Raw genomic sequence first — 56,597 nt, forward strand, 5'->3', positions numbered from 1 at the left:
GTTGTCTCCCGGGGGGGGGCGCGCGGGCGGGCGGGCCCCCCCCCTCCCGCCCGCCCCACGGCGCACGCCCCGCCCGAGGGGCGGGGAGGTCGGAGTCGAGCCGAGCGAGGGCGCTCGACTCGACTCCGACCTGCCGAAGCCAGGGGCATCGGCAGGCAGGACACACCGACAGGAAGACCATCCGATGACCGCCGCCGCCGACGAGCCGATCGCCGTTCGCAGTCCGCGCCGCCGCTTCCACGAACCGCAGCAGCGCCAGCGCAAGCTGACCGTCCGCCTGAGTCCTTTCGAAGAAGCCGAGATCAAGACCGCCGCCACCGCGCGTGCCCAGACCGCCGCCCGCTTCGTCGCCGCCACCGCGCTCGCTGCCGCCCGCAGCATCGATGCCGCCGTCGACCCCGACGACCACCTCGACCGTTCCCTCGACGAGCTTGCAGCCGCCCGCCAGCAGACCGCCCGCGTCGGCAACAACCTCAACCAGATAGCCCGCGAACTCAACTCCGGGGGCCTGCCGCACCCGGCAGACCTGGTCGCTGCTCTCGCCGCCGTGCGGACCACGGTCACCGCCATCGACACCGCGGCGGTCCAGCTCCTGAAGGGCCGCTGACCCGGTGGTGCCGAACATCGTCATGGGCTCGAAGACGTACGGCCTCCTGGCCTACCTCTACGGCCCCGGCCGGCGTGACGAGCACACCGACCCGCACCTGGTGGCCTCCTTCGACGGCTTCGCCCCCGACCCCGGCCGCGATCCAGCCGCCTCCCTCAAGCAGCTGCAGTCCGTCCTGGACATGCGCGTCGAGCAGCTCGGCCGCCGCCGGCCTACCAAACACGTGTGGCACTGCTCGGTCCGTACGGCACCCGAGGACCGGATCCTGACCGACGAGGAATGGGCCGAGGTCGCTCGCCGGGTCGTCGCCTCCACCGGCATCGCCGAGGACGGCGATCCGGACGGCTGCCGCTGGGTGGCCGTCCGGCACGCAGAGGACCACATCCACATCGTCGCCACCGTGGTGCGTGGCGACCTGCGGCTCGCCCGGATCCGCAAGGACTACCCGCGGGCCCAGTCCGAGTGCCGCACGATCGAGAAGGAGTGGGGACTTCGCCAGCTCAACCCCGGCGACGGGACGGTCGCCAAGGAGGCGACCAACCGGGAGAAGCACAAGGCCCAGCGGCTGGGCGGGCAGGACACGTCCCGTCAGCAGCTGCGCGACGCCGTCCGCCAGGCAGTGGCCGGGGCCCGGGACGAGGAGGAGTTCTTCGCCCGCCTGGAGTCCTTCGGCGTGCTGGTCAACCGGAAGATCGGGCCGTCCGGTGACGTGCTCGGCTACAGCGTCGCGCTCGTCGGCGAGCACGACGGCTCGGGGCAGCCGGTGTTCTTCGGCGGGTACAAGCTCGCCCCGGACCTGACCCTGCCCCGGATCCGCCAGCGCCTGGCCGTGCCGGTCGAGGAACGTCCGGCGCACGAGGACCGGCCTACCGCGCCGGACGGTGGCGGACGTACCTCGGCCGCATCCGCGCGCTACCGGGCCGCGAACGCGGCAACCGAGGCGTTCGGCCTCCTGGACGGCCACGCCGAGGATGCCGCCGCGGTCACCGAGGCGACCGGGGAGGTACTCGACGCCCTGGTGGCCACGGCCCTGCCAGGCCAGAAGCGGGAACTGCTGGCCGCCGCACGAGCGTACGCGCGGGCCTCGCGCTCGCACGTGCGAGCCGCGAACTCTGAGGGTTGGGTGATGCGGTCCGCCGCCCGCGCGGTGTTGTCCGGCGGCTACAGCGGCAACCGCGGCCCGGATGCCTCGGCAGCGGCCACGCTGCTGTCGGTGCTGGTCCTGTTGGTGATCGCCGCAGGCCGCTGGCATGCCGAGCAGGGCCATCGCCAGCAGGCCGCCGCCGCACGGGCGGCGGCCGAGCATCTGCGGGAGGCCTACCGGCAGGTTGCAGACCGGCCGATGACCGTACTGCGCGAGCGCGGCCGGGCCCTGCCCCGCCCGGTGCGCGAGCGCCAGGAACGGGCCGTCCGCGGGGCGCTCCCCGGCGAGGGCGGGCGCCGAATGCTGGCCGAGCCGGCCTTCGACGCCCTGGCTGCCGCTCTGGCGGAGGCCGAGGCGGCCGGACACGACCCGCAGGCGCTGCTGCAACGGGCCCACTCATGGCGGGAACTGGACAGCGCCAGCTCGACGACCGCCGTCCTGACCTGGCGGGTGCGCCACCTCGCCCAACTGCCCCACCCCGCCACCGGCGACCGGCCCGTGCGAAGCACCACGCCTTCGGCCGCTCCGGCCACCGACAGCGCCGCCGATCCGCGGCGGCGTCGCTGACCCGGCCGCCGACGGACGCTACCTGGGCTCCGTCGGCGGCCGTACCCAACCACCCTCCACCCCGCGCCCGATCAGGGAGAACTGTTCATGACCCGCCCGATCGCTGCCCCTCGCACCCGAATGCCCGGCGCGGCCGAGCGTGACTGGCTGCTGCGCTGCTACGTCCTGCGCGACACCGAGTCCCTGGCCGCCGCGGTCGTGATGTACGCCGTCCCGCTGCTGGTGCTTGCCCTCAGCCGCTCCCCGGCCTGGGCCGGTGCGGCGTTCTTCCTGGAGCGGGTGCCGCGTCTGGCCGCCATCGCAGGCGCAGGACCGGTGATCGACCGGCGAAGCCCCCGAGTCGCGGTGCTGGGTATCAGCGCGCTGAGGGCCGCAGCCGCCCTCACCACCCTGACCGGACTCTGCCTCGGGGCGGGGACCATGGCTGGTGCTGGGCTTCGGCGTCACCTTCGGGGCCCTCGCCGAAGCGGGCTTCCTGGCGGGCGAAACGATCGGCGGAGAAGCGAGCCGCCGCGCCGGGGGCCGCGCCCACCGGGTGCAGAGCATCCTGACCGGCACCGACCAGGCCGCCCTGCTCATCGGCCCGCTGCTCGGCGGCCTGCTCCTGCTTGCCGGGCCCGCCCTCCTGCTGGCCGTCGTCGCGATCCTCTCCATCCTGACCGCCATCGTCGCCCTGAGCGTGCGCACCGACCGCCCGCACCTGCACCTGGTCACCGACACCGTTACCCGTCACCCCTTGGCCGCCCTTGCCACCGGCTGGGCTGGCTGGTCGGCGCGATGGCCTGCGTCAACCTGGCCTTGGGCCTTCTACAGGTCTCCACACCGATCACCGTCACCCGCACCCTGCACCACTCCAGTGCCGCCGTCGGGTTGGTGTGGAGTGCCGCCGCAGCCCTCTCCCTGGCAGCCGTCATCGCAGCCCGCCACGCCACCGACCGCTGGGACCTGCTGCCCGTCGGTATCACCTCGGCCGCAGCGATGTGCACCGCCACCCCCGCCACCACCGTGCTGCTCGTCCTCGCCCCGCTCCCGCTCGCCGGACTGCTCGTCGCCTCGACTGCCGCCGTCGTGATGGCCGGTACCTGGTGGTGCTTCCGCAGCCTGCGCACCCACCGCACTGCCTGGGAGAAGGCGGACCACGCAGAGCAGCTCCGCGCCGCGGCCTGATCGCACCGTCCCGCCCACCCCTCGACCCGGTGACCATCACGCCCACTCGCCGCTCCCGCCTTCGGAAGGACCTGTTCTTGACCGGCACCATCCCCTCGTTCCTCCTTGTCTCCTCCGGCGATGAGGACTACCGCCGCTACGCGTTGGAGTAGATCGCCACCCGACACCGTGTCGTCCTGCTCACCCCGGACGAGCCGACCTGGCAGCTGCCCCACCTCGCCAGGTACGAGATCGTCGACACCAGCGATCCGGACGCGAGCCTGGCCGCTGCCGAGATCCTCGCCCGAGGCCATTGCATCGCCGGTGCCTGACATGGGACGAGTTCGCCCAGCACATCGCCGCCCATCCCGCTTCCCGCTTCGGCACCTTCGGCAACTCCACCGCTACCGCTCACGCTTGCATGAACAAGACTGCCAGTCAGGTTGCCTTCAACGTCTTCAACGTGCCCTCCGCTGCCAGTATCCGTGCCGGCACCCTCGACCAGACCCGCGCCGCTGTCGGGCGCATCGGGTACCCGGTCGTCGTCAAGCCCGCCGCCGCGACCGGCAGCATCGGCGTCAGCCTCGCCGAAGGAGTGAAGGATCTTCCCACTGCCCACGCCTGGCCGCCCGCGCCGCCGGTGAGCGGGAGTGGGCCACCGGCCGGTGGGCGTCTTGGTAGAGGAGTACCTCGACGGGCCGGAGATCAGCGTTGAGTGTGCCACCGTCCGGGGCCGCGCCATCTCCGTTGCCATCACCCGCAAGCAGCTCGGCCCACCGCCCTACCGTGAGGAGACCAGGCACAACCCGCTCCTTGCCCTGGCCGGACCCGTCGCCCAGGAGGCCCTGCACGTCGTCGGCTTCGCCAACGGCATAGCCCACGTCGAGATGCGCCTGACTGGCCGCGGCCCGCGCCTGTCCGAGGTCAACGGCCGCCTCGCCGGCGATCTGATCCCGCACCTGGTCCGCGAGGCCACCGGCATCGACCTGCCTGTTGCCGCCGCCGACATCGCGCTGTGCCTGCTGCCCGACCTCACCCCCACCCGCCGCCGTCCACTTCGCCTACGCCCCCGCCGACAGTCGCCTCACCCGCGCCGACGCCGACCTCGCCCTGTACCGCCAGCCCTGACTGGAGTGCCTCGTGTGGGAACACCACACTGGCGACTACGCCCTCCTGTCACTCGCAGGAGACCTCGGCACCGCTCGCATCGCCTACCTCGTCGCCACCGACACCACCGCCGAGCGCTGCCTGATGCACTTCGCCGAAGCCACCCGCACATCACCATCGACTGACCACACGACAAAGGCCGGGCCCGGTAAGCAATGCTTACCGGGCCCGGCCTTTCGTGGTAGCGGGGACAGGATTTGAACCTGCGACCTCTGGGTTATGAGCCCAGCGAGCTACCGAGCTGCTCCACCCCGCGTCGGTGAAAGCGACTGTACGCCAACTTCGGTGGATGCGAAAACGCAATACCCCGACCCCAAGTCCCGGGCCTGATCTGTCACCCCCGGCCGAGCCCGGAAGTCGCCCTCCAACCCGGAACGAACGGTGATCCACATCACTCCAAAAGTCGGACAAAAAAGGAAGAAAGCGACCCCTGCGCAGCGTTCTTCCTTGTACATCACGAGAGTTGGGGGCTCCATGACCACGTCCGGCGGACACGACGACCAGAACCAGCCCTACACCCACTTCCGCTTCGGTCACCAACCCCAGCCGGCCGAGCCGAAGCCGGCGACCCTCGCCGTCCCCCACCCCGACCCCCTCAACCCCCGCGGCACGCTCATCACCTGCGCCATGTGCAAGGCCGACCGCGACTGGCTCCTGATCCACGTTCACCCCGACCTCGTCTTCGTCCGCTGCCGCTGCACCCACGAGTGGCGCGAGTATGACTTGGACATCGCTGACGTCGAGAGTGCCCGCAGCCGCAGCGGGGTTGCCGAGGAGCGTGAGTGGGGGTCCTTCGACGAGATGTACATGGGCCTGGGCTTCGACGGCCTCTTCCGGGGCCTGTACCTCGGCTGATGCGCAGCGCCGCTGCCCTGGGCGAGCGGCCTGTGCGCGCTTGCCCTGGTGAGCGAACCGTGGGCTGAGATCCTGGCCACCGTGTCCCCGGATCGCCCGCCTGGCGGGAGTGAGGATGCAGAAAGCGTCTTCTGGTGGGAACGGCACATCGTGGAGGTCATCACCGGACTGTCGCCCAGAGCCCCTCCTGACCAGAGTCCCCGCCCGCCGTACAATCCCGCCCGCACCACCCTCGCACAGCGGGAGGCGGCCAAGGCCGCCGAACTCGTCGAACTCAACATGGCGGCCGTCTCCGCCCGCACCGTGCGCCGTAAACGCCAGCGCTACCAGCCCAGGGGCGTGGCCGCGCTCACGGACGGGTGTACCTCGCGCTGTGCCGCACCCGGGTTCCGCGGTGATCCGCGCGTGCTGCGCTGCTTGGAACTGGCACTGCAGGAAGCCGACCGAGGACGCTCCGCAGCCCTGCTGGAGGAACACTTCGTTGCCGACAGACGACCCCACTGCCCTCGTTGTCCACGTTCCGCCGGCTGATCGCCTCCCGTAACCCACCGCTGGCGCGTGACTGCGAGCCCCGGCAGCAGCCCGTACGCCCCAAGGACGGGATCGTCCTCAATGCGTTCCGGTTGAACGCCGGCGCTAGCACATCCGGCCAGGTGTCCGTCACGGTCGCCATCGAGGCGGCAAGTTGAGTCACCGCGGCCCTGGTCCACCGTTGCCACACCCCACCCGAAATTAGCCAGGGGCGTTGCGACGTTGCTCAGAGGACCTCGTAGTTGGCCATCATGGGCCATGTTCTCTGGTAGGGGTCCTCAATCTCGCTGAGTGAGTTCGTTGAGCCATCGATGCAACTGGGGAAGCACCTGCTCATGGAGCCCTTCCTGCTCACAGCGCAATCCCCCATGGGCGACGATCGCTGCGAGGAGCGCTTGAAAGTGCCCTGGAACGGATTCGTACATCGTCTGGGCTGCGGCTCGCCAGCGTTCCAGTTCGGTCGGTTCTTCGTCTAGCTTGCTTCCGTTGTGATAGAGGGTCACATCCATGCCGATCGGCCGGATGGTGTGGTCGCTCTTCTCCGCAAGGTTGAGGATGATCCCGACACCTGGCGGGTCTAGGTCTCCCCAGGCCGCGATCGGGAGCGAAGGAGGCACGCGACTGCGCAGGAAGAGCGCCAGTGCGTCGGAAGCGAAGCCTCCGGTCCAGATGCACAGCCATTCGGTGGGGACGGTCGTGCGCGAGGAGACGGCCTCGAAGGTCTCCTGGTTCTCGATCAGGAGGACCCCCGCGGCCTGGAGGTCGAGGCGACCGTCCCGGGCCACGGCTCTGCCGGGAAGCTCGATGAACGGCTCCGCCAGGGAGAGGTCGGCCACGAGGCCCTGGCGGTGCCATTCGGCAGGACCGGTCATCCTCAGGCCGGTGTCCGCTGTGTGGACGGCATCGCTGAACGGTTGTCCGATCAGCTTGGAGAAAGCGGCCTTGGACGCATCGGTCCACTGCTTGCTCCCGCCGAGGGCTTGCGTCGCGAGTTCACGCTCGCCGTACTTCCAGCCGCGGCTCAAGCCGCGGTACCACTCTGCCGCAGCTCGTATGGCGGCGTAGTACGTAGCCCAGTGGGTGGTTCCGGTGCGTGTTCCGGCCGGGGCGAGCCTGCGGTTGTCGTCCGGGAGTGCCGCGAGTAGAGAGCGTTCAGACTTGAGCTCCCGCACACCGGCCATCGCGGCCATGGCCTCCGCGCGTTCTCCGAGGACCTTCTGGCGCTTGACGATCGAGCGATAGCGGGCTTGGCCGCGTTTGGTCCTGATAGGTCCGTCCGCACCAATGAGGAGTTGCCGTAGGGACAACGCGTGGCGGCTGCTGCGCAGTGCGGCGTCGGCGCGCCCGAGGTGGAGGCCTTGACCGGTCACGGCGCCGGTGCCGAAGAGATCGACCAGATCGGCACGTTCGCGCGAGGCCATGCGCATGCGCATGGGACGGTCCAGCTTTCCCCCGTTGGCGATGCGTTCGCGGGCTAGGGTGCAGAAGAGCCGGCCGCCCGGGGTGGCAGCCCATTCCGCGAGATCGGGGTGGAGCACGACGTGGGCGCGCATGTCAGCCCAGGTCCGCTTCGCTGATCGGGTCGTCCGTTCGGCTGTGGAGGTCGTCATCGCCCTCGGCGTCGAAGAAGTCCTCCTCGTCGTCCGGGTACAGTTCCTCTTTGTTCTCGTCGAGGTCGTTGTCGAGGTCGTCGTCCGTGCCGAAGTCCAGCGCCGCACCGCCGATGAGCGCCGGATCGACCATGACATGACGCTGGGCGCCGTCCCAGATGATCGGTGTGGTCAGCACGCCTTCGGTCTGGGGATCACGGAAGAGCTGGTAGGTCGCAACGCCGGGGACCTCCTGGTAGAAGCCCCACTCGTCGTGGCTCGCCATGACGAAGTCCAAGTCGAGTGCGATGAGCAGGCCCATGCACTCACCCCGCATTTCGGCATCGATTCCGGCGAATGCCTCGTCCAGGTAAACGGGGCGGGGGGCGGTGGGTGCCGCGCCGGTGTAGTGGGCGGCAGCGGCGGCGAAGAGTGGGAGCTGCAGCATTACGGCCTTCTCCCCGCCCGAGCCCTTGCCGTGCATGCCAGCGTCGATGTCGACCCACTTCTGCTGCGGTCCGGTCTTGTACTGGACTCGGATACGGCTCCAGGTCCGGTAGTCGAGAGCGGCTCGCAGGTGGGCCTTCCAGTCGCTTCCGCCCTCCGCCTCGCGGGCCGTGGCGATCTGCTGGCCCAGGAACGTGATGAGGTGCTCGCGCGCGCTGTCCGGGAGGAACCGGCTCGCCTGCTTGTCCAGCGTTTCCAGGGCCTCCCGGGTCTCGCGGCCCTTGTCGGGGTCCGGCTCCCAGACCAGCCGCATGACCTGCCCGGAGGCGGTGCGGCGCAGCCCGAGCAGTCGGTTCATCTCCTCGACCAGGGCCTTGGCTCCGGCCCGGCGACGGCGCAGGTGGTCGCCGACCTGTCCGAGGAGGACCTCAGTGAAGAGGTCGTGCTCGCTCGTGTCGAGGAGGCGGGTGCGTTCGCGGACCTCTGTCTCGACGACTGCCAACGCCTGGGTGACGGTGTGGCTGCGGCCGTTGTGGATCAGCCGGACGGTGACCAGCCGGTCGTCGTTGCCGCTGCGGACGGTCCAGTCCTGGCCTGCGAGCTCCCGTTCGAGCTGGTGCCTGGCTTGGTCGACGTCGTCGCGCGCCTGGTCGAGCGCGCCCTGGTCTCCTGGGTCGTTCGCGAGTTCGGGAAGCACGGCCCGGGCCCGAACAGCAGCGCTTGTTTCAGGGCTCGGCATGGAACTGGTGGCGGACACCAGCTCCATGAAACCGAGTCGCTGGAGCCTGTCATAGTCGCAGGACCGGTCGTTCAACGACCCTTGTCGCTCTTTGACGAGGACGAGCGACTGCTCGTGGGCCGTCTTGCGGCGGACGGCCTGTTCCTTCGCTCGATCGACCACTCGGTCATTGTCTTCCTGCTGCTTCACCGTCTTCGTGAGCGCTACCTGGGTGGCGGCCAGCTCCGCCAGCACGGCATCGACATCCGCACCGACCATGCGGCGCCGCACCTCGTACCGCTCGCGCTTCTGGCGGGCGTCCCGGATCGCCGCATCCTGATCCTTGTCGATCGCGGCCAGGTGAGCCCGACAGGTGCTCAGGAGTGTGTTGGCGTCCTCGTACTGCTGTGCCCGGTGCGCCCACGCCTCTACCTTGCGGAACAGCTCGTCAAGGCTTGTACGGTACTCCTGTAGTGCGCGCTGTTCGGAAGCGAGCAGGTCGAGCCGGGTAGCGGTTGCTCGTTCCCGCGCGTAGAGATCGAGAGCGGCTCCGGCGTCCTCCAGCTCCTGCTTCCTCCCCGTGACAGGGGCCTCGTCGAGTTCGCGTCGTCTGTCGTGGGCTTCGAAGACCTTCCGGGCGGTAGCCAGTTCCTGCTGGCACCGACGCAGTGGCAGGTCGAGACCGGCCGCATCCTCGTGCTCGGAAGCGAGGTCGTCCTGACGTCCGCGAGTGGTTTCGAGTCGCTCGTCCAGATCGAGAAGCAGGGCGTCCAGCTCGGCGAGCTGCTCGTCGAGTGGGCGCAGGCGCCGCTGCCGCTCCGCCTCGCGGGCCGCGGCGCCGATGTACGCGGGCTCCGAGGCGGTGGTCCGGCCGTGAGCGGGCCCGATCCGCCAGGACCCGTCGGTGGCGATCCAGTCGCCGGAAGGCGGTGGGGTGCCGGGTCGGGCGAGGGCCAGACCGGTGAGAACGCGAGCGGTCACCTCGGCGGGAACCATCGGGTTGTCGACAGGCTGCAGGACGGTCGTCAGCGAAGGTCCGGGAACCGGCGCGCGGTCTGTCAGCAGGACAGTATCGAGCGTGGTGCTGTCGAGGACCGCCCCCGAGGAAGTGACCCATGCATCGAGGATGCCCGAGCCAAGGAGCGCGGACTCCAGCCCGGTCTTCTCCGAGTCGGTGAGGTGCGGGGCGAACTCCAGGAGTCTCCACAACGGCGCCCCGTCGGTGGCCGCGGTGCGGTCCCGGCGTCGGTGAGGCGGTGGAGCCGGGAGCGGGTCGGTCTCCTGAGCCACTCGCAGACGAGTCCGTGCCAGTGCTTTCCGATCGCCCGTGGCGCGACTCCAGTCGCTCTCCAGGCGTGTTGCCATGACGGCCAGCTGCTCGTGGCGGCGCTTGGCCAGGCGGGCGAGTTCCTGGGACAGGGTGGAAGCGCCGGGTAGACCGAACGTCGGTACAGCGGTGCTCAGCGCGGTGAGCTCGTCGTCGGTCAGTCGGAGCTCGCGGCAGCGGTCGCTCCAGTCGGACAGGCCTTGGCGGAGCAGGGAGACCTGGTTGGTCAGTTCGGCCTCGTTGTCGCTCATGGCCTTCTTTGAAGCGTTGCAGAGCGTCCTGCTCTTCTGGAACGTCTCGTCGGCGTGGTCGAAGGCAGCCTGGGCTTTCTGGACCGCGTTCGCGAGCTCCACGGCTCGTTCGAGCACACTGACGCGGGCCTGTAGGTGGCCGAGAAGTGTGCCCTCCGCTTCCTGCGGTGCCGTACGGATCACCGGAACGCACTGGGCATGGGTGTCTTCGACCCGGGTCTGGGCCGCACGGACCGCAGATAGTTCCTCGGCCTTGCCCAGCGCCCCCGCCGCCACGGTGAGACTCTGCTTCTTCCCGTCAGCGGCTGACGCGGCGTCGGTGACTGCGGCCGCGGCCTCCTCGTGCCGCTGCTGCAGTTCGGGGAGTTTCGCCTCGATCTCCTCGGTTTGTTCCTGTAGCCGGGAGAGGAGTTCGTGCTGCTCCATCAGGGGGTTGAGGCGCAGCTCACCGAGAACGTTCTGGAACTTCTCATGCCGCGCCTTGAGCTGTCCCCGTTCCTGAGTGGCTTGATCGAGCGCCTCCTCGGCTGCCGCGAGTTCCTTGGACGCCTTGTCGCGACCGCGGGTGGCCTCATCGAGCGACTGCCCAGCCTTGAGCACGTGGTCGGCCAGACTCCGTGTCCAACGGCGTGCATACCTGGTGTACACGGATCGGAAGGCTTGCATGCCCAAGAGGTGCCGCTCCTGCTGCGCGAGGTCCTTTCGGTCACGGGCCAACTGGTCGAAGCGGACCGCGAGGTCGTCTAGGAGCGCAGCGCTGACCGGCGGGAGGCCGTTGCTGAGCATCCGGCTGAGCTTCTCGCCGTTGAAGTTCTCACTGAGCTTGGGCTTGCGGAGGACGAGGAGTAGCTCCACCAGGGACGTCAGGCTCCCGGAGCTGAATCCGAAGAGGCGTTCGGCCACCGCGGCCCGGTACTCGCGACGGTCCTCGAAGACGCTCTGGGGGCCGAGCCTGGCTTCCAGCTGCTTCCGCAGATGTGGCTGCCGGTGCTCGTTGAACAGGTCGAAGTCCTGGCCGACGCGCTTCTCGGTGACGAAGAACCAGGGTTTGTGTAGCCCGCCTTTCACGGACGTGCTGGCCCGCATCCCGATGCCGATGGTGACGTACTTGTGGCTGCCGTCCTCGGCGACGCGTCCGTACTCGCACCAGCTGTATCCGACGCGTTGGGTGCGCCCGCGGTGCAAGAGATTATCCCGCATCGGGCGGGCGGTGGAGCCGAAGGGGTCCAGCCGGCGGGCGTTGAGAACGGCGTCCAGCAGGAGTGGGCTGGTGACTTCCATTACCTTCGTCTTCCCGGCCCCGTTCCGGCCTCGCAGGATCAGGCCGTGGCCGTACGAGACGAACTCCTGCTCCTCGTACTCCCAGATGCCGATCAAGCCCAGGCGGAGCTGTTGGAACCGTTGCCGTTCCGGCACGGGCAGTGCGCTGTCGAGAATGCGCTGCAGGGCCGCGTTCGGCCCTCTGTCAGTCGGTTCCGTCACCGTAGAGGTCTTCCATGCTCGAAGGGCGGACAGTCGATGGCGAGCTTGGCGCGGCCCCGGCTCCGGCCCGCTCCGGGCCGAACAGCAGGAGCTCTTCTCCCTGGACCCGGGCACCGTGTCCGGTGGGATCGCGGTATCGGGCGGCAGCGGCACGGACCCGGACACCGTCCTCGTGGGGGTCTACGAGGCCGAACTGGACCAGCACCGGCAGTGCATACCGGAGTGTGGCGGCGGCATCGACGGGTTTGCCTTCGATCTTCGCCACGACGCGGCTGATCTTCGCGGCCACCAGGCCAGCCAGTTCGAGGAGGCGATCGCCTCGGATCGTGAAGCTCGTTCCGGTAGCGGCGTTCGCCTCGCCAGCCAGCAAATCGGCCAGCGTCAGGGCGGCGACGGACGCGGCGCTCGCGGCAGGAAACTCCAGGTCGGAGAAGTCCTGGTCCACAATTGCCACGCCGTCGGCGCGAACTTCCACGCGGGTGTCCAGGCTCAGGCGGAGGTCGGCGACGAGCTCGTCCCGGTGCTCGGCGAAGTAGGTCCTCTGGGCGACCGGAAGGTCCTCGGCGTACACGACTGGATGGTCGACGAGCCGGCGCATGACAGCTTGCCGCAGTTCGCCGTCCGTGGGTCCGTGGCCTGCGAGATCACCGTCCTGCACGTGCAGCAGGCCGTCCGGCCCCTCTGCCAGACTGGGCGGCACCGGGCAAGCGATTGCGAAGGCGGCCGTCCGATGGTCGATGTCGTAGACGGCGTTGCCTCCGCCGGTGACGTAGGCCTGCTCGTGGTCCGCTGTGATCCCGGCATCCCGAGTGGGCGCCAGCACGCTGTCCTCGGTGAGGCGACGGATCGCGGCGACCAGGTCGCGGCGTTCGCGGGTCGTCGTGGCGTCGAACCGACGGATCGAACTGGTTGCAGTGGTGAGTGCGGTGACTCGGTCGGCGAGCTCGGTGATGACGGTCTGCTGCCCGCAATCCACCAGTACGGCCAGGACCGTGCAGTACAGGGTGCACTGCCGCGCTGTCGGAATCGAGGGATCTGGAAATCGGCCCGGATCCTCGGGGACCTTCAGCAGCCGCACGCGGTCTCGCTCGACCAGCAGCGGCCAGCCGAGCCGGTGATCGAACCAGGTCCGTAGCTCCTCCTCGTGCCGACGGGCCTGATCGATCAGCCGTCCGCGTCGGCCCCGCCGTCGGAGGGTTGGGTTCCGCAGCAGTGCGCGGATCACTTCACGACACTCGTGGCCGTCCTCGCCGGCCCAGTCGCTCATCTTTTGCCCTGCCCGTTCAACGACAGTGTGAGCTGGAAGTCCTTCGTGCTCAGCCGCCCGCCGCGAAGCCTCACTCCCGCCCCGGCACGTTCTGTCGGCGCGATACCCAGAGTGACCAATAGGCGTCCGTCCGGGGTTCGGGCCCGTCGAATGCCACTGGTGCTCTCTCGTACGGACAACACCAAGGACAGGCAAGCGAGAAAGACCTCGGCCTCGGCGCTGTCCAGCCGACCCAGATCGGACAACCGGATCGGCCCTCTGGCAGCGAGCGACCTCTCGGCAGCCTCTACGGTCGCGTGCTCCTGCTGCTGCCGTGCCGCCAGCAGGCTCTTCGCACGCCGCGGATCGCGGATGCGTGGCAGCGGCCCGGAGTTCGCTCGTGGCCCCCGGGTCCGGAGCTCGGCGGAGACTGGCGCCGGGTCGCTCTGCCACCAACTGGTCGCGGGCTGCAGATCGGTGCCAGCCTCCGGCGCCGCGGGATGACCGAGATGGCGAGCGGAGTAGTTCCCGAAGGCCGTACGCCAGAGGGCGGTGGACTCGCGCACGCCGCCTGTCCGGTCGAAGCGGTCGAACCAGCCGGCCAGGGCCACCAGATCGGCCGTTCGACTTGCCCTGCGGAACCGCTGGTCGTTGATGTGGCCAACGGTGAGGATGATGAAGTTGATTGCGTCGGAAGCGCGGTCGAGCAACAACTCGGCAACCGGGGGCCGTTCGGTGGAGGGCACGAACCATCGGCGCAGACCGCTCCACCGCTCACGCATCCGTTCTACCTCGCGATCGACGGCTTCCTCGTGGCTCAGGCCGAGGACCGGTGCCGTCTCCAGGGCGGCGAGCTCCCGGAGTCTCGGCAACAGTCGCGCTCTCTCGGCTTGGGTGATCAGTTTGGCGATCAGAGGAGAATTCTGATGCAGCACCACGGTGAACGAACGCAGGTACCGGACCACGACGTTCTTGTAGGCGATGAAGGTCTCCGGGTCGCGGATCTCCTCCGAGGCGAGGGAGCCGTTGAGGCCCTGGACGAATAGCTTCGCGTCCTCCGAAAGCCGTGCGAACCCATTGGTCGTCGTCCGGAAAGCGCCCAGCGCCGCCTCCAGATCCTCCTCACCGGGGCGCAGGGCACGGACCAGTGTGGCGAGGGAGGTGAGGATCTCCGGCAGCATCGAGGACTGAAGGGCGCCGACATCAGCCATGTCTTGGTCGATCCAGGTCATCTCGCGGTGGACCCGCGCGCCGACCGATGTCAGTTGATACAGGAAGTCTCGCTGGAGGTACTCCTCGGGTGTGGTGATCCGCCGGGTGTTGTGAATGCGGTCCACGTTGCCCCACCGGTACAAGTCCTCCAGCAGAGCATCAACGGAGGGGAGTTGCGCCAAGAGCTCTGGTTCGACCGACAACGTTTCCTGGACACGTTGTACGATCTCCTTCGTGCTGAGGTGGATTCCCAGTCGGGCTTCCTCGTCCAGCAGGACGTCCAGGACCACGCGGTAGAAGATCGTCTTTTCATGGTTCAGATAGGCGACGACCTTCATGCGCCCGCCGAACACGGGTGTCCCTGCCACCGCACCCCATCAAGATCAGTAAGATCCGCAGCGCTGCGGCTGCGGCCCGGAGGATGGATCTCTTGGAGAGTACGCCGCTCGTGCACTTGCCGAGGCCGCTTCGGCTGATTTCCGGTGCGCATGCGACACAGCGGCTTGTCCGACGAGGCGCGGGTGTGAAGTCTGCAGGTCCGACCAGCGTGCGCATCTTGCCGTTGATGAAACTATGGATCCCGATGGCTGGCTGAGCCGAGTGCCTAGACGGAAGTCTCAATAGCAATCGCACCGACGGGGTCATGTTGGGCCGGGGGTGATCCCCTGCGTCTGGCAAATATGGCCTTGCTGCATCCGCGATGCATCAGGCCAGGGGTACTTGTGAATGGCGCATCCAGCCCGATTCGGAGCCGTCACCCTGTTGTCGAGGGCTGCCACCGTTGTCGAGCGCCACCTCGCCAAGTCCTGGCCGGCAACCCCGCAGCACGCCAATGTCAATGGCCATTGAGATGCCCAGGTGGGCGGCCGTCGGGGGGCCTTACGGAAACCACAGGTCACGATGACCGCCCGGCGCCGTGCTGCCTTGGCACCGTGGTGCAGGGCGTAGCGGAGTCCGGCCTTGGTGAGGTGCACATTCACGGCGTGGGCCTGGTCGTAGGTGAAGCGGTGACCAGTGATCAGGAGCCGTAACCAGGCGAGGCCCTGAGGACACACGTGGCGCAGGGTGCAGCCGTGGACGGTGTCGCGGACGCGGCGAGGACGGCCTCGTGGGCAGGGTGAGACAGGTGGTTGGCCAGGGGGTCTCCTCGGTGTTTGGCGGGCCGGTCGGGCGGCACGGTCCAGCTCGACGTGCACGGTGAGGGGCGTTGCGACGGCCGTGTCGCAACGCCCTGGCCGGTGGGGAACGTCCATGGTTGCTTGGCGTTGCCTGCTTCGCGTAGCGGTTGCTGTCTGCCGCAGGCGAACGCGGGGCCGGGTACGCGAAACGCCCCCGGGAGTGGGCGATGCCCACTCCCGGGGGCGCAGGAGTACAGGTCAGCGAGTGTTGGTGACCGGGGTACGCGGTCCGGCTGACACATGGCCCGGCGGCCGGGTGCTGGCCGGGTGCACGGAGCGAAGGAGGGCGGAGCCGGCGTGGGCGGCTGCGGCGCGGCTGGTGCCGCGGACGGGGGCGACCTGGGTGATGGTGGCTGTGGCCGGCAGGTGGTGCAGGTCGCTGCCGTAGCGGCGGACGGGGACCGGGTTGACGACGGCGGACTGGAGTGCGGCGACCAGGCGGGTGGGGGTGCCGGAGGACGCGGTGATCCACCAGCGGGTCTTGTCGTTGCCGCCGTTGATGATCCAGCGGCCCGCTTTACCGGCGAGCTCGCGGTCGGGGATCGGCTTGCCGGGGACCTCGTGGGCTTCGGCATAGCCGTCGGGTGACTGCCAGAAGTCGCTGGCCAGCCGGTCGTCACGCACGTTGTTCCAGCCGGCTGAGACGAGGACACTGTCGAGGTCGGTCGGTGTGCGGTCGGTCAGGTAGGCCTCGGGCTGGTCCTCGGCGTGCAGGGCGATCAGCGCGGATGCGAAGTCGGCGACGATCTCGGCCGGGGTCTCGTCGCTCATGGTGACCAGCCAGGCGGGCCGGGTGCCGAAGGGCTCGCCGGCGACGATCTGCCACAGCGGGCCCGGGGCCTCGGGCAGGAACCCGACACGGATACGCAGGTCGGGGCTGGCCATGTAGACGTTGGCCACCGGGTCGTCGCCCTGGAGCCAGCGGGCACTGCCCAGGCGGGACAGGACGGGCTCGGCCTCGTGGGTGGCGGTCGCCAGGTGGCGCGGAGCCACGAGGAACTCCCGCCACTCGTTGGCGGTGTGCAGGGGGGAGTCGGCGGAGGAGGCGGTCAGCGGGGTTCTCCTTCATCAGGTCGGCTGGTGGTCACGGTCTGCGGGCAGGGCGCGGGGCGGGGACGGCGGTCGGGCCGGCAGCGGGCGCGGCCGGGCTGACGGTGACCGGGCTGCGGTTCCGGGCAGATCGTGCTGCCGGGGACAGGCCGGTGATCACCGGCTCTGTGTGCAGGGCGGGGCGCAGCCGGGCCGGGACGCGGTCGGATGTGCGGACGGCCGGTGTGGGGGCGGCGACCGTTTCGGAGAGGGCTTGGGCGAGGTGGAGCGGGGTGAGGGAGGTGAGGTGGGCGTGCCAGCGAGTGGCGGGTGAGCCGGTGACGTCGACCGACATGCCCCAGTGCGCCGTGGCGGCGAGTGCCTCGGTGCTGCTGACGCCGCGGGCGAGCAGTCCGTGGCAGAGGTGGGCGGTGGCGTGCCCGTCGGGCGAGACCAGGTACAGGTCGGCGTCGTCGGTGTGCAGCTTCCACCCGGCTTCCTGCAGCGGCCGGATCGCTTCACCGCAGGTCGTCTGCGTGCCGGGGTCGAAGGTACGGGTGGTGCCCTGGTCGATGTCGGCCGCCACGGAGCGGCTCAGGTGGGTCAGCCAGTCCTCGACGATCTCCGGCGGCGTGGCCGCGCTGAACTCTGCTGCCCAGGAGAGCCGGTGGTCCGGGCCTTCCGGGCCGGCCGCGATCCGGGTGACCGACCGGATGCCGGTCTCCACTCGTGCCCGCCCGCAGGAACTGCCCACGACACCGGGCCGCGGGGACGTCCACAAGGGTGGCGGAAGCGCCGAGGGCACGGAGCTGATGCCGGGTCCGGCGAGGTAGCGGGGAGAGAGGCGGACGTCTCCGCCGAGGAGCCGCTCCGGCGGTTTGAGGGACATCTGTCCGCGGTGCGCCGCCGGAACCTCGGCCACGGTGCGCAGCGCGGGTCGAAGCAGGGCGGCGGCGCCGCTGTGCAGTAGCACTGCGGGGGTGCGCGGGCTGAAAGTGACGTTCCAGGTGCCGCGTTCGGCTGCTCCTGTCAGGACGGTGAACGCGCCTTCGTCGGTGAGCGGGCGGGTCAGCGCGGCGAGCCGGTCCGGGGCGAGGAGAACCTGGTGGCCGTCGCGCTGCTGGAAGGCCCATCCGCTGCTGCTCAGTACGCCGAGAGCGGCATCGCGCCCGGGGAAGTGGTGGACCAGCAGACGCGGCCAGTGCTCCAGGCCGTGCGCGAGGGTGTAGAGGACACCGGCGGTGATCTCGCGGGGCGTGGAGTCGTCGAAGGCGATGGCCCAGGCGAGGGCGGGGGCGTGCGTGCTCGGCACGGCGGCCTCCCAGCGGCCGGTTGCCGGGGAACGCGAGAGGGTGGCGCGTTCGCACGGGCTCACCAGGACGACATCACCGTCGTCGGTGGCGGGCCGGTCCCAGCCGAAGTGGGCGCTGAGGTTGCGGGTGAAGTCCTCGCTGCCGGGGCCGGCCAGATGCAGCGGTGAGGTGAGGACGAGGTCGGTGGGGGCGAGGGCTGTGGGCAACACGGGCTTTCTGGTCAGCGGCCGGGCGGGGACATGCGGTAGGCGGGGGCGGACGTCGGTGCGTGGGCCGGCCCGGCGGGAGTGAAGGCGGCGGGCCCGTGGAGGGTGGATCGGGCGAGTGCGGCCTGCAGGCGGGCAGGGGGCGGGTCGTCGTCGAGCGAGGACGCTGCCTGCCGGAGGAACGCGAGCTGCCTGTCCAGAGGAAGGGCGGAGAGGCTGTGCAGCAGGCGGGGCACGGTCGGGTCGAGGAGGGAGACGGTGCCGAGGCCGGCGGCGCAGACCACGGCCTGGACGGCGGCCGTCTCGATCAGCGCCGCCATGGTGGGCTCGAACTTCAGGCGCTCGCAGATGTACTCACCGCCGCCGGACAGCGCCTCGGTGATGGTGCCGCCCTCGTCGGACATGCGGATCTCGGTGACGAGCAGCAGGGTGCGCACCGCGTGGCGCAGCAGGGTCGGGTCGGAGTCCTGGCTGGTCCAGGGCGGTTCGGCGTTGAGTGCTGCCAGGAGACGGCGTCGCGGATCGCCTGGGTGTAGCGGGGCAGCAGGCGAGTGGTGACCACGTAGGCGGCGCGGGCCGGGTCGGCGTCCACCGTGATGCCGTGCGGCGACAGGTGATCGACGTCCGCCGTGGCGATGGCGTCGGGCACCAGGGCGGCCACGATGAACCGGCCGGAAGGAAAGCCGGGCCTTGGCAACACCATCAGGGACCGGCCGCCCGGCCCGTGCAGCAACGCGGCCTCGTCGCAGACGAGATCGGTCAGCACCCAGTCTGCGTGGGCGAGATCCCACAGCCGGGTGTGCATCCAGCCCCGGGCGTCGGTGGCGCTGAGGTCGGCGCGAGCAGCGCGCCAGGAGCCGGACAACCGCCGCCAGCGCTATGGAGAAGACGGCAAGGGTGTCACGGCTGTCGGGACGGAGGGCGCTTGGCATCGTGGTCACCGGTGGCGGCTCCCAGGGACGGGGGCCGCCCCCGGGCCGCAACGGACCGGTGCCGTCGACAACGGAGGAGTGATACGGACGGGCCGGACGAAGGAGAGCGCGGCGGTGCGCCGGTCCTCCGCGCGTCCGGCCGGCGTCGGGGTGCTCAGCCGGGCGAGGTTCGCGGCGGGAAGGTCGTTCCAGCGACGCAGGACCCCCGTGGTGCTGAAGGCCGCTTCGAGTGCGGCATTGATGGCGTACAGCGGGGCAGCGGGGGTGAAGCCGGCACGCCATCCGCCGTCGTCCTGCTGGCCGGTCCTCACCACGAAGCTCCAGCCGACGCTGGTTTTGGGCGTGCCGCAGTAGTCGAGGTGGGCGCCCTGCTCTTCCCAGGCCCAGCTGAGGCGCAGGCCGCTTTGCAGGGCGGTGGCCGACGCGCGGGGGAAGAAGGCGTCGGGTGTGCCGAGATCGGACAGGCGGCGGTGGTCGGCTCCCCGCTGGGACTGGGCCATGGCGAGGGCGCTGGCCGCGACGACCTCGGCCGGCGTCCCCGGCGTGAAGGACGCCGACCACGCGGGTGCCCCGTCAGCCGGGGTGTGGCAGACCAGCGACCACGCCGCGTCGCGGTGCCGCCGGAGGGTGGCGGTCCTGGACAGGGAATGCAGGGAGACCTGGTCCAGGCCCGGATCGGGGTGGTGGACCCAGCCGATCCGCAGGAGCGCCTCGGTGACGAGCGAGGAATCTCCGGGACCGGCGAGATGGGCGGGCTGGACGTGGATGAACGAGGGGTCGCTGGTCATGGTGGCCTTACGGGCAGGGCCGTGTGAACGGCGCGGGCGGAGGTCAGCGGGAGGGCTTCCGGCCTGTGCCGGAGGACGGCCCGGTGTTCCGCGAGACCTCGGCGGCGGGTTGGGTGCCGGTGCGGGCGGTGGTGGTCCGGGCTGCTGCGGCACGAGCGTTGGGCCGCCGACCGGAAGACGGGAGCGGGGCGTTGGGGTCCTTGGTCCACTCCAGTGCTTCCTCGATGCTCGGGAAGTGGCCCTCGCGCAGGGTGTAGGTGTCGGTGTCGACCTGCCGCTGCTCGTGGAAGACCCGCACGGGCATCTCGCTGCCCTGCGCGAGGGTGTCGGTGGCGATGACCCACACGTCGTACGGCTCAGCTGCGTGGGTGTAGTCGTCGTGCGCGGTGAAGCGGCCACCCGAGCCGCGCAGCATCTCCTCCAGCCGGGTGGTCTCCTCGTCGGCCGCGGTGATGACGCTGTCGCGGGTGAAGGCGTCCGGGTCGGCGCCCCGGTCCACGAGCCACTGCTCGGCCAGCCCGATCAGGGCATGGGACATGAACTCGACTCTGAACGTCCCTGCACCGAAGTCCTGTTCGGTGTGGACGGCGATCAGGGACGACCGGCCGGACATGTCGTTCCACATGTGGGCAGTGTCGAACGCGACGTAGTACCCGTCTTTCAACAGCGCCGTGTGGGGGTTGGTGGTGGTCTGCTGAGAGAGCAGCGTCAGCTCCGGGCCGATGACGCTGAGGTAGTCGGCGTTGTGCTCGGTGGCGGAGTCGGCCGGCTCCAGGTCGTCGATACCGAAGTCGACTGCCGCGGCAACAGGTCGAGGGGACAAGGGGGCCTCCATCGGATCGGGGATGGGTCAGCGCTGCGGGGACGGGCGCGGGCTTGCCGGCTGTGCTTGCGGCGCGGGGACTTCTCGGGTGGCGGTGCCGATACGGGGGCTGCGGAACAGGGCCGCGGCCCGTCGCGCTCCTGGGGCTGGAGCCGTGGACTGCAGCCACTGCAGGGCCTCGGCCGTGTCGGCAGCCCGGTGCAGGCGGACCGTGTAGGTGCCGGCCCGCTGGTTCCGCGTGATCCACGCAGCCAGGACCAGGTCATTGCCGATGCCGAGGTAGGCACTGGCGTCCGCCGCGCCGCCGGGTCGCTGCTCGAAAGCGAGGCCGCTGTGGTGCAACAGCCGGGCACCGGTGGCGTCGTCCGGGCCGGCAGGTTCCAGAGCGGCCAGGGCGAAGTCGACGTCCATCCGGCCGGAAGCCGGTGTGCTCACCGGCGCGGCGGCCGGGACGCCACCGAGCCCGGGAGAGTCGGCGTAGTCGCGGAGGAGTTGCGCATCCGTGCCATGCCGGTGGCGGAAGCCGACGGGGCGTTGGGGAAGTGCTGGCGGTGCCAGGTGCCCAGGGCGTCGTACATCGTCACCAGGCGCTGGCCTGCGATGGTGGCGCCGATACGCCCGTCGGGCAGCCGTAGGAGGGCCTTGCGGTGGTCGAGCCGGTCCAGCTGGCCGGGCAGCCGGGCCGCTCCGTCGTCGGTGAGGACCGCGGCGAGGGCGTCCTCGGAGCGGGGTTCGTGCCGGATGTGCTGGAGGACGGCGAGGGTGGTGGGGTGGTCGGCCAGGGCTAGGGCGGCCTCGACGGCATCGGCGATGTGGCCCTGCGGATCGATGCTGCCGAGTGCGGCTGCCGCGAGGACGGCGCTGGTCCATGCCGGCCACAGGTCCCGGGCGGCCGGGGTGCTGGCCTGCCGGTCGATGTCGTAGCAGCCGGTGTGGGCGAGCAGCCGGGCTTGCTGCAGCCGGATCAGGTGGGCGCGGACGTCGGCGGTGTCCATGGCGGCGGTGGCGGCCGGGCCAGCGGGGCGTGAGGCGGCGGGCAGTTCGAAGTGGCGGGCGCCGAGCAGGACGCGGGCGGTGCCGGACGATGCCAGCAGGTGCAGCGCGCGCAGAGTGGGCACGGTGAGGGAGGTGGTCAGGGTGGCATCCGGAAGGTTGGGCCGGTCAGCGGGAGCGGACAACGGCGGGAGCGGGGACGGCGGGGGCGGCGGGGACGGCGGGGGCGGCGGGGGCAGGGCCGGGTGCTGCGGCGGATGCCGGGAGGGAGGGCCGTGCCTGGGCGGCTACGGTGCGCGCCGTGCCGGGGCCCGGTGCCACGCCGTCCCGATCCATCGCCTGCCGGTACCAGGCGATGGACAGTTCCAGCTGTTGCCGGGCGAAGTCGAAGGAGGCGCCGAGGGTTTCCACGTCCGAGCCGACCAGGCGGAGCACGCCGTACTGCTGGACGTCGCGGTGGTTGCCGTCGCGGACCTTGGCCAGGCGCTCGATGGCGTAGTGGGCCTGACGGCGCAGCCTCTCGTCGAGGTCGTCGAGATTCCTGGCCTGTCCGACCACCAGTTTGGCCAGGGCCTGTAGTTCGCCCGGCTCGGGGTGCCGGTCGCGCATGTCCCAGGTGTCGAGTCCGAGGCGCTCCAGGACGAGCAGGCGCCCGGCGAACGCCGGTACGCCGTTCACCTGCCGGGCCGGGGCGGGACCGCTGCTCGCGTTCGTGGTCACCGCACCGCCCTGGTCGTGGTCTGGATGGAGAGAGCGCCCTGCAGGGCTGCGGAGACCGCCGCCGCGGCGACAGCGGGGGCTGCCGGGGTGCGCGGGGTGCCGGTGAGGGTGGCGTGCACGCGAGCGCCGACAAGGGTCAGCCGGAGCTTCTGCCCGCGGTAGAGGCTGGTGCTGGTGTCGCGTTCGACGAGCTTGCGTTCGATGAGGGAGTTCACGGAGGCGCCGTGAAGACGAAGACCGGGCGCGATGATGACGGTCCTGTTCCCTCGGGCCCCGCTGTCGCGGAAGCTGACCAGGCCGCGGGCGACGGCATCCAGGGCCTGCCGCTGGGGACCGCTGAGCTTGTCCGTACGAGCGGCATCCTGCCCAGGGGCAGCCCGAAGGGCAGGGTCGGGGCCGGGCTGCGCGGGGTCGGGTGCCGTGGTGGCCGCGGTGATGGTCTTGTGCAGGGCGGTGAGATGTTCCAGGTGCTGGTGGAGCTCGGTGCGCCGGGCGACGAGCAGGTCCAGCTGCTGGGCGGTGTGGCCCAGGGCCACGCCGGTCTGCGGCAGATCGACGTCCTGGCCGTCCGCGAGCCGCTGCAGGTCGCGCTGGAGGCCGGCGGCGAGGCCGACCAGGGTCTCCTGGACGTGGTCCAGGCGCCGGGCCGCGTGGTGCAGCTGCCCGGCGAGGTGGCCGAGCGGGGTGCCCTCGTCGTCACGCCAGCCGGGCACGTCGAAGAGGCGCTCGACGCCGAGGGCACGCAGGACCATCGTGGTGCCGATCCGGGCGGATCCGACGGTGGGAGTGCTCACGCGGCACCGTCCGGGAAGCTGGCGGCGGCCAGGCCGATGGTGAGGGCGGCCTGCAGGGTGGCAACGAGCGGGGCGCCGGCGGTGGCGAGGCGTTCGGCGCCGTGCAGGCCGCCGGTGTGCAGGACGGGGATCGCGCCGATGGCGCGGGCGGCGACGGCGTCGTCCACGCTGTCGCCGATCACCACGACGCGGGCCGGGTCGACGCCGGGACCGAGAGCGGCGAGGTGGGCGGCGAGCGCGGGGGCTTTGCTGGTGACGGCGGGGCCCCGGCGGCCGTCGATGCGGTCCATCAGCCGGGAGATGCCGACCTTGCGGACCTCGTGCATCAGCCGGTCGTGCGGGGCCAGGGAGAGCAGGGACTGGCCGACGCCCCGGGCCCGCAGGTGCATGATCATCTGTCGGCTCTCGCAGCGCAGCCGCACCGGGCGCCGGTTGAGGACCTCCAGGAACAGCGCGTCGTTGGACTGCCATTCCTCGTCGGTGATCTTCCGGCTGAGCAGGTCGTCGTAGAAGGAGCGGATCGGGACGCGGTGCTTGGCCCGGTAGGTGTCCGCGCTGACCGGGGTGCCACCCAGCAGCGGCAGGGTCGCGTTCAGGGCGGCGACGTGGTCGTCGAGATCGTTGCGCAGTGTGCCGTTCCAGTCCCACACGACACGGGCGTCGGGGTGGTAGATCAAACGGTCCTCTCCGAGGGTGTGGTGGCGGGGGCGAGCAGGGTGGTGCGGAGCAGGGGGACGGCCGCGGTCAGGACGGCGGCGAGCACCGGCACGGCGGCGGCTGCGGTGGTGCCGTCGGCGGCGAGGCGTCCGGTCAGGGACGCGCCCAGGGCCTGGCCGACGCCGATGATCGCGACGACCCAGGCCGCGGCCTCGGCGGCGGTGCCGGCCGGGGCGAGACGGTCGGAGAGCATGAACGTGATCGCGAGCAGCGGCGCCACGAACAGCCCCGCGCAGATGCTGAAGAGGACCGAGAGCAGCGGCGGGGCGGTCAGCAGCAGCGGGGTGAAGCACAGCGCGTAGCCACCGGCGGCCCACAGCAACTGCTTCGGCAGCGGGAGCGACAGCGGAGCGCGGGCGTAGAGGAGGCCGCCGATCAGGCTGCCGGTGGCCTGTGCCGCGGACATCAGGCCGGACAGCCATCCGATACCGTTCGCGCTGCCGACGGCCAGGGCCATCACGTGGAAAGCACCCAGGCTCGTGCCCATGCACAGCATCGCGGCGAGCAGGAGCAGCAGGCTGTGCGAGCGCAGCGGGCCCAGCCAGTGCACGGCGTGCCGGGCGGTCGGGGCCCAGCGTGCGGGCGTGCGCGTGGCGACGGCCAGGGATCCGGCGGTGCCGACCACCGCGCACGCGGCCAGTGCCGCGGTTGGGGAGACGAGCTGGCACAGGACGGTGGCCAGCAGGGGTCCGGCGATGAAGGTGATCTCCTGGCTGACGGAGTCCAGGGTGAACGCGGTGTGCTGCTTGCGAGGGTCGGGGACCAGCCGGGGCCACAGGGCGCGGAGCCCTGCCTCCAGTGGTGGGGTCATCGCGCCGGCGAGGACGGTGAGGGCGGCGCCGGCCAGCGGGTGGGCGGTGCAGCCGAGGAAGGCGAGGGCACCGAAAGCCGCGCCGGACAGGACGGCGGAGACGGCGGCGACGGGGGCGAGGCGGGTGCGGTCGACGAGACGGCCGAGCAGGGGCTGGCCGATCGCCGCCGACAGCGCGAACAGGGCGGACAGGATGCCGCCCACGAGAACGCTGCCGCCTTCGGCCCGCACGGCGAGAAGCAGGGCGATGGGGGCCATGGCGGTGGGCAGGCGGCCCACCAGGGTGCTGGTGAGCATGGCGGCGACGTGCGGGCGGCCGAGGACGTCGCGCATCCCGGGGCGGGAGGGACGGGAGGCGGAGGGCATACGGGCGGCGGTGTCTCCTGACAGTGGATCGGACGGGCGGGTAGGGGCAAGGTGGCGCGGGAGGGTGTGTCAGGAGGCGCGCAGGGAGGCGGTGGCGGCCCCGAGGTGGGCGGCGGCGGTGTTGAGCAGCGCGGCGGCCCGCAACCGCCCGGCCTGGACGGTGGCGGTGGCATCCGCGCCGCCGGTGGCGGCGACCTGGTCGAGGGTGGTGGCCATCGCGCCGGTAGCGGCGAGCAGGGCCTGCAGGGCGGCCTCGATGCGGACGAGGGTGCGCAGCCTGAGGGCGGTGAGCGGGTCGTAGGCGTCGACGACGGCCGCGGCGGAGGCAGCGGTGGTGGCGAGGTGGACGAAGGTCTGCAGCAGGTGGGTGCTCAGCGACTGCACCGCAGCTTCTCCACGGCCGGGCAGCTCCAGGCTGCGGGCGAGGGCCTGGACCTGCTCGGACTCTTCTTCCAGGTCGGCGGTCAGCAGGGACAGTGCCTCGCTGTCCAGCGCGTCGGTGTCGACGACGGTGTGGGCGGGGGTGGTGGTCAACGCGTCCTCCGGACGGGGGTGGTGGTAGAGGTGGGGGTGACGAGGGGCGCGGTGGGTGCGGCGGCGCGGGCGGCCGGGGGAGGTCCGGCGGGCGGCGGCGGCCCGGATCGGGCTGATGTCCAGGTGAGGCCGCAGGGGAAGGGGCAGGTGGCCCAGGCGGCGCGGCACCGCTGCGGTGGAGGCGAGCTCGGCGGCGACGGCCTCGACGAGCGGCGCCGGCAGGGCGCCGTAGAGGGCGGCCTGCCAGCCTGCGCCGTCGAGGACGCCGATCCGCCACGTCTTGCCGCTGCGGGAGGCCCAGACGGAGGCCATCTCGCCGGGTGCGGTGATCTGCACCGGGTCGTCGCCGTGGGCTTCCCAGCCCGCATCGGACAGGTGCCGGACGGCCTCCTCGACGTCGGGGCCGTCGCCGGCCGCCGCCGCGGTGCTCTCGGTGAGCGCCTGGGCCGCGGCGGCGAGGACCTCGTCGGGCGTGCCGGTGCTGAAGTGGGCCTGCCAGCCGGGTCCTTCGGCGACGAGGGCATCGCGGTGCAGCGGATCGGTGCCGACCAGACGCACCTCCACCCCGTCCCTGGCGAACACCTCCGTGCCGCTGCGCCGGTCCCTCGGCCAGCCGGCCTGCATCAGAACCCGGCGGGCGGCGGCGGTCGAGGCTGCGCTGCCCACCGCGAGGTAGGCGGGCCGGACGGCGACGAGAGGGCTGTCGAGGCTGCGTTCCGTGAGGAGCCACGGCTCGCCGTCTGCCGACAGGACATCGGACGGGTCAGGCAGGCTGGCGTCCTGGGACAGCCGGTCGGCGGGGAAGACGGGGTCCATGGGCTCCTCTCTCAACGGCGCTGCGCGGCAGCGGCGGCGATGGGCGGGACGGGCTGCGGGGCCGGCTTGTGGCTGAAGACCAGCCGGGCACTGGCCGAGCGCAGCGTCGCGGCACCCGCCCGGGAAGCGGCCTGCGCCGCCGGACCGGCTCCCGCCACAGCCGGGGCCGGGGCCGGGGCCGGGGCCGGGAACACCGGTGCGGGAGTCAGTGCGAGGGCGGCGGCCGGGCGGCGGGGCGTGGGCACGCGCGCCGGGGCGGCCAGGTGCCGCTGGGCCCAGCGGCCGACGGCCTCCAACGGCTCGGACAGGCTCTTGCCCGCCTCGGTCAGGCTGTACAGGTAGTTGCGCGGCTCGCCGGTCCGCTCGACCAGGCCGTCCTTCTGCAACTGGGCCAGCCGCGGGTACAGGTTGGACAGGCCCATGTCGGCGGGCAGGGCGAGGTCTGCGAACTCCGACGGGTAGACGGGCTCACCCTCGGCGGCCAGCGCGAGGATGGTGGCGACGGCATGGGCGCGGTTGAGCGTGGCCAGGGCCTGCTCGGTGTACGGCACCGGCCCGATGCCCGCCTCCGGGGCACCCTGGTGGGCGGAGGCCCAGCGGGCGAACGGCATCTGGATGTACAGCGCCTCGCGGCCGGCCCGGTTGAGAGCGACGACCGTCCCACCCGCCTCGGCACCGCGGCGGACGAGCCCGCTCTCCTCCATGGCCGCGAGCCGGGCCTCCAGCTGCGCTTCGCTCATCCACAGGGCCTGCTCGGCGAGGGCCGGCAGCGACAGGGCGCCTTCGGCGCGGTTGAGCCGGCGCAGCAAGGAGATGGTGCTCGGCGGGGCGAGGTGGGCGATGGCGTTCTGCAGCCGCTGGGCCTGGGTGCGGATGCTGGCGGAGGTGGTGGGCATGAGCGTTGTCCTTTGCAGTGTCGGGCGGCCGAGCGGGGCGAAGTCGGCGTCAGGCCGCTGCGGCGAAGGAGGAGCTGAGCAGCTGAAGGCGGCGGGCGGCGGTGTTGTAGACCTGGTGACCGCTGCGAGGGCCGGCGGCGAGCAGGTAGATCACGCCGCTGGCGCCGGGCCGGGGGGAGCGTTCCTGGTAGACCAGGCGCCAGCGGCGTTCGGCATCGAGGTAGATCCGTCGGCAGCCCGTCAGGTCCCACAGGCCGCGCCGCCCAAGCAGCGGTCCGCGATGCTGGGAGTGCACCAGGCAGCGCAGGTGGTGGACGGCGGAGTCTTGGATGTCGGCCGGGAGGCGGTCGAGATCGGTGAGCGCCGCCGGGTGGGCGTCCAGGTCGAACAGGGCGGCGGTCACGATCGGTTCCTTCCGGCTAGGGGTAGGTGCGCTCCCGGCCGGGCAGCGAAGTGGGGTCGGTGGCCGGCGGTGCGGGCAGCAGGCGGTGGTGCGGGTGGTCGGGGTTGGTGGTGCAGGCGGCGAACGGGCCGTCGGGGGAGCGGAGTTTGAGCAGAAGCGGCTCCAGGTGGTCGCGCTGCCACACCGAGGGGCCGGATGCTCCCGCGCGGGGATCGGTCAGCTCCTGCCACGCCAGCCAGCAGTGGTGGATCCGGGCCACGGCGTCGTCGTGCTCGGCCCAGCGGGTGCACCAGGGCCGGCCGGAGGTGATCTCCTGCCCGTAGACGGCGAGCAGGATGTGATCCACCCACGGCACCATCGCCCGGACCTCGGCAACGAGCGCGTCGTCGTCGAAGGCGAGGATGGTCAGCGAGGAGGGTTCCTCCTCAGCCGCATCGGAGTCCGTGGCCGGCCCGGCTTCGGCGGGGAGACCGGTGCCGTCCGGGCCGTACTCCTCGGCGAGGCGGTTGGCGACGGCGGCCATCGAGTCGCGTTCGGCCTGGATCCGGGCGATGGTCGCCTGCCACTGGGCCAGGGTTTCAGCGGTGACGGCGGCGCGGTCGGGCGGATCGTCGGAAGAAGGGGTCGTCAAGGCGGCTCCGGAAAAGTCGGGAACGGGGTCGGCGAGCACGACTCTGCCTGCCGACCGGTCACTTGCTCAGGAGATATGCGCTGGTGTATGGACGCCAGGGATTCACGCCGCAGAAAGTCGATGGTTTCTGCATAGGTGAATTCCATTTGTCAGCAACTCGACTGCAAGGGAAGCTTGTTGGGGGACAACACCGTTTCCCAGGGCGGTGAGCTGAGTCGCCCGAGAAAGGCCTGTGATCTGCGTCACCCAGCCTTTTTCGAGACCCATGGTCCATTCCACAAAAGCAGGGGACAAACGGCCCCGGGAATCGACCGGGTCCGGCGCGGGGCGCGTTATGCGTTCCCACCGGGCGACGGCCGCCGCGTAGGCGCCCCAGCGGCTCAGCCCGTCTCCTCCCGGCTCCACAGCTCCAGCTGCGGCGCCGTCGGTGCGGTCCGGGCGGAGGGGATCCGGGCGGCGGCGCTCGGCAGAGTCGGATCGTCCCGGCCGCCGCGCTTGTTCGGCCTGCCCTTCGTACCGTCCGTTGCCCGCGGAGTCGGCAGCAGGTGCTCCACCAGGTCCGACAGGTTCGGGCCGTGGCCGCCGGCCTTCCGGCGGTCGGGGTGCTGTGATCCGCCGATGGAGCCGAGGTTCGAGGTCGGGGTGAGCAGCAGGGTGGTGACCACGTGCCCCAGGTCCTCCCGGACGGCATCCGGCCCCTTGCTGTCCCTCGCCCGCGGGGTGGGCAGGCCAGGCGGCGATGAAGACACGCTCGCGGCGGTGAGGAGCTCCGACGTCACTGGCGCGTAGCACCTGCCAGCGCGCATCGAACCCTGCGTCGGCCAGGTCTGCGAGAACGGCACCGAGTGCCCGCAGATGATGTTGGTCTCCGGTGTCTCCCAGACACCACGGGCAGGGTTCCACGTCGCTGTCGGCGTTCGTGCGGGCAGGGGTGGAGAGGAGGCCACGGACGTTTTCAAGGATCACCAGGCAGGGTCGGAGGACGGAGATGGCGCGGGCGATGGTGTGCCACAGGCCGGAGCGGGTGCCTTCGGCGAGTCCGGCCCGGCCGCCTGCGACGGAGACGTCGGTGCACGGGAAACCGGCCACGAGGACGCAGACCGGCGCGACGGTGGTGAAGTCGACCGCCGTGATGTCGCCCACGTTCGGCACGTCCGGCCAGTGGTGTTCGAGGATGGCGGCGGCGGCCGGGGCGGGGTCGGCGTGCCAGGCGATGGTGCCGCCGAGGGCGGCCTGCACGCCCAGGTCCAGGCCGCCGTAGCCGCTGCAGAGGCTGCCGATCCGAACCCTGGGCGTGCCAGGTGGAAGGAGGGCGGTCTGCGGGACGGGAAGGAAGGGCAGGGGAGACTCCGTGAGGGAAGGGCGCGGTTGCGAGTGGTCGGCGACGGGCGGGGAACGGCCGGCCAGCCGCCGTGCTCCTGGTGCCGGGCACGCGGGGTGGACATCGGGTGCCTGGCACCAGGGCGGGCCTGGTGGGCAGGGGGCGCTGGGGCTCAGCGGGAGCGGCCGGGAACCGGCGTGGCGGCGAAGGCGCGGGCGGGCCGGGCGGAGGTAACGGCGCCGCCCCTGGCGGCTGCGGCGGCGGGACCGGGCGCGGTCGGCGGCATCTGCAGGGCGGCGCTGCGGACCTGGGCGTAGGCGATCGCCCCGGCCGCCTTGGAGGTGATGTCCCGTAGGGCCTGCGGCTCCGGTCCGAACAGGCCGTCGGCGATCTGGGTGGGATCGGGACCGCAGGCCTGGGCACGCAGGTGCTGGCTGGCGTCGGTGAGGAAGAGCCGGGTCCTGGACAGGGCGAGGTTCAGGGCCGTTGAGGCCCGCTCCCGTCGCCCCTCGACGGCGGTTCCGGTGAGGCCGTCGGCCTCGTGGAGTCGGGCGGCCATCGCGGCGGCACGGCTGAGGGCGGCGATGGCTTCGCCGAGGCGGGCGTCGGCGAGTGCGCGGGCGCCTGCCCGCTGCGCGGTGTTGGCCAGCGGTGCTTCGGCCAGAACCGCGGCCATGTGTAGCAGGTCCTGCTGTCGCTCGCCGATGTGCCGGGCGGTGGGCAGGAGTTCGGCCAGGGAGAGTGGGACCTGTTCGCGGTAGGCGCCAGGCACCTCGGTGGCGAGGTCGTCGATGGCGTCCGCGTGAGCACGCGGTCGGGTGGCCATCGGCCGGGGCGGCCGAAGCGGAGCTGCAGGAGGCATCAAGGTCCTTGCAGCAGAAGGGTGAAGCGATGGTCTATCGGCTGCGGCCGGGGGCGGCGGTGATGCCCGGGACGAGGGGGGAGGTGGAGGGAGTCGGCATGACGGAGCGCACCCCGCCACTGCGGGCGGTGGCTGCCGCGGCGCGGGAAGGTTTGGAGATCCGGCGTGGACAGCAGCTGCTCCTGGTATTCCTCGGCCTGTGGGGTGTCGACGACGACGTCGCTGGGCTGTAGGTCGCAGGGGCGGATCTGTCGCAGGTCCTTCGTCTCGCCGAACGCGGTGATCGGCCCGGTGGCGCGCTCCCCGTCGTAGCGGTTGCGGCGCTGTCGGGCGGTACCACCGGCCGGGCGGGCGTCTCGGCTGTGGTCACGGGCTGCTCCTGAGAGGGGATCGGGGTGAGGCCGCCTGCTGGGCGGGCGAGAGGGCGGTTGCCGGGTAAGTCGCAGGCACAGGAAAGCGGCGGCGGGAGCGGTCGGGGGGGGGGGCGGGGCCCCCCCCCGCCCCCCCCCCCCCCGCCCCCGGGGGGGGGCGGGGGCGGGGGGGGGTGTGGCAGCCACGGCTGCCGGTTCGGTCCGGTGTCCGTGTGCGGTGTGCCAGCGTTGCTGCACGACGGCCGCGGTACGGATGACGTGCAGGGCGGAGCCGAGCAGTCGTCCGGGCGGCAGCGAGGTGTCGCGGCACAGCAGGCGGACGGTGCCTGCCGACGCCGCGGCCGAGCGCAGCAGGGACGCACCCAGTACCTGCTCCGCCCAGTACCCCGGATCGCCCGTCCAGCCGGAGCGGGTGAGGGCCCGGATGCCGTCGGCGGTGACGGCGCCGGTAGCGATGGCGCCCTGGTGCCGGGCCTCCCACAACACGGTGAGTGCGTCGATGGGCTCGCCGCGGCGGGCGAGGGCCGCAAGGGACTGGTAGACGGTGCGGTGCCCGCCGTCCAGGAAGTCGCCGGGGTGCAGCCACCGGGTGATCTCCGGCAGGTGGCCGGGGGAGGCGGTCGCCGAGGCCAGGAGCATCGCTTCCTGCCGGAGAGTCTCCTCGGCGACTCCGTCCGCCGGCTCCAGCGGCCACGGCCCCGGCAGCGGACGGGACTGTTCGTCCACCGCACCCCAGGCGTCGGCGAGATCGCCGATCACCGAGCGCAGCGCTCCGGTCAGCTCGACGACCGCCTCGGCAGTGCCGGTACGGGCGGCGTGCATGAGCCGGTGGGCATGCTCGTGCAGCACCCGCCGCACCGCGCTCTCCAGCACCATCCGGCCGTAGGAGGAGGCGTGCGCGGGGACGGGGCACGCGGCGAGCAATGTGTGCCCGTAACCCGGGGTGAAGCCGCGCCCGGCCTTCATCGCCGAACCCATTGCCTCCAGCGCCCAGCTCTGGCGCTGCGCCGTCCCGTGCCCGGCGGCCTGGCCCGCGTGCCCGGCGGCATGCTGGGCGAGGAGGACCTCGTACAGGGTGGCGTGCGCGGGCCGGTGGAAGTGCCGGGCCTGCAGCCAACCGGCCACGGCAGGGATCTGCTCGGGTGCGAGGAGCAGTGCGCCCAGCAGCGCCTGCTCGGCCTCCGTCTCCGGACTCACCGGGCCCGTCCCGGCCGGACGGCAGACGCAAGCGTGGCCCTGCTCACCGCTTCCTGTCGCAGGAGGCCGGGGCCCGCGGCCGGCAGCGGGCGCGCGGCGAGCCCGCTGACCGGATCGACGACCGGTGTGGGGGGTACGTGGTACGCCCCGACCGCCTCGATCCAGTCCTCGGCCTGGCGCCTCGTCGGCCAGGCGCCTTCGGTGAGCGTGTACGTCAGGCTCGCCAAGTCGGTGGTCTCCAGCTGTACGAGGAACCGGCGGCCGGTCGCGCGCGGGTGCTGGTCGAGCAGGAGCACCCAGGTGGCCTCGCGGTCACCACCGGCGGCGTGGGCGGAGTAGGCCAGCTGGCGTCCCAGATGCCGGTAGCGGTCGCCGGAGCGGCGGATGCGGTCCTCGACGAGCCGGGTGGGGCCCTCGGCCGGGCGGGCGAAGGCGTAGTCGCCGCCGTCCAGCATTCGCAGCTCGTGGTCGGGGCCCAGACCGTACGGGTCCACGGGGCGAGGGTGGTACTCGGCCAGCATCCGGCGGTTCGCGCCGCGCTGCACCAGCCAGTGGCCGGCCCACGCGAAGGTAGGGGTAGTGGTCATCCGCAGGCGGCAGGTGCGCTCGGCGGGTTCGAGCCGGATGTGGAAGGCGGCGGCGCGGTTGGTGCCGGTCATCGCGGACGGCGCGCTCCAGTCCGCCGCCACCACGAACTGCTCGGCGCCGTCCGCACTGCGGTCGGAGGCGATGACCTCGTAGAAGTCGGGCACCAGCCGCAGCCACTCCAGCACGTCGGCGCTGACCGAATCCTCGGGTGTCCAGCCCCGCAGGGCGTCAACACGGTTCTTCACGGACCTCCTTGAGAGATGAGGTGGATGGGGACTACCGGCGGCGCCCGGACGGCCCGGCGGCTGGAGCAGCGGCGGCCGACCATTCGGCGAGGCCGGGCAGCATCGAGGACACCGAGGACACAGCAGTAGCTGCCGCGGCGCGCTGGGAGGGCGAGAGCGGTACGGCCGGGGCGGCGATGGTGATGCTCTCCGGGCTGTAGGTCGCCTTCAGGTAGGCGGCGACCGGCTGCTCCCACTCCTGATGGAAGATCGCACCGCCGATGACGCGAGCGGCTTCACTCGGGATGACGATGTCGGCCAGCTGCTGGCAGGCCGAGGTCCGGGAGCCGGTCCACGGGTAGGTGGTCGGCATGCCGACCAGCAGGGCCGCCTCGGGCACCGTGAACTTTCTGTCCTTGTCGTGGGCCCAGTACCAGCCGCGGATCTTGCTCGTGATGCCGGGCGAGGTCTTGTCCGCCGACCACTCGTTGCCCCCGGGCGTCTGCCGGTTGCCGCGGGTGTTGACCTCGATCCCCTCCGGCCAGCCCAGGGCCTGCGCCGCGGTGCGCGCGGGCACCGGCCGGGCGGGGTGCATGGCCTGAAGGTTCACGTAATGGTGGCGGCCCGCGACGAGGTAGATCCGGCGGCGGTGGGAGGCGACACCCGTATCGGCGGCGTCCAGCACCTGGTAGCCGGCAGAGCACCAGTCCGCGACCTGCAGCTCGTCGCTGATGGCCTCCAGTACCACCTTGGGCAGCGCGCTGCTCTGCTCCATCGCCAGCCAGCGCAGGTTGTCGTACCTGGCGGTGAGGGCCAGCGACCAGATCAGCGTTTCGGCGATCAGCCCGATGCGCTCGTCGGTCATCTGCGGCACCAGGGAACGGGCCTCGTCGAAGCTGATCAGCGGTCCGGTGAAGCCGCCGTAGCCGTCCCACTCCGGGTCCGAGCAGATGCCGCAGTCCCCGTCGTCGCAGCACTCCCCGCTGTCGTGCCAGTGCCCGAAGGTCGCCTCGCACGCGAGCGTGAACGTGTCCAGCAGCAGGTCCAGGTTGCTGTCACGGTGACCCTCGCGCTTGCCCGCGGGCGTCCACACCTGGCAGGGTGCGCTCACGGTCAGGCCCTCGACGTAGCGCAGCGCCGGATGGATCGGGCTGAGGGTGCGGACGTCGGCGACGATCCGGCGGTGCCCGGCCGCCACCGCGGTCGCCGCCGCGTCCCAGCCGAGCTCGACCCCGACCACGTCCCATCCGTCCGGGTCCAGGACCTGCAGACCCTGTTCCCAGCCACCGGGACCGGCGAAGAGGTTCACGGTTCGTCGGGGATCGCCGGGTTGCGGCGGGAACAGCCACCGCACCGGCCAGGGGTGGGCGAGGGCGACGAGCTCCTGGTGACTCCACGGGCCCATCTGCGGGCCCTCGTCCGGCCAGTGCAGGTCTCCGGCGGTGGACAGCCGGGGCCGGAAGTCCCGCGGCGGGACCTCGGGGTACCGGTAGCTCAGCGCCGCCCCCGTCCTTCCGCCAGCCCCGGCACTGGGCCAGGCCGGGGGGCTTCGGCCGCGGGTCGGCCTGCCGCCGATGCGGCGGCGGCCGACGACGCGCCCAGCGCCGCACCGGCGCGGGTCAGGCTGCTCCTGGCTGCGGCAGTCCGGGACCTCGGCGCGGCCAAATCCTCCCCGCACCAGGCGAGTTCGTTCCCGACTCCGGCGACCTTTTCGGCGAGCTCGGTGAAGGAAGAGCCCAAGCGGGCATCACCCCGGCGGCGGAAGGCGTCGGCGGCGGTCTCCAGGAACTGGTGCAGCGGGCCGACGAGATCCTGCTCTGCCGACTCCAGGACGGCCGCGAGTTCGTACCGGTTACCGGCACGCATGAACCGGTCCACGAGGGCGCCGTCGCCGGGCGGTCGGGCCTCACGGGAGGGAATGCTCACACGACCGCCTCGCCGGAGCGGCACGAGTACGGCGAGCACCCGTCGGTGGGGCCGAACTCGGCCTCCTCCACGGCCTGCTGCTCCTGCAGGGAGAGCTGTTCGCGCCGGGTGAGGCGGTCGATCGGCGCCCGGTCCAGCGGCACGCGGGAGCGGTGCAGGTAGGCCTGGCCGAGCAGGGGCCGGCCGTCGGCGTTGGCGCGGGCGTTCCCGGCGCGGATCTGCGCGTCGAAGTCGACGACGTCCGCCCACTCCTCGCCGTCGCCGTCGCGGATGGCCCTCCACTGGGCGTTGCCGTGGAACGGGCACCCCAGGCACGAGGACTTCGGCGTGGACTCCAGGCCGTGTTCGGCCAGCAGCGCCAGGCAGTCACCACGGGACAGGCCAAGCTCGATCAGCGGGAACCGGTTGCGCGTGTACCGGACATCGGCATCCTTCGCCCGGTGGAACTCGTCCGTCGAGATACCGATCCACTGCTCGGCGAAAACCTCGACCGGAATGCGCGCCGGATAGGGATATCCGAGGATTTTCCGCACCTGCCGCTTAATCGGCTTGATCTTGTATTCTCCGGTGCACTGGCGTCGCGTCATCCCAGGTGAGCCATCCTGGTTGAGGATGTACAGCGGCATGGAGGCGAACCGGTGCGCCGGGTCCAGGGCGTCGCTGCGGATATTACCCGAGGCGACCCGGAGAATGGGTATTCCGGCGGGCTTCGCTATCTCGCGCTCCACCCGGTCGAGATGGGCGTAGACCTTCTTCGGCTCCCATCCGGTGTCCGCGAAGATCGCGAAATCCAGCAGTGGGAGCTCGCCGAGCGCGGACAGCAGCAACAGGACGGTCGACTGGACGCCGGCGCTTAGAGACAACGTCCGCACGGTCGGTGCGGTGACGGAGGGCAGGCTCATGCGGCGGCCTCCGCCTTGGCGCGGGCCCGCTCGGTGATCGCCGCGGTCTGCTGCGCCGAGGCCTTGCCGATCTCGCCGGCGCCGGGCTCCTTGTACCAGGGCTTCAGTTGCAGCAGCGCGGGCTTGATGCCGGTCGCGAACAGCAGCGCCGAGCCCTTCTTGAGGGCGCGGATCTGGTCAGGGGGAAGGATCCGTTCCTGGCGCATGGAGACGGAGGTGGAGCGCCCGGACTCGCTCGTGGAGTGGGAGATCGTCTCGACGTCGTGCTCGCCGACCAGGCGGGAGAGCTTGTCAGCGAAGTCGGCGTCGTCGATACCGCTACCGACGAGCTTGATGGTGGCGGCCGACCAGAGGGCGTCCATGCCGACCTCGCCCCACACCCGCTGGCCCTGCCTGTAGGACTGCAGGATCGTGATCGGGATGACCCCGCGGGAGCCGAGGTGGGAGTACAGGTCGGGCAGGTCGCCGATCTTGCACACGTTCGCGGCCTCGTCGAGGATCGCGAGCAGCGGCGGATCGAGACGTCCGCCGTCGCGCTCTGCTTGGATCACCGCGGTGCGCATCACGGAGTCCGCGGCGGCGGCGATCAGCGCGGAGGCGGAGCCGCCGCCGTCCTTGGACAGCAGGTACAGGGTGTCCGTGCCCGTGACGAAGTCGGCGGGCCGGAACTGGGGAAGGTCGTCGCTGGGGGTGACCCAGGCGGCGATCTTCGGGTCGAGCAGGCAGGCGGCGTACTGGCGGGCGGTCTCGAAGATGCCGTCGCGGGTCTCGACCGCGCCGGAGACGGTGCCCTGCAACTGCGCTGCGATGGCCGCGAGCTGGTTGGCCTTGAGGACGTCGATGGGGGTGCGGTCGGCGGGCTGGGCGAGCCAGCCGAGCACGTCGGTGATCGGGCGGCTGTCCGCGCCGGCCGCCAGGAACAGGGCGGTGAGGGTGTTGGCGGCGGCGGTGGACCAGAAGTCGCCCTGCTCGCCCTCGTCGACGGCGGCGGTGACGAAGTGCTGGGCCAGGCGCCGGGCGCCGGGCAGGTCCTTCGCGTCGGCGAGCGGATCCCACCACATGGCCTGCGTCGTGTGGGCGATCTGCTGCGGGTCCATCGTCCACACCCGGCCGGCGGCGATGCGGGCGTCCAGGGTGACGGTGTAGGCGTCGCCGGCGGCCTTGTTGGAGGTGAGCAGGACCGGGCCGGGGGCGCGCAGGATGGAGGGGACAGCGAGGCTGGTGGTCTTGCCGGAGCGCGGGGCCATGATGGCGACCGCGACGTCCTCCCAGCTGGTGCGGACCTCGGGGCCCTTCTCACCGAGGGTGCCGAGCAGGATGCCGGTGTCGTCGGGGCGGATCGATCCGGGCTTGGCGTCCGCGAGGCTGGGGCGCAGGCTGCGGGCCTTGGTGGTGATCCCCTTGGGCAGCAGGACGGCCAGGTCGCGGCTGGTGGCCAGCCCGGCGGTCCTGTTGCGGCGGTGCGTCAGCCACAGGCGCAGGCCGAGGGCCGCAGCGGTCAGAGCGAGCAGGGCGGGGGCGATCCGGGCTGAGGCGAGCAGGGAGGCCGGGCCGAGGGCGGGCCACAGCCGGTCGGGGTGCAGGGCGGCTGCGACGGGCTGGTACGGGGCCCACGGGCCCTTCCCGAAGAGGTAGTTGGCGGTGTTGCCGAACACCCAGGCGAGGGAGCCGTAGGCGATCAGGGCGAGTCCGGTGCCGATGAGCGCGTAGAGGAGGGCGTCGGTGCCGGGCGAGGAGGAGAGGGACTTGGGAGTGGAGGTCGGCAGAGGGGAGTCCTTGCAGAGGAAGGGGGTCCGCGCGCGGCATCCGCGGAAGAGGCACGCGGAGCGGGGGCGGAAGAGGGGGATGGGTACGTGCGGCCGGGAGCCGCGGCCGGGTGGTCAGCGGTGGGGCGGCTCGGTGATCCGCGGGCGCGGCGGGACGTGCGGTGCGGCGGCTGCCACGGTGTGCAGGGGGCGGCCGGAGGCGAGGGCGGCTGGGGAGGCGGCGAGGGCTGCGGATGCGCGCGGGGAGCGAGAGGGCAGCTCCTCCACCGTGTTGGCGACGGCGGTGATCCGGTAGGCGTTGACCCGCAGTTCTGCGGCCTCGCGGATCAGAGGCTCGTACACCTCCGGCGCCTCGTGGGCGTCGGCGGCCCAGTGCGAGAAGCGGTCCAGGACCCGGACGAGGGCGTGCGCGGCACCGGGAGGCCCGAAGACGGTGCGCAGGACCTCGGCGGCTTCCTCGGTGTCGAGTGCTTCGACGTACTCGGCCAGCCGGTTCAACGCCGAGGTGGCCTCGCCGCCAGCATCGTGGGTGGCGCTCAATGTGGGGGAGGGGGGATTGGTCGGCAAGCGGCGGGCTTTCGGTCAGTGGCGGGCGGGAGGGGAACCGGCGGCAGGCGCGGCCCACGGCCGGTCGGGGCCGCGCACGGGCGGTGGTGCCGGCGGGCGGAGGCCTGCGCGGACGGCGCGGACGCGATGCGGCTTGGTCTCCAGGGCGGCGAGCTGGCAGGCCGCGTGGGCGAGGGAGAGGTCGCGGTGCAGTGCCGGAGTGGTGCCGTCGGCGCGCATGAGCGGGGCGACGATGCGGATTTCGTGGCTGTCGGTGCGCAGGGCCAGCCATCGGCAGGCGTCCGGATCGCCGTCGGGGGCGATACCGGTCGCGGCCAGGACGCGCCGGGCCACGGCCGCCCACTGCTCGTCGCGTAGCGGCGGGCGGTCGGGGTGGTCGCGGATCGTGTAGTGCCACACGTCCCGGGAGCGGGTAGTGCGCTGTCCGGGCTGAGGCCGGTGGACGGTGAGGTGGGCGTCGAGCTCGGCGGCCAGGGCGTCGAGCCCAGGTGTGTCCAGGTCCGGCAAGCGGCCGATGGGCCGCCAGGCGTCGATCACCCGGATCTCGGGGCGGTGGGGGAGGCGCAGGGCGTGGTGGTGGGCGGAGGTGAGCAGGTCGAGGGTGCCGGCGTAGCGGGTGATGGCGGGGATCTGCTCAGCGTCCGCGCGGTGCCGATGTCGCTGTGGTGGGCACAGGGGGCAGGGCCGGGGCCGGGGCAACGTCGCGGCGTGGAGTGGCCGAGCGGATCCGGGTCGTCTTCGCGGCTGCGGTCCGCAGTTGGCCGGGCACTTCGGTGAGGTCGGTGCCGGCCTGCCAGATCTCGTCCGCGGCCAGGGCCAGCGGCTGCCACAGCCACGGGGTGTCGGGGCGGTCCTTGACCCACCGGCTCGCAGCGCCGAGGACGTCGGAGAGAGCTTCGAGGGTGCCGCCCTCGCGGGTGATCTCTTCCAGTAGCGCGGCGGCTTCGGCGGGGCCGGTGGCGGTGCGGAACCGGTCGGCCAGGCGTCGCAGGGCGGCGGTGGCCTCGGTCGGGTCGGGCATGGGCTCCCTTCCGGGTGGCAGGGTCAGCGTCTCTTGCTGCGGGCGGACGGTGTGGCCTGCTGGAGGGCGGGAGCGGCCGACGAGGAGACAGGGGCGGTCGGGGTGGTGAGGGAGGTGACGCGTGCCGCGCCGGCGCGGGCGGGCAGGTCGGAGGCGACGGGGCTGCGCTTGTCCCAGGGCCAGTGGCCGCCGATCGCGTACAGTCCGCGGTCGTCGGGCAGGACGCGCTTGGTGCCGCCGTCGCCGTCGTAGGCCTTGGGCCAGGTGATGACCAGGGCATCGTCGGTCTCGAAGGCGGCGCGCATGCCGCTGTTGTCGGCGTTCAGGTCGGTGATGAGCAGCTCGGCGACCGGCCGGGTGAACAACGGAGAGTCGTACGGGTTGAGGTAGCCGTTGTGCGGGACGGCCAGGCCCGGCTGGGGCTTGTGCCTGGAGCCGTCCGGCCAGAACAGGTAGACCTGTTCGCCCTCGCGCAGCGCGGGCCCGCCCCATAACTCCTTCTGGGTGGCGATGCGGGTGGCGGCGGCCTCGGCCGGGCTCGCGTGGTCGGCGAGCAAATGCAGGGTGCCGTCGAAGTGCTCCCTGGCGTCGGCCAGGGTTTCGTCGACGGCTTCCTCGACTTCGGCGATCAGGTGGCCGAGCTCGTACAGCGGCTCGGTGCCGGAATCGTGCCCGAAGGTGGCCTCGTAGAGCGTCAGGTCGGCGCGGATACGGGCACTCATGCGGGACAGCAGCGGCAGCAGGCCGCCCTCGGCGAGCAGTACCGCCAGGAGGGCCTGGCTGGGCCGGGCGCTGTCGGCGTCGAGGCGGTCGGCGGCAGCCCGCAGATCCGCGGCGAAGGTGCGGACGGCGGCGGTGGAAGTGGTCGTGGCGCTCAGAGGCGTGCCTTCCTGGGACATGGATCGGCGGCCGCAGTCATGACCGCGGTGACGGGCGCTGTTCCGGCAGCGCGGGCAGCGCGGGATGAGGCGCGGGCGGCTTCGGCCCGTGGGCCGGTGCGGCCGGCGGCGGGGTAGGGGATGGAGGATGCTTCGGCGGCGGTCCGCTGGGCGCTGTCGGCGCGGGCCTGGAACCAGGCGGCCAGCTCGGTGCGCTCGTGCAGATCACCTGCGGCGCCCCGGGCCTGTTCGGCGGCCAGGCCGAACAGGACGCGGGCGGATTCGGCGGGATTGCGGGTGCCGGTGACCAGCTGGGCGGCCACGTCGGCGAGATCGCGCAGGTCGTCGATCTCGCCGACGATGCAGGCCAGGTCGTCCAGACGGGTCCGCAGCTCGTCGAGGAGCTCCAGGACCTGCTCACCGGCGGGAGAGATCCGGAGCCAGGGGTCGACCTCGACCACGTAGCCGGCGTGCTGCAGCCGGCGGGCGGTCTCGCCCATCAGAGCCCGCACCGCCAGTGGCCCCTCCTCGCTGTGCAGGGACACCGGATGGCCGCCGTTGCGGGGCGGGCGGAAGCCGAGCCGGGCCAGCAGGCGCAGGGCCGGGGCGTCGGCGCCGGTCACCTCGAGGATGCCGAACGAGCCTGGGAGGATTCGGACCGTCACCGGTGGCCCGGTGTCGGCAGGGCTGCTCAGAACGGGTTCTCGGTGATGCGGTCCGCGTCGGTGGCGGCGTCCAGCAGCTCGGGCAGGTCGGCTGCCTCGGCTTCGCGCTGGTCGATCCACCAGCCGGCCCGGTCCACCGTGCGGGCACGGTCCTCGGCCTGCTGCCACTGCTCGTCGGTGAGCTCCCCTTCGACGACGAGGACCTTGTAGGCGGCGGTCATGAGCTGGTGGCGGGTGCGCTCGCCCCAGTCGAGGATCGCCTGCGGGCCCGACAGCGGCGGCATCCGGTACTGCGCGGACCAGGCGGCGGAGGCCTCCTGCTCCTCGGCGCGCCGGGTGGCGAGCCATGCGGTGCGTTCGGCGCCGCGGTTGGCATCGCGCTCGGCGCGCCAGCAGTCGGTGCAGTCGCGGGCGCAGAGCCAGCGGGCGTAGCTGGCGCGGCGGTCGGCGGGACGGGCGGTGAGGTCGTGTTCGGCCTCGTGTCCGCAGGAGTGGGTGACGGTCCATCGGGTCGCAACGGCCATGGGCGGATCCTTCGGGCAGGTCAGCGGGAGTGGACGCTGTAGGCCGCGCGCGGGTCCACCGACCGGGCAGCCTCGGCGGTCTGGGCGGCGGTGATGCGGCCCAGGCGCAGACTGGTCGCGCGGGCTGCCTGGGCGCGGGCGCCGAGCTGGGCCGAGACGGCTGGGCGGGCCTGCAAGGTCCGGCGGGCGGGGCTGGCGGCAGCGATGGTCTCCAGGTCCTGGCGGACCCCGCCGAGGGTGCTCTGCGCGCTTGCCAGCACGGCAGCCACCTGTACGGGGTCCAGGGCCTGCGGGTCATCGCACAGCTGCCGGGAAAGCCCGGCCAGGATCTCCTCGATCACGGCGAGCGCCGCCTGCCGGTTGCTCAGCAACGTACCCATCCGGCTCTCCTGCGCGGCCTCGGACGGTACGGGCGCGGGGTGCAGCTGAGTGCCGAACGGGTCCGCGCTCTGTGCGGGGGCCTCGGCCGGGCGGGCCGCCGCCTCGGCCGGCGCCGGGAAGATACGGGTGGCGAACGGGTCCTCGGCGTCGGAGACCGGAGTCGGCTCGAAAGGCAGATCGGCAACGACGCTCAGGCCCACCGCCCGCATCTGCGCCACCGTGGCCTTTGCCCGCTCCTCGCCGCCAGCCTCCTGGGCGGTCAGCGCGAACAGGCTCCTGTGGCCGGCCACTCGGTAGAAGCCGGCCTTCGCCAGCAGCCGGGCCGCGTCCGGGCTGCCGGTGTTGTTGGTGGCGGTGATGCCGTGGTCGGGGTGGGTACCCACGGCCACGTCGGTGCGGGCCGCCGTGGCTGGGCCGGACACGATCACCGGGCCCCCACCGGCCGCCACGGACGAGGGCGACTGGTTGCCGGGGTGCACCTCGTAGTCGAACGCGGGCTCCGGGCGGACCTCGGCGCCGGTGGAGCGCAGCGCGGCCACCGCCTGCCTTCCGTGGAGGAAGAGGTTGTCGGTCTGGCCGGTGAACCCGAGGTCGGTGCTGCCCGGGATCGGGGTGAACCCGTAGTCGGCCAGCAGCCGCCGGTGCTGGTAGGTCGCGTGCTCGAGCCCGGTGACGGCAACCCCGTACTCGGGGTGCCGGACGATCTGGATGACGGGACGGTCGGTGATGCGGGCCTCCTTCAGAGACTGACGGCGTGCGCCGGTCCGGGTACGGTGGCGAGGGCCTGGGCGGCGGGAACGGCCTGGATGATCGGCCCGGCGGGCAGGCCGCGGGCGGTGACGGCGCTTGCCGCGGTGGCCCGGATGCTGCGCGTCGTGGTGATCGGCGCTTCCACGGCCGTGCCGAGCTCGGCGAGGCTGGTCTGCAGGAGCTGCAGGCGGTCGGCCAGGCCGGTGGCCTGCCCGCGGACGATGTCCAGGGCGGCGCCCAGCAGCGCGCCCTGCTCCGGAGACAGCTGTGCGGTGAAGGTGCCGATGTCGGCCAGGAGGGCGGACAGGTTGGGAAGGGCGCCGGCCGTCGGGTCCAGGGCCGTGTCCAGCAGGTCGGCCACGTCGCGGTTGTCGGTCAGTGTGCGCAGGTTGACCCGCTCCAGGGCCAGGTCCTCGGTGGCCTCCGCGAGCCGGTCGGCGGAGGCGGGCGGGGTGGCCAGACCGACGGTGGAGACCTGCAGACGAAGCCCCTGCAGGACCAGGCTCGCCCGCGCCGCGGCCACCAGCACCTCTCGCTCGTCCGCATCGGTGGGCGGCAGGTAGATGTCCCGGTCGGGCGCCGAGCCGTCGTACGTCCACCCGAATTGCTTCAGCACACCGGAGACCAGAGCTTCGGTGGCGTTGGTGGCGGTGGCGGCGATGATGCCCTCGCTGGGGTGGCGGGCGAAGACCACGTCCGCGCCGTCCACCGCGAGGCGGCGCTCCCGCGGGATGTCGCCGGAGGTGGCCATGGTCAGCTCGCCGGCGTTCAGCAGATAGGCACTCTGGGCAGCGCGGGCTACGGCGTCCGGGCCGTCGAAGGCGTACTCCCCCTCGGCGGCGAGGCGGGTCGCGCCGTTCTGTTCCAGGATCCGGTGGGCGCCGGCGGGGACGTCAGGGTTGAGGCGGGCGGTGATGGCGCCGTTCGGGCCGGGCCCGAAAGAGATATCGGCCAAGGGAGAACCTCGTTCTGGTGGAAGGGGGAGAAGAGAAGACACCGGGGGCAGCGGTCAACGGCGGCGGGCGGTCCGGTCCGGCGGGATTGGCCGCGCGGGGCCGCTCTGTGCCGGGCGGACGGCTGCGGGTGGGATACCGGCGAGAGCGCGGGCGGCGGCCGGGGGCCGGGTCTCGCGCAGGACGTGCACCCGGAAGTCCCTGCGGAGCAGGCCCGCGAACGACGGGGCGGATACGCCGGTGATCCACAGGCCGCCGGAGGGCAGATGGTGCCGCAGCTCCATGTAGTGGCCGGGCCGTTCGCGTTCGGAGGCGAGCAGCCACTTGTCCTTGCCCAGGGGCCGGCGAGCCTCCACCCGAAGGGCGCCGCCGGCAACCATCTCCGTGGTCTCGCGTGAGTCGCCCGGCAGGTCGAGACACGTCAGCCGCTTGCGGCTGTGCGGTGGCATCAGCGTCAGGGAAGGGCCCCTCGGATCCCAGCCACGCGTAGTGCCGCACCACATCGGCCGAACGCTGCTGAGGTGCATGCCAGTTGCGGGCCTCATCCCCCGCATCCACGAATCGGCCCACGACGGCGGCTGCGGCGGTGACCTGCTCGTGCCGGTCCACCGCGCCGTGCATCCGCCAGGTACCGAGCCGGTCGGCCCGGTGCCAGAAGCCGCACTCGTCGAGGATCTCGCTGATGTGCGGGGTCGGCCTGCGGGGAGCCATCACGAACTTGCCCTCGTCGAAGTCCCAGCCGAATACCGTTACCGGCCTGCGCTCGATGCCTCGCGGAGCGGTCAACGGCGCATTGCAGCGACGGCGGAGACCACGGTGGGCCCGGCGGCCGGTGCCGGGGAGTGGCGCATCTCCTTGATCCGGGCCAGCAGATCGGCCTCGGCCTGGTCACGTGAGGCGGCAGCGTCTTCCAGCACCTCCAGCTGGGTACTCAGGTCCGCGAGCAGCTGGTCGTCGACCCGGCGCTGGCGGTCCGCGCAGATCAGCAGCCGCACACGCTCGAACGCGAGAGTGGTCTCGGCCTTCACCAGCGTGCGGTGGGCCTCCAGGATGCGGGCCGAAGCGGCATCCAGGCGGGCCTCCTGAGCGTGGAGAACAGCGATACTGGCGCCGACGGCGGCCTCCACCCGGGAGTCGAGACGGGTGAGCAGGGCAGACACAGGGGTTACCTCCGGAAGGACGGGAACGGACAGCGAGGCTCGGTGGCCGCACAGGGGAAGCAGTCGATGCGAGGGATCAACGGGTGCGAGCAGCCGGATGCACCGCGGTCACCTGCGGTGTCGCCGTGTCCTGCGTGCGCGTCACGGACACCGGCCCCAGGGTGAAAGCGCGCGATGTGATGGCCGCTGCTGAAGCGGTGCGCGGCTCACGGGCCGGGAACTGCGGGGCGAGGGAGTGTCCGAAGGCGGCCACCGCGGCAGCCAGATCTCCGAACTCGGCGATGCCGTACAGGCCGCCGCCCTCGGTGGACAGGACCGCTGCCCGACCGTACGCCGGGTAGTCGGCCAGCAGTCTGACTGGGCCGTCCGCCTCGTTGAGGGCGGCGTGGACGACCAAGCGGCCGGCCACGATGTCGGAGCCGACGTGGTGCACCCAGATCGTCCCCGGCTCCCGGGTCACTGCAGGTCCTGCGGACGGATGCGCGGCGGCCTGCCGCTGCTCGGTCTCGGAGTACAGCCGCAGCACGTCGTAGCCGACCGAGTTGAGCAGGCCGGTGGCGTTGGAGATGATCCGCCGGCCGGTGGGCTCGGCGGTATCCCGCCGTAGCCGGTGCAGCCCGCTCGCGTCGTCGCGCACCAGACCGGCCTGCTCCAGCCACTGACGGCTACGACGGTCAACTGCTGCTGCGACCAGGCCGAGCACCGGATCGACGGCGAAGGTGATGGTGGAAAGCACGGTCCTCCGGTCTCGTGCAGTCGGTACAGGGGTGATCCGCCGGCTGGTTCTCGGCGGCCAGAGGGTCGGCGCCGTCGCTCTACACCGGCCCGGCGTCGGGATTCGTGAACTCACGGGGATTCCCGTGCATCCGCGAGTCGGTGTCGTAGAGCTGCAGTTCGGCGGGATGCAGGAGGTGCTGCACGACGAACGAGCGTCCGGCGATCTTGTAGAGGCCGCGTCCGCGGGTGAGGGCGGCGATAGCCTGGGTCTCGACGCCGGTCAGGCCGAGGAGGCTGGCGGTAGCGGCCAGTTGGTCGGGTTCCTGGCGGTAGATGATGCGGGTGGCGCAGTCGGTGAGCAGGCCTTCCGCGAGGGCCCGGCCGCGGCTCCCGGCGTCTCCGGCCGACAGCAGGTCGGACAGGCGGTGGATGACCAGCAGGTTGGCGATGCCCAGGCCGCGGGAGAGCTTCCACTGCTGCTGCATGCGCTCCAGCAGCGGAAGGTGCCTCATCAGGCGCCACGCCTCGTCGTAGACGACCCAGCGGCGTCCGCCGTCCGGGTCGGAGAGGGCGGCTTCCATCCAGGCGGATGCGCAGGTCATGGCGAGGATGAGGCCGGTGTCGTCGCCGGTTGCGCCGAGCTGGGACAGGTCGATGGTGAGCATCGGGGCGCTCGGGTCGAACTCGACGGTCGAGGGGGCGTCGAACATGCCGGCGAGGTCGCCCTGGACGAGACGGCGCAGGGCGTGGGCGAGGTCCTCGGCGGCGGCGCCCAGACGCCGGGCTGGGTCGCCGAGCGCGTCGTCCAGACGGCGGGCACTGCCGAGCATCACGGCGACATCGCCCAGCAGCGGTACCCGGTGGGTGTGTTCGGCGTCGGCGACGACCTCGTCGAGGGCGATGTCGAGGGCGGTGTGTTCCATCGGTGCGAGGTCGCGGTGCAGCACGGTGCGGGCCAGGGAGGCGAGCAGGAGCAGGCGGCGCTTGCGGACCTCGGTCGCCCACTCGGCAGGTTCGGTGCCGGTGGGAGTGGCGGGGGCGTCGAGGGGGTTGAGCCTGCCGCTCATGCCAGGCCCGAGCGCGATGGTCCGCCCGCCGAGAGCGGTGGCCACGGTGGTCCATTCGCCCTTGGGATCACAGGGGACGTAGACCTTGTAGCCGTGGGCGATGGAGCGCAGGGCGAGGGACTTGGCGAGTGCGGACTTGCCCATGCCGATGACGCCGGCGAGCAGGACGTTGGGGTTGGTGAAGCCCTCGACCTTGCCGTACAGCTCGAAGGGGTCGAAGGTGAAGCCCGCTTCGGCGTGGACGTCGCGGCCGATGTACATGCCCCCGGGGCCGAGGCCGCCCTCCGCCAGGAAGGGGAAGGCTCCGGCGGCGACCGCGGTGGTCATGCGGTGGGCGGGGAGCTTGAGCTTGCCGCCGCGGGCGGAGGCGAGGCCGGGGCGTCCGGTGGCTGGGTAGAGGGGGCGGGCGTCGAGTTCGTTGACGGCGGTGGGGCCGCGGTGGCGGGGCCGGTCGGCGAGGCGGGCCTCGCTTCGGGCGGCGGCGAGGTCGCGGCGGGCGTTGCGGCGGGCGTCGCGGTCGGCGCGGGAGGGCGTGAACAGCGCGCTGGCAGTGGTGCGGTGCAGGGTCGGGGCTCCTTGTCTCGCGGGCAGCCGGTCAGCGGCGCAGGTCGGTGGGGGTGGTGAACTGCCGCACCCGCGCTGAGGCGTTGCGGTGGCGGCGGCAGATGGTCAGGCCGGGCACGCCGTCGGGATGGCGCAGGGCGCAGGCCTCCCGGGTGGGCTGGCGTCCGCTGTCGCGGGGCGCTGCGTGGTAGGCGGCGTGCAGGTGTTCGGTGGCCTGCCACAGGCGGACGCGGGCGTGGTGGAGCTCATCGCCGGCTGAGGGGGTGTGGACGCGGGTGCGGACGGTGGCGTGGTCGAGCAGGGTCTGCAGGGCGACGGCGTGCTCGTGCAGGGTGTCGAGCTCGTCGCGGGTCAGGGGCTGGTCGCTGCCGAGGTCGGTGTCGCGGTGGCAGGCCAGGGCCGCGGTCGCGAAGCCGATCAGGTCCGGCTCGTCGTGGTGCATGGGGGCCCTTCGGCGGTCAGAGGCGGGCCAGCGGCAGGGCCGCGGCGGTGAAGGCCTCGGCCTGCTGGAGGGCGAGGCGGCGCAGGTCGATCAAGGCGGCGACGGCGGCGGTCTCGACCTGGGCGCAGGCGGCACTGAGCTGGTCGGCGTCGTCGGCGGAGACCACCAGCAGGCCGGTCATCGCGACGTCGGCGTGCCCGGCGATCAGCTGCAGCTCACGGGCCTTGACGTCCTGGTACTCGACGCCGTCGGCCTCGGAGTCGACCTGGCCGCGGCGCACCCGCTCGGCGGCGTCCGCGATGATCGTGGCCTTCTTGCGCTGGACGTCCTTGAACGCGGCGTCCAGGTGCTGCGGGGTGTAGAGGAGGGAGAGGGTGCGCCGTACGCCGCTGCTGTAGAGGAGCTGGTGGAGGAAGCCCGCGCTGGTCTCGATGCGAGGCCACTGCTCGATCCAGTAGACGGCGTGGTGCGCGCTGTCGGTGCGGATCTTCTCCGGCTCCTCGACGAGGACGACGGGGCCCGCGGCGGCGACGTCGGCCTCGGGCCGGCCGGTGGCCGACCAGCGCTCCAGGGCGCCGAGAACGGCGGGGTCGTAGGCGGTGCGTACGGTCGCGGCGATCTCACCTGCGGTCAGCCAGCCGCCGGGAGTGAGCCCGGCCCCGCGGATCGACTGGTCGAGGGAGGAGGTGAGCTGGCGCAGGACGGCGAACGCGCCAGCGAGTCCTCCACCGGCCTGGTTGATCAGGCGGCGCGCTTCCTTGAGGTCGAGGGCGATGGCGATGTACGCCTCGTGCGGGGCGGCGGTGGGCCCGGCGGCGGCGAGCAGGTCCTCGTAGATCGGCCCGGCGACGGGGGTGGCGGGGCGGCCGTGCTCCAGCCAGTACCGCTGCAGGGCGTCCCCGCTGTCGGGGACGGTGCGCTCCATCACCTGAATGCGGGCGATCTGCCCGGAGCGGGACAGGGCCGCTAGGGCCCGGCCCCAGCCGGCGACGTTGCCGTCCTGCGTGCCGGGGTCCAGGAGCGCGAAGGCCCGGCTGCTGACGCGGGTGACAGCGGTGAGGGTGTTCTGCTGCTGATCGTGGACGGCGCCGAGGCGGCCGTCGGGGGAGGTGACGGCACGCAGCGAGGCGGCGGTCCCGGGTAGGTGGAGCAAGCCCTCGACACGCGGGCGGGTGGAGGGGCGGGCCAGCCACAGCAACTGTCCGCGGGTGCGGCGCAGCCAGTAGCGGATCGCGATCGGGGCCCATTCGGCGAGGGACCGGCCGCGGACGCGCAGCAGGACGGCGGCGGCGAGCAGCGCCCACAGCGGGGTGAGGAGGAGGGCGCCGGGGATGCCGGAGGTCATCAGGACAGCGAGCAGGGCGGCGCCGCCGAAGCCGGTGGCGACGAGCTGAGGCAGGGACAGGCCCAGGAGGATGCCGCGGCGGGCGCGGTGGGGGAACTTGATGGTGGCTGGGGCGTCGGACAGGGCGGACGGCTCCTTCGGTGCGGACGGGGCCGGGCGGGAGGGCCGCGGTGCGGTCCGCCCGCCGCGGGCGTGGAAGGTGTCGGCGTCGGCCGGGGGCTAGTTGCGCCACTCTCCGGAGCAGAAGTGCCCGTAGTAGGCGGTGCCCTTGTAGATGTCCACGCAGTTCTTGGCGCGGTAACCCGGGCCGTTCCAGTACCAGCCGGTGGTGTCCAGAGTGGGTGCGGTGGTGACGGTGTGCAGGCCGGAGATCTGCTTCCAGGTGCGTCCGCCGTCGGTGGAGCGGGTCAGCCAGCCCACGCAGCGGATGTTGGAGGCGGCGCTCTGGACCTTGCTGGTGACGCCCTGAACCTTGTAGCTGCCGGCCTCCTTGTCGGAGATGCCGTTGAGGGAGGCGATGCAGCCGGAGCGCTCGGTCCAGCCGATGCTCAGGTAACGGGGGTAGGCGGTGGCCTGTCCGGCGGCGACGGCGAGCAGCGAGGCGGTGGCGCCGATGGCGCCGAGGCGGCGGAGAGTCTTCAAGCTGGTCTCTTTCGGCGGGGGAAGGGGAGGGGGCGGCGCCCGGCCGGAGTGGGCCGGGCGCCGCGGAAGACGGCCCGGCGTCAGGACGAGGGCGTGCGGCCGGGGAAGGAGAACCGCTGGGCCGCGGGGGTGGCGGGTCCGGTGGGCGGCGCGAGGGCCGGGTCGATCGCCGGTACGGCGCCGGACGGCGCGGGGAATGCGGCAGGCGTCTTGACGCCGGGGGAACCGGCCGCGGCCTGCGCTGCCGGACCCGGTCCGCGGCCTGCCGAAGCCGGACCCGCGGCACTGGCGCCGGGACGGTTGACCAGCGGGCGGCCCTGGTCGCCGTCGGCACGGTCGCCTGCGGCACGGCTGACGAGCGGCACGCCGCCGTCGCCCGACCCCGAGCGGGTAGGCGCCCCGTAGGTGAAGGACGTCGGGGTGGCCTTGGACAGGGCGCCGGAGGAACCGGAGGCGCCGGAGCCCTGCAGGGCGGCGCCGCCGGTGGACTCGGCGGCGTTCATGCCGGGGACCTGGTCCGGGCCCTGCGGGCTGGCGCCGCCCTTGCCGCCGAAGCTGGCCGCGCCGCCGGTCTTGCCGGACACGGCCATCCGTCCGCCCTTCTGGGCAGCGGCGCTGGCCACCTGCAGGCCGGCTGCGGTGGAGCGGTGCAGATCCTGGCTCTGGCCGTCACCGGCCCAGTGGACGAACCGGTAGATCATGAACGGGGACAGCAGGACGAGGGCCATGACGACGAGGCCGGCGATGATGTCGGACAGCGCCTGGATGCCGTCGCCGCTCTCGCTCTGGCCGATCGCGGAGACACCTACCAGCATGATGATCGTCATCACCATTTTGGAGAAGACGATCGTCGCGGTGGCCTCGATCCAGCGCCTGCGCCAGTCCCGGGTCGGCTCCCACGGGCCGCCGGCGGCGGCGAGCGGAGCCAGGATCACCAGGACCAGGATGCTGACCTTGCGGAAGATCATCATGCCCCAGTAGAGGATCGCACCGACCGCGCAGGCGAGGCCGACCAGCGCCGGGACGCCCCAGCCGAGCGGCGTCGTCGAGGTGATCATGGAGACCTTCACCATCCGGCGGACCGCGTCGTCCATGGAGGAGTTGGCGACCGTGAACAAGCCCCGGGACAGGGCGTCCACGACGACCAGGGCGACGCCGGTGAAGGTGATCGCCGTCATCGCGAACATGATCGAACTGACAGTGCCGGTGACGGCTTGCCCGAGAGCCTGGCCGTCGCGCCTCCAGGCGGCGCGGACCAGCTGCAGGATGAACGTCATCACGATCATGGTGAGTGCGATGGGCAGGATGAGCGCGTAGTTGGAGCGGAACCAGTCGGCGCCCAGGTCGACGCGAGTGGTCTGGTCGACGGTGCGGCTGGCGAGGTCGACGGCGGACTGCGCGAGGTCGCCGCAGCTTTCCGCGATCCAGTTGCCGATGCTGGTGGTGATGGAGTCGGACACACCGCCGACGACGGTGTCGCACAGCAGACCGGCGCCCGGCAGGTCGCAGAAACCGATGGGCGATCACCTCCTCAGGTGATGGGAGGGCAGGGGGAGTTACGGGTAGACGGTGGGGGCGATGGCGGCGAGCGCGCAGTCGCGCTGCGGGCGGCACTGCACGGCGAGGGTGATCGCGCGGTCCTCCGCTCCCCGGCCGCCGCCGTCCCAGGCCAGGTTGACCTTCGCGGTGACGGTCAGGGCGTAGATGTAAGCGGTGGCGAGCGCACCGGGGTCCTTGGCAACGGCCCGGGTGAAGGCGTCGGGTACGTGCGCCAGGACGGAGGTGGCCGTGGAGGTCTGGCCGGTGTCGCGCAGGCGCGACCACAGCACCGGATCCGGCACCTGCCCCTGGACGGAGGCGCCGTCGGCGTACACGCTCTCCGAAGTCAGCCACAGCCGCAGCCCGTTGACGAAGCGCTGCTGGTCCACGGCGCGCGCGTCGTAGGTCCACAGGGCGGTGGCGAACGCGGTGGCGAACGCGGTCGGGCTGGATGTGTGCGGCGGGCGGGCCACACCCGGCCCCGCCTCGGACGTGGCGGCCGGGACGGTCGGCTGCGTCGAAACGACGGGGGAGGAGATCGTCTGGGCGGAGGTGCCGGCGGCCGGTGCGGGGTGGCCGGGCGAGCCGCCGCCCGCCAGCCGGGCACAGAGCCCGGCCAGCAGACCGGCGACCACCAGCACCACCAGGCCGATCAGCAGGCGCCGCCGCAGCAGCGAGTCACCGTCGTGAGAGGGAGAGTTGGTCACTTACTTGACCTGCGTCCCGAGGGCGGAGAAGAACGCGACCAGGCCGTTCGCGGCGCCCAGCAGCAGGGCGACGCCGGCGGCGGTCAAGGTGCCCTGCTTGCCCTTGGCCTCAGCGCCGTGGCTGCCGCTCTGGTGGCCCCAGGCCCACACCACGCCGGACACGCACAGCGCGCCGACGGTGGCGATCACGGCGAACAGGTTGATGGAGGAGACGACCTGCTTGAGGACGGACAGGCCCGGCAGGCCGCCCTCGGCCGGGGTGACACCCGGGTCGTAGGCGAGATGGGTGAGTGCCTCGGAGGAGGCGAGGATCAACGACAAACGCGTCTCCAGACGGTGAAGGAGGAAGGAGAAGGAGGTCAGGGGACGATGCGGCGGACGGCGAGCACGCCGGATTTCCAGGAGGCGAGCGTCGCGATGCGCACCACGTCACCGGTGTGCGGGGCATGCACCACCAGGCCGGAGCCGATGTACATCCCCACGTGTTCGGGGCCCGCGGGCCCGGGGTGGATGAACAGCAGGTCCCCGGCGCTCAGTTGTGCAAGGTCCGCCGCGGTACCGTCCTTGATCTGGGTGTAGGTGGTGCGGGAGATCGCCACCCCGGCGGCCCGGTAGGCGCCCTGCATGAGACTGGAGCAGTCGCAGCGGCCCATCGGATCCGGCCCGTGACTGTTCTGGCAGGTCCCGCCCCACTGGTAGGGGGTGTTCAGCTGCCCGAGCGCCCACCGGATCGCCGACTGCACCGCGGGTGGGGCATCGGCGGGGATCGTGTACCCGGCCGGCAGGACACCCGGCGGGATCACCCCCCAGTCGGTACCGTCCCCGGGCGGCGTGCACGAGGACACCGAGGGTGCGGTGCCGGCGGACGGCGCACCGAGCACCGCCGCAATGGCCTGCTGCAGCGCCGAGGCCGGCGACTCCCACTGGGCGTAGGCATCCGGGAAACCGCTGCGCTGCACGGCCTGGGCCGCGACGGTGAGCGGCATCTCCTGCCAGCCAGCCACCTTGAGCAGGGCCCGGTAGAACGCGGTCGACGCGTACACCGGATCCTGCAGCTGTTCCGCGGTGCCCCACCCCTGGGAGGGACGCTGCTGGAACAAGCCGAGAGAGTCGCGGTCGCCGTAGGCGAGGTTCCGCAGCCGGGATTCCTGCATCGCGGTGGCGAGCGCGATCACCTGGCCGCGCGGCGGGACCTGGAGAGCGACGCCGGTGGCCACGATCGTCTGGGCCAGGGGGATCTGCACCGATGGCAGGTCCAGGCCCTCCACCGGCGCGATTGGCCCGGACTGGCCAGAGAGGATCAGCTGAACCGCCGCGTCCACCGCGGCCACATCCACGGCCTGTGGACTGCTCGCCGCGCACATGGCGTTGTCGGCTGACACCACGGCCAGCGGCAGGATCAGGGCGAACGGCGTCAGGAGCACGGCCGCGCCCAGGCCGACGGCGGCCTTCCTCACCGCTCCCGCCGCAGGCCCGTACCCTCCGGGGCCGGGCCCAGCGCGCGGGCAGCGGGTATCGCGGGCAGGCGAATTCCCGTCATGCAATCTCCGATCGTGTAGGCGGCGCGAGCGCCCGAAAGGGCACGCCGACGCCGCGGCGAAAAGGGGTGGAAAGGGGAATCCGGATCGGTGCCCCTGGAAGCCTCGGGAAAGCCTGGGATTCCTCCGAGCCAGGTCAGAGCGCTCCTGGCGACGAGAAAAACGCTAACGGCCGCCATATCTACTCGGCAAGGAGTTCATGGAATTCGCGGAAATAAATGAATTCCTTGCCAGGGAGATGCGGGCCGCCATACGGTCGTTGCAGGCCCGCCGGCGCAGCGCACAGCGGGTCTCTCCGCGTCCCGTCCCCGGGCCGGAATGCGCCGCTGCGCCCTCATCCCCTCACCCTTGCGAGGACATGCCCTTGACCAACTACACCCTCTACCGGGGCGACGCCCTGACCCGCCTGAGCGAACTGCCGGCCGCCTCGGTGGACTGCGTCATCTGCGACCCGCCCTACAACTCCGGAGGGCGCACCACCCAGGAGCGCGTCGGCCGTTCCGCCCGCGACAAGTACACGACTGCGGGAGCCAAGAAGGTCCTGCCGGACTTCCCCGGCGAGAACAAGGACCAGCGCTCCTACGGCTTCTGGCTGTCCCAGCTCCTTGCCGAGGCCTACCGCATCACCGCCGACGGCGGCACCGCCTGCATCTTCACCGACTGGCGGCAGCTGCCGACCACCACGGACGCGATGCAGGCCGGCGGCTGGCTGTGGCGCGGCATCGTGCCCTGGTACAAGCCCGCCGCCCGACCCCAGAAGGGCCGCTTCACCCAGAACTCGGAGTTCGTGGTGTGGGGCTCCAAGGGCGCGATGGACGGCGACCGCAACCCCGTCTACCTGCGGGGCCTGCTGGAAGGCTCCCAGCCGAGCGGGGCGAAGCGGCAGCACATCACGCAGAAGCCGGTCGCGATGATGCGCGAGCTGGTGAAGATCTGCCCGCCAGGCGGCACGATCCTCGACTTCACCGCCGGATCCGGTTCCACCGGCGTCGCCGCCCTGATGGAAGGCCGCTCCTTCGTCGGCATCGAGCTCACCGACCACTACGCCGACATCGCCGAGCAGCGCCTCGAACGGGCCTGGCAGGACACCGTCCGAGCCCCGGAGAGCGCCGACTTCACGGTGTGACCTCGCCGCTACCTGCCCACCACCGCCCCGGGAGAACCTTTGCCCAGCACCCGGCCCGCCACAACGGCCACCGAGCCCACCCCGGAGCAGGACGCGGACGGCCTCGACGGCTGGAGCCTGCACGAACTCGACGGCGGTGGCGAAGCGTTCGTCAGCTCCTGCCAGCGCGTACGGGCGTACTTCCCCGCCGCCGACACCGGTCCGGCGGCGGTGACCGTTGCCGCCGCGACGTCCACGGGCGAGGTCGTATGGCAGGCCCGCTTCGACGACAGCGTCCCCGACGAGATGATCGGCGCCCTGCTGCAGGCGGCCGCCCGCGATGTCGCCTAGGCCGACCGCAGCGACCAGCAGCGGGTTCTGTACGGCCCGGCCACCGGGGACGGCACGGACATGCTGACCGCCACCAGTTCCTGCCCCGACCGGCAGTGCGGCTGCCGCCAGGGCTTCGTCCTCGACCTCGTCCACGACGACGGCAGGCCGCAGTGGCAGCTGACCGGCCTGGCCGGCGGCCGTCCCTGGCGGGCCTGGTTCGACCAGGCGATACCCGTCCACCTCATCGCCGCCGCCTGCCACCCGGCAGCCACCGGCTGACCCTCCATCCCGTCTCCGGCCGCGCCGGGACGCCACGCCCGTTGCCGCCGTCGGCCGTGGCGACGCTTTGCCCTGCCGCGGGCCCCGGTCTGCCCGGGGGCCCGCCGCCCGCACCCGCCAGGAGCCGCCTATGACGCTGCCCGCCCACGACATGCCGATGTCCGTCCACCCGGGATACCTGGCCGGGCCCGAAGCCCTCTGCGACTTCGCCGAAAGCCGTGCCGACTGGCTACTGTTCGCGGACAACGACATCCTGTCGGCCCACCACCTGCACGACCCCGCGACGACCGTTACCCTCCACCGAGGCAACGGCCCCGAGCCGCAGCGCTGGAGCATCCGTTCCGCACCCTCCGCCAGCGGCGCGCATCCGTGGCACGGCAGGTTCTCCGCGAACACCCCGGCCGAGGTCGTCATGGCCGTGGCCCGCCGCTTGGCCCATGCCCTGGACCGGCCCACCCTCGGGGGGCGCTACACCCAGCTGTGGGGTCACGGCCGGCCGGGTCCCGGCACCACGGATGCCGTTGTCGCTATCACCGCCGAGACCGCGGGCACCCACCGCTGGATCCCCAGCACGGACCCGCGCACCGACCTCGTCCTCACCGACCCCGCCGGTATCCGCATCCATCGGAAGGTCGACCACCCTGGCAATGGGCCCGGCAGTGACGCGCTCGCCGCCGCCTACGAGCTGTACGCCGGGACACCGGCCTGCGAAGAAGCTTGCTGGCGTGCCGAATTCAGCCGCCACACCCCCACCGCCCTGCTCCTCGCCGCCCTGCGCACCGTGACCGCCCCCGGCCCCCTACCGGCGTCCCGCCTTCCGGATCCCCCTGCTGCACCGCTCCCACCTGCGTACCCACCCCGTCACCCGGCCCCGGCCGGTGGCCCCGACCCGCCCGGAGGCTTCCCGTGCCCGATGACCCCACCACCCCGGCCTCACCGCACGGGAGCACCGGCCATGAGGACGTCGTGGTCGAACCCGGCTACCTCGCCAGCCCCGGTGACGCCGATGAGGCGCTGGAGGAGTTCCTCGACGAGCACCCCGGCTGGTCGCTCCACCGGCCCGGTGCCGGCGAGCAGCCCATCGCGGTCAGCGAATGCCTGACAGGCCGCGTCCTGCTCGACCACGAGCCCGGGTACAGCCGGATCCGCTGGACCGTCGCCGCCTACGACTCCCCGATCGGCGACCGCGCTTGGCGGGCCGACTTTGACACCCACACCCCCCACGAGGTTGCCCTCGCGGTCGCCGAGGCATTCTCATACGCTCAGCGGTACACCGGTGTCGCCTGGGAGGAGGCCCACTGGGGTCTCGTCGCGCTCCGGACCGCGCTCGTCGCCCAGATGCGCGAGGCAGACTGGCAGGACGTCAGCACCCACGAGCAGATGGCCTACCGCAGCCCCGACGGCACGGCAGGCCTGATCCGACAGGATCGCGGGGCCTACCACACCGACCCGGACGGCGACGACGAACTGTCCACGGTCATCCTGTGGGGGCAGCCGCCCGGCGGACAGAGGTGGCAGGCCACGTTCTCCACCGAGGCCCCGACCCGGATGATCGCCGCGGCCCTCGACCACCTCACCGACCCGAGGCCCGCACTGCGCCGCCGCAATGACCTGGCCGCCACCGAACACGCGGCGATCACCATCCGCCCGGCCCCCGTAGGGCTCCGTGCCAGGCTCCAGGCCGCGCTCGCCCGCACCGCCCTCCCCGCCGAACGCCGGGACACCGCCGCACAGGCAGTCACCACCGTCCAGGCCGGCCACGTCGCCCCCGTAGCCCGGAGGACCATCTGAACACCGCACCTGCCCACACCCCCGTGGAGACCGACGGCGACGTCCACGTACGTCCCGTCTACCTGGCCGGCGACCGCTACACAGGCGACTTCGCGCTCCAGCCCCTCTTCGAACTGCCCGGCATCCAGCGCCACCATGACGAGCTGGGCAACTTCTACCTCGCCACCGGCGACGGCCGGATCCGGCTCGGGTTCATCCCCGAGCAGGACTGGGACACGCTGTGGCAGATCGCC

General features: G+C 72.1%; 59 protein-coding genes, 1 tRNA gene and 2 pseudogenes (1 of these 62 running past the window's edge). 13 read left to right on the top strand and 49 right to left on the bottom strand.

Annotated elements, in window-relative coordinates; genetic code table 11:
* Positions 1–184: 184 nt before the first annotated feature.
* Both mobC and SNE206_RS26410 read left to right on the top strand, forming a co-directional pair.
* Positions 185–607 carry a plasmid mobilization relaxosome protein MobC gene (mobC, locus tag SNE206_RS26405; protein ID WP_407915995.1) on the top strand — a complete coding sequence of 141 codons (423 nt, stop codon included), beginning with the start codon at positions 185–187 and terminating at the stop codon, positions 605–607.
* A gap of 4 nt (positions 608–611) precedes the next feature.
* A complete protein-coding gene (locus SNE206_RS26410; RefSeq protein ID WP_407915996.1) occupies positions 612–2,318 on the top strand; it encodes a relaxase/mobilization nuclease domain-containing protein in 1,707 nt (568 codons plus the stop codon).
* A gap of 382 nt (positions 2,319–2,700) precedes the next feature.
* Here the strand turns inward: SNE206_RS26410 and SNE206_RS26415 are convergent, their stop codons facing one another.
* Positions 2,701–3,051 (bottom strand): hypothetical protein, encoded by a 351-nt coding sequence (locus SNE206_RS26415; protein ID WP_407915997.1) that lies wholly within the window; start codon positions 3,049–3,051, stop codon positions 2,701–2,703.
* A 44-nt stretch (positions 3,052–3,095) separates the two neighbouring features.
* Between SNE206_RS26415 and SNE206_RS26420 the strand changes: the two genes are divergently transcribed.
* The 3 genes from SNE206_RS26420 to SNE206_RS26430 all read left to right on the top strand — a co-directional run bounded on the left by SNE206_RS26420 (position 3,096) and on the right by SNE206_RS26430 (position 4,756).
* Positions 3,096–3,485, top strand: coding sequence for a hypothetical protein (locus tag SNE206_RS26420; RefSeq protein ID WP_407915998.1), 390 nt, complete (start codon positions 3,096–3,098; stop codon positions 3,483–3,485).
* A gap of 400 nt (positions 3,486–3,885) precedes the next feature.
* Positions 3,886–4,179 (top strand): hypothetical protein, encoded by a 294-nt coding sequence (locus SNE206_RS26425; RefSeq protein WP_407915999.1) that lies wholly within the window; start codon positions 3,886–3,888, stop codon positions 4,177–4,179.
* Positions 4,130–4,756 (top strand): acetyl-CoA carboxylase biotin carboxylase subunit family protein, encoded by a 627-nt coding sequence (locus SNE206_RS26430; RefSeq protein ID WP_407916000.1) that lies wholly within the window; start codon positions 4,130–4,132, stop codon positions 4,754–4,756. The genes SNE206_RS26425 and SNE206_RS26430 overlap by 50 nt, the downstream gene beginning before the upstream one ends.
* 54 nt (positions 4,757–4,810) lie before the next feature.
* Here SNE206_RS26430 and SNE206_RS26435 read toward each other — a convergent pair.
* Positions 4,811–4,887: transfer RNA gene (locus SNE206_RS26435), tRNA-Met, on the bottom strand.
* Between the two features lie 218 nt (positions 4,888–5,105).
* Between SNE206_RS26435 and SNE206_RS26440 the strand changes: the two genes are divergently transcribed.
* A complete protein-coding gene (locus tag SNE206_RS26440) occupies positions 5,106–5,486 on the top strand; it encodes a hypothetical protein (protein WP_407916001.1) in 381 nt (126 codons plus the stop codon).
* Between the two features lie 150 nt (positions 5,487–5,636).
* Positions 5,637–6,017, top strand: a complete 381-nt coding sequence (locus SNE206_RS26445; protein ID WP_407916002.1) for a hypothetical protein — start codon at positions 5,637–5,639, stop codon at positions 6,015–6,017.
* Positions 6,018–6,295: 278 nt separating this feature from the next.
* Here SNE206_RS26445 and SNE206_RS26450 read toward each other — a convergent pair whose 3' ends face one another.
* From SNE206_RS26450 to SNE206_RS26680, 47 genes and pseudogenes are all read right to left on the bottom strand, one after another.
* Positions 6,296–7,570 (bottom strand): Wadjet anti-phage system protein JetD domain-containing protein, encoded by a 1,275-nt coding sequence (locus SNE206_RS26450; protein ID WP_407916003.1) that lies wholly within the window; start codon positions 7,568–7,570, stop codon positions 6,296–6,298.
* A 1-nt stretch (position 7,571) separates the two neighbouring features.
* Entirely contained in the window at positions 7,572–11,831 is a 4,260-nt protein-coding gene (locus SNE206_RS26455; RefSeq protein WP_407916004.1) for a TIGR02680 family protein, read from the bottom strand.
* Positions 11,815–13,098 carry a TIGR02678 family protein gene (locus SNE206_RS26460; protein WP_407916005.1) on the bottom strand — a complete coding sequence of 428 codons (1,284 nt, stop codon included), beginning with the start codon at positions 13,096–13,098 and terminating at the stop codon, positions 11,815–11,817. The genes SNE206_RS26455 and SNE206_RS26460 overlap by 17 nt, the downstream gene beginning before the upstream one ends.
* On the bottom strand, positions 13,095–14,627 hold the full coding sequence (locus SNE206_RS26465) for a TIGR02677 family protein (protein WP_407916006.1): 1,533 nt from the start codon (positions 14,625–14,627) through the stop codon (positions 13,095–13,097). Before SNE206_RS26465 ends, SNE206_RS26460 begins: the two co-directional genes overlap by 4 nt.
* 1,038 nt (positions 14,628–15,665) lie before the next feature.
* Entirely contained in the window at positions 15,666–16,460 is a 795-nt protein-coding gene (locus SNE206_RS26470) for a DUF317 domain-containing protein (protein ID WP_407916007.1), read from the bottom strand.
* Positions 16,461–16,551: 91 nt separating this feature from the next.
* Positions 16,552–18,018, bottom strand: coding sequence for a DUF317 domain-containing protein (locus tag SNE206_RS26475; RefSeq protein WP_407916008.1), 1,467 nt, complete (start codon positions 18,016–18,018; stop codon positions 16,552–16,554).
* Between the two features lie 11 nt (positions 18,019–18,029).
* A complete protein-coding gene (locus SNE206_RS26480) occupies positions 18,030–18,452 on the bottom strand; it encodes a hypothetical protein (protein ID WP_407916009.1) in 423 nt (140 codons plus the stop codon).
* 500 nt (positions 18,453–18,952) lie between these two features.
* On the bottom strand, positions 18,953–19,735 hold the full coding sequence (locus SNE206_RS26485) for a DUF317 domain-containing protein (RefSeq protein ID WP_407916010.1): 783 nt from the start codon (positions 19,733–19,735) through the stop codon (positions 18,953–18,955).
* Positions 19,736–19,778: 43 nt separating this feature from the next.
* Positions 19,779–20,558: a hypothetical protein gene (locus SNE206_RS26490; RefSeq protein WP_407916011.1), complete on the bottom strand. Its 780-nt coding sequence runs from the start codon at positions 20,556–20,558 to the stop codon at positions 19,779–19,781.
* A gap of 27 nt (positions 20,559–20,585) precedes the next feature.
* The gene (locus SNE206_RS26495) at positions 20,586–20,969 is read right to left on the bottom strand and encodes a hypothetical protein (protein WP_407916012.1); all 384 of its coding nucleotides are present in this window, start codon (positions 20,967–20,969) and stop codon (positions 20,586–20,588) included.
* 20 nt (positions 20,970–20,989) lie between these two features.
* Positions 20,990–21,736, bottom strand: a complete 747-nt coding sequence (locus SNE206_RS26500) for a hypothetical protein (protein ID WP_407916013.1) — start codon at positions 21,734–21,736, stop codon at positions 20,990–20,992.
* On the bottom strand, positions 21,720–22,271 hold the full coding sequence (locus SNE206_RS26505) for a hypothetical protein (RefSeq protein ID WP_407916014.1): 552 nt from the start codon (positions 22,269–22,271) through the stop codon (positions 21,720–21,722). Before SNE206_RS26505 ends, SNE206_RS26500 begins: the two co-directional genes overlap by 17 nt.
* Positions 22,268–23,065, bottom strand: coding sequence for a hypothetical protein (locus tag SNE206_RS26510; RefSeq protein ID WP_407916015.1), 798 nt, complete (start codon positions 23,063–23,065; stop codon positions 22,268–22,270). The genes SNE206_RS26505 and SNE206_RS26510 overlap by 4 nt, the downstream gene beginning before the upstream one ends.
* On the bottom strand, positions 23,062–23,742 hold the full coding sequence (locus tag SNE206_RS26515) for an HAD family hydrolase (protein ID WP_407916016.1): 681 nt from the start codon (positions 23,740–23,742) through the stop codon (positions 23,062–23,064). The genes SNE206_RS26510 and SNE206_RS26515 overlap by 4 nt, the downstream gene beginning before the upstream one ends.
* Positions 23,739–24,959 carry an MFS transporter gene (locus tag SNE206_RS26520; RefSeq protein ID WP_407916017.1) on the bottom strand — a complete coding sequence of 407 codons (1,221 nt, stop codon included), beginning with the start codon at positions 24,957–24,959 and terminating at the stop codon, positions 23,739–23,741. The genes SNE206_RS26515 and SNE206_RS26520 overlap by 4 nt, the downstream gene beginning before the upstream one ends.
* 69 nt (positions 24,960–25,028) lie before the next feature.
* Positions 25,029–26,309, bottom strand: coding sequence for a DUF317 domain-containing protein (locus SNE206_RS26525; protein ID WP_407916018.1), 1,281 nt, complete (start codon positions 26,307–26,309; stop codon positions 25,029–25,031).
* Positions 26,310–26,320: 11 nt separating this feature from the next.
* Complete coding sequence (locus SNE206_RS26530; protein ID WP_407916019.1) at positions 26,321–27,205, bottom strand: winged helix-turn-helix transcriptional regulator; 885 nt, start codon at positions 27,203–27,205, stop codon at positions 26,321–26,323.
* 49 nt (positions 27,206–27,254) lie between these two features.
* On the bottom strand, positions 27,255–27,608 hold the full coding sequence (locus tag SNE206_RS26535) for a hypothetical protein (protein WP_407916020.1): 354 nt from the start codon (positions 27,606–27,608) through the stop codon (positions 27,255–27,257).
* A gap of 16 nt (positions 27,609–27,624) precedes the next feature.
* On the bottom strand, positions 27,625–28,239 hold the full coding sequence (locus tag SNE206_RS26540) for a DUF4913 domain-containing protein (RefSeq protein WP_407916021.1): 615 nt from the start codon (positions 28,237–28,239) through the stop codon (positions 27,625–27,627).
* A 380-nt stretch (positions 28,240–28,619) separates the two neighbouring features.
* A complete protein-coding gene (locus SNE206_RS26545; protein ID WP_407916066.1) occupies positions 28,620–28,904 on the bottom strand; it encodes a hypothetical protein in 285 nt (94 codons plus the stop codon).
* A 127-nt stretch (positions 28,905–29,031) separates the two neighbouring features.
* Positions 29,032–29,478 (bottom strand): annotated as a pseudogene (locus SNE206_RS26550) (DNA cytosine methyltransferase); the annotation flags it as partial.
* 254 nt (positions 29,479–29,732) lie between these two features.
* The gene (locus SNE206_RS26555) at positions 29,733–30,386 is read right to left on the bottom strand and encodes a hypothetical protein (RefSeq protein WP_407916022.1); all 654 of its coding nucleotides are present in this window, start codon (positions 30,384–30,386) and stop codon (positions 29,733–29,735) included.
* 35 nt (positions 30,387–30,421) lie between these two features.
* Positions 30,422–31,990 (bottom strand): DnaB-like helicase N-terminal domain-containing protein, encoded by a 1,569-nt coding sequence (locus SNE206_RS26560; protein WP_407916023.1) that lies wholly within the window; start codon positions 31,988–31,990, stop codon positions 30,422–30,424.
* A complete protein-coding gene (locus SNE206_RS26565) occupies positions 31,987–32,823 on the bottom strand; it encodes a hypothetical protein (protein WP_407916024.1) in 837 nt (278 codons plus the stop codon). Before SNE206_RS26565 ends, SNE206_RS26560 begins: the two co-directional genes overlap by 4 nt.
* A gap of 31 nt (positions 32,824–32,854) precedes the next feature.
* Positions 32,855–34,207 carry a DNA cytosine methyltransferase gene (locus SNE206_RS26570; RefSeq protein ID WP_407916025.1) on the bottom strand — a complete coding sequence of 451 codons (1,353 nt, stop codon included), beginning with the start codon at positions 34,205–34,207 and terminating at the stop codon, positions 32,855–32,857.
* Positions 34,208–34,296: 89 nt separating this feature from the next.
* On the bottom strand, positions 34,297–34,728 hold the full coding sequence (locus SNE206_RS26575) for a hypothetical protein (RefSeq protein ID WP_407916026.1): 432 nt from the start codon (positions 34,726–34,728) through the stop codon (positions 34,297–34,299).
* Positions 34,725–35,558: a hypothetical protein gene (locus SNE206_RS26580; protein ID WP_407916062.1), complete on the bottom strand. Its 834-nt coding sequence runs from the start codon at positions 35,556–35,558 to the stop codon at positions 34,725–34,727. The genes SNE206_RS26575 and SNE206_RS26580 overlap by 4 nt, the downstream gene beginning before the upstream one ends.
* Positions 35,559–35,626: 68 nt before the next feature.
* Positions 35,627–37,396, bottom strand: a complete 1,770-nt coding sequence (locus tag SNE206_RS26585) for a type IV secretory system conjugative DNA transfer family protein (RefSeq protein ID WP_407916063.1) — start codon at positions 37,394–37,396, stop codon at positions 35,627–35,629.
* A gap of 114 nt (positions 37,397–37,510) precedes the next feature.
* Positions 37,511–37,963 carry a hypothetical protein gene (locus SNE206_RS26590; protein ID WP_407916027.1) on the bottom strand — a complete coding sequence of 151 codons (453 nt, stop codon included), beginning with the start codon at positions 37,961–37,963 and terminating at the stop codon, positions 37,511–37,513.
* Between the two features lie 15 nt (positions 37,964–37,978).
* Complete coding sequence (locus tag SNE206_RS26595; protein ID WP_407916028.1) at positions 37,979–38,662, bottom strand: hypothetical protein; 684 nt, start codon at positions 38,660–38,662, stop codon at positions 37,979–37,981.
* Positions 38,598–38,984, bottom strand: a complete 387-nt coding sequence (locus tag SNE206_RS26600; protein ID WP_407916029.1) for a hypothetical protein — start codon at positions 38,982–38,984, stop codon at positions 38,598–38,600. The genes SNE206_RS26595 and SNE206_RS26600 overlap by 65 nt, the downstream gene beginning before the upstream one ends.
* A 23-nt stretch (positions 38,985–39,007) precedes the next feature.
* The gene (locus SNE206_RS26605) at positions 39,008–39,883 is read right to left on the bottom strand and encodes a hypothetical protein (protein ID WP_407916030.1); all 876 of its coding nucleotides are present in this window, start codon (positions 39,881–39,883) and stop codon (positions 39,008–39,010) included.
* Entirely contained in the window at positions 39,859–40,527 is a 669-nt protein-coding gene (locus SNE206_RS26610; RefSeq protein WP_407916031.1) for a hypothetical protein, read from the bottom strand. Before SNE206_RS26610 ends, SNE206_RS26605 begins: the two co-directional genes overlap by 25 nt.
* A gap of 26 nt (positions 40,528–40,553) precedes the next feature.
* On the bottom strand, positions 40,554–41,051 hold the full coding sequence (locus tag SNE206_RS26615) for a hypothetical protein (protein ID WP_407916032.1): 498 nt from the start codon (positions 41,049–41,051) through the stop codon (positions 40,554–40,556).
* Positions 41,052–41,071: 20 nt separating this feature from the next.
* The gene (locus tag SNE206_RS26620; RefSeq protein ID WP_407916033.1) at positions 41,072–41,971 is read right to left on the bottom strand and encodes a hypothetical protein; all 900 of its coding nucleotides are present in this window, start codon (positions 41,969–41,971) and stop codon (positions 41,072–41,074) included.
* A gap of 200 nt (positions 41,972–42,171) precedes the next feature.
* On the bottom strand, positions 42,172–43,137 hold the full coding sequence (locus SNE206_RS26625; RefSeq protein WP_407916034.1) for a hypothetical protein: 966 nt from the start codon (positions 43,135–43,137) through the stop codon (positions 42,172–42,174).
* A gap of 54 nt (positions 43,138–43,191) precedes the next feature.
* Positions 43,192–43,584, bottom strand: coding sequence for a hypothetical protein (locus SNE206_RS26630; RefSeq protein ID WP_407916035.1), 393 nt, complete (start codon positions 43,582–43,584; stop codon positions 43,192–43,194).
* Positions 43,585–43,917: 333 nt separating this feature from the next.
* Positions 43,918–44,295, bottom strand: a complete 378-nt coding sequence (locus SNE206_RS26635) for a hypothetical protein (RefSeq protein WP_407916036.1) — start codon at positions 44,293–44,295, stop codon at positions 43,918–43,920.
* 76 nt (positions 44,296–44,371) lie between these two features.
* Positions 44,372–45,031 carry a hypothetical protein gene (locus SNE206_RS26640; RefSeq protein ID WP_407916037.1) on the bottom strand — a complete coding sequence of 220 codons (660 nt, stop codon included), beginning with the start codon at positions 45,029–45,031 and terminating at the stop codon, positions 44,372–44,374.
* A 79-nt stretch (positions 45,032–45,110) separates the two neighbouring features.
* Positions 45,111–46,406 carry a VirB4 family type IV secretion system protein gene (locus tag SNE206_RS26645; protein WP_407916038.1) on the bottom strand — a complete coding sequence of 432 codons (1,296 nt, stop codon included), beginning with the start codon at positions 46,404–46,406 and terminating at the stop codon, positions 45,111–45,113.
* 268 nt (positions 46,407–46,674) lie between these two features.
* Positions 46,675–47,085: a DUF6238 family protein gene (locus SNE206_RS26650; RefSeq protein WP_407916039.1), complete on the bottom strand. Its 411-nt coding sequence runs from the start codon at positions 47,083–47,085 to the stop codon at positions 46,675–46,677.
* A 16-nt stretch (positions 47,086–47,101) separates the two neighbouring features.
* Complete coding sequence (locus SNE206_RS26655; protein ID WP_407916064.1) at positions 47,102–48,553, bottom strand: SCO6880 family protein; 1,452 nt, start codon at positions 48,551–48,553, stop codon at positions 47,102–47,104.
* A gap of 96 nt (positions 48,554–48,649) precedes the next feature.
* Complete coding sequence (locus SNE206_RS26660; protein ID WP_407916040.1) at positions 48,650–49,072, bottom strand: hypothetical protein; 423 nt, start codon at positions 49,070–49,072, stop codon at positions 48,650–48,652.
* An 80-nt stretch (positions 49,073–49,152) separates the two neighbouring features.
* Entirely contained in the window at positions 49,153–50,532 is a 1,380-nt protein-coding gene (locus tag SNE206_RS26665; RefSeq protein WP_407916041.1) for a conjugal transfer protein TrbL family protein, read from the bottom strand.
* Positions 50,533–50,628: 96 nt separating this feature from the next.
* Positions 50,629–51,318: a hypothetical protein gene (locus SNE206_RS26670; RefSeq protein ID WP_407916042.1), complete on the bottom strand. Its 690-nt coding sequence runs from the start codon at positions 51,316–51,318 to the stop codon at positions 50,629–50,631.
* Positions 51,319–51,633 carry a DUF6112 family protein gene (locus SNE206_RS26675; RefSeq protein WP_407916065.1) on the bottom strand — a complete coding sequence of 105 codons (315 nt, stop codon included), beginning with the start codon at positions 51,631–51,633 and terminating at the stop codon, positions 51,319–51,321.
* Between the two features lie 44 nt (positions 51,634–51,677).
* Entirely contained in the window at positions 51,678–52,775 is a 1,098-nt protein-coding gene (locus SNE206_RS26680; protein ID WP_407916043.1) for a C40 family peptidase, read from the bottom strand.
* A 445-nt stretch (positions 52,776–53,220) separates the two neighbouring features.
* On the opposite strand from SNE206_RS26680, the gene SNE206_RS26685 reads away from it, so the two are divergent.
* The 6 genes and pseudogenes from SNE206_RS26685 to SNE206_RS26710 form a co-directional block, all read left to right on the top strand.
* Positions 53,221–53,982 carry a DNA-methyltransferase gene (locus tag SNE206_RS26685; RefSeq protein WP_407916044.1) on the top strand — a complete coding sequence of 254 codons (762 nt, stop codon included), beginning with the start codon at positions 53,221–53,223 and terminating at the stop codon, positions 53,980–53,982.
* A 39-nt stretch (positions 53,983–54,021) separates the two neighbouring features.
* Positions 54,022–54,312 (top strand): DUF317 domain-containing protein, encoded by a 291-nt coding sequence (locus tag SNE206_RS26690; protein WP_407916045.1) that lies wholly within the window; start codon positions 54,022–54,024, stop codon positions 54,310–54,312.
* 60 nt (positions 54,313–54,372) lie between these two features.
* Positions 54,373–54,573, top strand: a complete 201-nt coding sequence (locus SNE206_RS26695; protein ID WP_407916046.1) for a hypothetical protein — start codon at positions 54,373–54,375, stop codon at positions 54,571–54,573.
* A gap of 157 nt (positions 54,574–54,730) precedes the next feature.
* Positions 54,731–55,000: pseudogene (locus SNE206_RS26700) on the top strand (DUF317 domain-containing protein); the annotation flags it as partial.
* 479 nt (positions 55,001–55,479) lie between these two features.
* Complete coding sequence (locus SNE206_RS26705) at positions 55,480–56,364, top strand: DUF317 domain-containing protein (protein ID WP_407916047.1); 885 nt, start codon at positions 55,480–55,482, stop codon at positions 56,362–56,364.
* A 23-nt stretch (positions 56,365–56,387) separates the two neighbouring features.
* Positions 56,388–56,597, top strand: partial view of a DUF317 domain-containing protein gene (locus SNE206_RS26710; RefSeq protein WP_407916048.1) — the start only. The gene runs 630 nt beyond the window's last position; only the first 210 of its 840 coding nucleotides appear in the window; its start codon is at positions 56,388–56,390; the stop codon falls past the right edge of the window.

This window comes from Kitasatospora sp. NE20-6, assembly GCF_045862635.1.

Coding starts and splice junctions, on each gene's coding strand:
- mobC (WP_407915995.1), top strand. CDS start 185: ATGACCGCCGCCGCCGACGAGCCGATCGCCGTTCGCAGTCCGCGCCGC.
- SNE206_RS26420 (WP_407915998.1), top strand. CDS start 3,096: ATGGCCTGCGTCAACCTGGCCTTGGGCCTTCTACAGGTCTCCACACCG.
- SNE206_RS26425 (WP_407915999.1), top strand. CDS start 3,886: ATGAACAAGACTGCCAGTCAGGTTGCCTTCAACGTCTTCAACGTGCCC.
- SNE206_RS26440 (WP_407916001.1), top strand. CDS start 5,106: ATGACCACGTCCGGCGGACACGACGACCAGAACCAGCCCTACACCCAC.
- SNE206_RS26450 (WP_407916003.1), bottom strand. CDS start 7,570: ATGCGCGCCCACGTCGTGCTCCACCCCGATCTCGCGGAATGGGCTGCC.
- SNE206_RS26460 (WP_407916005.1), bottom strand. CDS start 13,098: ATGAGCGACTGGGCCGGCGAGGACGGCCACGAGTGTCGTGAAGTGATC.
- SNE206_RS26465 (WP_407916006.1), bottom strand. CDS start 14,627: ATGAAGGTCGTCGCCTATCTGAACCATGAAAAGACGATCTTCTACCGC.
- SNE206_RS26485 (WP_407916010.1), bottom strand. CDS start 19,735: ATGACCAGCGACCCCTCGTTCATCCACGTCCAGCCCGCCCATCTCGCC.
- SNE206_RS26495 (WP_407916012.1), bottom strand. CDS start 20,969: ATGGACGTCGACTTCGCCCTGGCCGCTCTGGAACCTGCCGGCCCGGAC.
- SNE206_RS26520 (WP_407916017.1), bottom strand. CDS start 24,959: ATGCCCTCCGCCTCCCGTCCCTCCCGCCCCGGGATGCGCGACGTCCTC.
- SNE206_RS26525 (WP_407916018.1), bottom strand. CDS start 26,309: ATGGACCCCGTCTTCCCCGCCGACCGGCTGTCCCAGGACGCCAGCCTG.
- SNE206_RS26530 (WP_407916019.1), bottom strand. CDS start 27,205: ATGCCCACCACCTCCGCCAGCATCCGCACCCAGGCCCAGCGGCTGCAG.
- SNE206_RS26555 (WP_407916022.1), bottom strand. CDS start 30,386: ATGGCCACCCGACCGCGTGCTCACGCGGACGCCATCGACGACCTCGCC.
- SNE206_RS26570 (WP_407916025.1), bottom strand. CDS start 34,207: ATGGGCCCGTGGAGTCACCAGGAGCTCGTCGCCCTCGCCCACCCCTGG.
- SNE206_RS26600 (WP_407916029.1), bottom strand. CDS start 38,984: ATGCCCGACCCGACCGAGGCCACCGCCGCCCTGCGACGCCTGGCCGAC.
- SNE206_RS26605 (WP_407916030.1), bottom strand. CDS start 39,883: ATGTCCCAGGAAGGCACGCCTCTGAGCGCCACGACCACTTCCACCGCC.
- SNE206_RS26615 (WP_407916032.1), bottom strand. CDS start 41,051: ATGGCCGTTGCGACCCGATGGACCGTCACCCACTCCTGCGGACACGAG.
- SNE206_RS26630 (WP_407916035.1), bottom strand. CDS start 43,584: ATGCCACCGCACAGCCGCAAGCGGCTGACGTGTCTCGACCTGCCGGGC.
- SNE206_RS26645 (WP_407916038.1), bottom strand. CDS start 46,406: ATGACCACCGCGGTCGCCGCCGGAGCCTTCCCCTTCCTGGCGGAGGGC.
- SNE206_RS26650 (WP_407916039.1), bottom strand. CDS start 47,085: ATGCACCACGACGAGCCGGACCTGATCGGCTTCGCGACCGCGGCCCTG.
- SNE206_RS26695 (WP_407916046.1), top strand. CDS start 54,373: ATGCTGACCGCCACCAGTTCCTGCCCCGACCGGCAGTGCGGCTGCCGC.